The 56541-nt window shown below is 68.7% G+C and carries 49 protein-coding genes and 1 tRNA gene (1 of these 50 only partly in view); 26 read left to right on the forward strand and 24 right to left on the reverse strand.

The features are described 5' to 3' along the window. The first annotated feature begins 377 nt into the window (after positions 1-377). From rsmI to ACFQQC_RS03235, 7 genes are all read left to right on the forward strand, one after another. Positions 378-1250, forward strand: coding sequence for a 16S rRNA (cytidine(1402)-2'-O)-methyltransferase (gene rsmI / locus ACFQQC_RS03205; protein ID WP_376859619.1), 873 nt, complete (start codon positions 378-380; stop codon positions 1248-1250). A 41-nt stretch (positions 1251-1291) separates the two neighbouring features. Beyond that, positions 1292-1681, forward strand: a complete 390-nt coding sequence (locus ACFQQC_RS03210) for a YraN family protein (RefSeq protein WP_376860842.1) — start codon at positions 1292-1294, stop codon at positions 1679-1681. Continuing rightward, on the forward strand, positions 1678-2493 hold the full coding sequence (locus ACFQQC_RS03215; protein ID WP_376859621.1) for a SirB1 family protein: 816 nt from the start codon (positions 1678-1680) through the stop codon (positions 2491-2493). Before ACFQQC_RS03210 ends, ACFQQC_RS03215 begins: the two co-directional genes overlap by 4 nt. Before the next feature lie 70 nt (positions 2494-2563). Then, positions 2564-3508, forward strand: a complete 945-nt coding sequence (gshB, locus tag ACFQQC_RS03220) for a glutathione synthase (protein WP_376859623.1) — start codon at positions 2564-2566, stop codon at positions 3506-3508. Between the two features lie 62 nt (positions 3509-3570). Beyond that, on the forward strand, positions 3571-5172 hold the full coding sequence (locus ACFQQC_RS03225; RefSeq protein WP_376859625.1) for a YifB family Mg chelatase-like AAA ATPase: 1602 nt from the start codon (positions 3571-3573) through the stop codon (positions 5170-5172). A 45-nt stretch (positions 5173-5217) separates the two neighbouring features. Continuing rightward, positions 5218-6753, forward strand: coding sequence for a response regulator (locus tag ACFQQC_RS03230; RefSeq protein WP_376859627.1), 1536 nt, complete (start codon positions 5218-5220; stop codon positions 6751-6753). A gap of 47 nt (positions 6754-6800) precedes the next feature. Then, the gene (locus ACFQQC_RS03235) at positions 6801-8480 is read left to right on the forward strand and encodes an AmpG family muropeptide MFS transporter (RefSeq protein WP_376859629.1); all 1680 of its coding nucleotides are present in this window, start codon (positions 6801-6803) and stop codon (positions 8478-8480) included. 19 nt (positions 8481-8499) lie between these two features. Here ACFQQC_RS03235 and ACFQQC_RS03240 read toward each other — a convergent pair whose 3' ends face one another. After that, positions 8500-10782: an NADP-dependent malic enzyme gene (locus tag ACFQQC_RS03240; RefSeq protein WP_376859631.1), complete on the reverse strand. Its 2283-nt coding sequence runs from the start codon at positions 10780-10782 to the stop codon at positions 8500-8502. A gap of 300 nt (positions 10783-11082) precedes the next feature. On the opposite strand from ACFQQC_RS03240, the gene ACFQQC_RS03245 reads away from it, so the two are divergent. Genes ACFQQC_RS03245 through ACFQQC_RS03255 form a run of 3 tightly spaced genes read left to right on the forward strand, consistent with a single transcriptional unit; the run spans position 11083 to position 14605 of the window. Beyond that, a complete protein-coding gene (locus ACFQQC_RS03245) occupies positions 11083-13314 on the forward strand; it encodes a TonB-dependent receptor (protein WP_376859633.1) in 2232 nt (743 codons plus the stop codon). Beyond that, complete coding sequence (locus ACFQQC_RS03250; protein ID WP_376859635.1) at positions 13224-14423, forward strand: PepSY-associated TM helix domain-containing protein; 1200 nt, start codon at positions 13224-13226, stop codon at positions 14421-14423. The genes ACFQQC_RS03245 and ACFQQC_RS03250 overlap by 91 nt, the downstream gene beginning before the upstream one ends. Beyond that, positions 14420-14605 carry a hypothetical protein gene (locus ACFQQC_RS03255; protein WP_376859637.1) on the forward strand — a complete coding sequence of 62 codons (186 nt, stop codon included), beginning with the start codon at positions 14420-14422 and terminating at the stop codon, positions 14603-14605. The genes ACFQQC_RS03250 and ACFQQC_RS03255 overlap by 4 nt, the downstream gene beginning before the upstream one ends. On the opposite strand, the gene dapF is transcribed toward ACFQQC_RS03255, so the two are convergent. Next, positions 14602-15435, reverse strand: a complete 834-nt coding sequence (dapF, locus tag ACFQQC_RS03260; protein ID WP_376859639.1) for a diaminopimelate epimerase — start codon at positions 15433-15435, stop codon at positions 14602-14604. The genes ACFQQC_RS03255 and dapF overlap by 4 nt on opposite strands. Positions 15436-15495: 60 nt before the next feature. Here dapF and ACFQQC_RS03265 point away from each other — a divergent pair, with 60 nt between their 5' ends. From ACFQQC_RS03265 to ACFQQC_RS03275, 3 genes are all read left to right on the forward strand, one after another. Next, positions 15496-16359: a potassium channel family protein gene (locus ACFQQC_RS03265; RefSeq protein WP_376859641.1), complete on the forward strand. Its 864-nt coding sequence runs from the start codon at positions 15496-15498 to the stop codon at positions 16357-16359. A 101-nt stretch (positions 16360-16460) separates the two neighbouring features. Beyond that, on the forward strand, positions 16461-18635 hold the full coding sequence (locus tag ACFQQC_RS03270) for a prolyl oligopeptidase family protein (RefSeq protein ID WP_376859643.1): 2175 nt from the start codon (positions 16461-16463) through the stop codon (positions 18633-18635). A 147-nt stretch (positions 18636-18782) separates the two neighbouring features. Continuing rightward, on the forward strand, positions 18783-20963 hold the full coding sequence (locus tag ACFQQC_RS03275; protein WP_376859645.1) for a prolyl oligopeptidase family protein: 2181 nt from the start codon (positions 18783-18785) through the stop codon (positions 20961-20963). A 207-nt stretch (positions 20964-21170) separates the two neighbouring features. Here the strand turns inward: ACFQQC_RS03275 and ACFQQC_RS03280 are convergent, their stop codons facing one another. The 3 genes from ACFQQC_RS03280 to ftsY all read right to left on the reverse strand — a co-directional run bounded on the left by ACFQQC_RS03280 (position 21171) and on the right by ftsY (position 23472). Beyond that, positions 21171-21785, reverse strand: a complete 615-nt coding sequence (locus ACFQQC_RS03280; protein WP_376859647.1) for a MarR family winged helix-turn-helix transcriptional regulator — start codon at positions 21783-21785, stop codon at positions 21171-21173. Positions 21786-21862: 77 nt separating this feature from the next. Then, the gene (locus ACFQQC_RS03285; RefSeq protein WP_376859649.1) at positions 21863-22534 is read right to left on the reverse strand and encodes an inner membrane-spanning protein YciB; all 672 of its coding nucleotides are present in this window, start codon (positions 22532-22534) and stop codon (positions 21863-21865) included. Positions 22535-22536: 2 nt separating this feature from the next. Continuing rightward, positions 22537-23472, reverse strand: coding sequence for a signal recognition particle-docking protein FtsY (gene ftsY / locus ACFQQC_RS03290; RefSeq protein WP_376859651.1), 936 nt, complete (start codon positions 23470-23472; stop codon positions 22537-22539). Between the two features lie 70 nt (positions 23473-23542). Between ftsY and ACFQQC_RS03295 the strand changes: the two genes are divergently transcribed. Then, positions 23543-25636: an NAD(+) synthase gene (locus tag ACFQQC_RS03295; RefSeq protein ID WP_376859653.1), complete on the forward strand. Its 2094-nt coding sequence runs from the start codon at positions 23543-23545 to the stop codon at positions 25634-25636. An 81-nt stretch (positions 25637-25717) separates the two neighbouring features. Here the strand turns inward: ACFQQC_RS03295 and ACFQQC_RS03300 are convergent, their stop codons facing one another. After that, positions 25718-26593: an alpha/beta fold hydrolase gene (locus ACFQQC_RS03300; protein ID WP_376859655.1), complete on the reverse strand. Its 876-nt coding sequence runs from the start codon at positions 26591-26593 to the stop codon at positions 25718-25720. Positions 26594-26678: 85 nt separating this feature from the next. Further along, positions 26679-27191: a D-glycero-alpha-D-manno-heptose-1,7-bisphosphate 7-phosphatase gene (locus ACFQQC_RS03305; RefSeq protein ID WP_376859657.1), complete on the reverse strand. Its 513-nt coding sequence runs from the start codon at positions 27189-27191 to the stop codon at positions 26679-26681. Positions 27192-27353: 162 nt separating this feature from the next. On the opposite strand from ACFQQC_RS03305, the gene ACFQQC_RS03310 reads away from it, so the two are divergent. Then, entirely contained in the window at positions 27354-28523 is a 1170-nt protein-coding gene (locus tag ACFQQC_RS03310) for a DegT/DnrJ/EryC1/StrS family aminotransferase (RefSeq protein WP_376859659.1), read from the forward strand. Between the two features lie 5 nt (positions 28524-28528). Continuing rightward, on the forward strand, positions 28529-29464 hold the full coding sequence (locus tag ACFQQC_RS03315; RefSeq protein ID WP_376859661.1) for a Gfo/Idh/MocA family protein: 936 nt from the start codon (positions 28529-28531) through the stop codon (positions 29462-29464). Positions 29465-29473: 9 nt separating this feature from the next. Here ACFQQC_RS03315 and ACFQQC_RS03320 read toward each other — a convergent pair whose 3' ends face one another. From ACFQQC_RS03320 to ACFQQC_RS03330, 3 genes are read right to left on the reverse strand one after another with little or no spacing between them, the layout of a single operon-like run. Continuing rightward, the gene (locus ACFQQC_RS03320) at positions 29474-29788 is read right to left on the reverse strand and encodes a hypothetical protein (protein ID WP_376859663.1); all 315 of its coding nucleotides are present in this window, start codon (positions 29786-29788) and stop codon (positions 29474-29476) included. Beyond that, positions 29788-30243: a MaoC family dehydratase gene (locus ACFQQC_RS03325; protein ID WP_376859665.1), complete on the reverse strand. Its 456-nt coding sequence runs from the start codon at positions 30241-30243 to the stop codon at positions 29788-29790. The genes ACFQQC_RS03320 and ACFQQC_RS03325 overlap by 1 nt, the downstream gene beginning before the upstream one ends. Positions 30244-30298: 55 nt before the next feature. After that, complete coding sequence (locus tag ACFQQC_RS03330) at positions 30299-31285, reverse strand: threonine/serine dehydratase (RefSeq protein WP_376859667.1); 987 nt, start codon at positions 31283-31285, stop codon at positions 30299-30301. A gap of 46 nt (positions 31286-31331) precedes the next feature. Between ACFQQC_RS03330 and glpK the strand changes: the two genes are divergently transcribed. Next, the gene (gene glpK / locus ACFQQC_RS03335; RefSeq protein WP_376859669.1) at positions 31332-32861 is read left to right on the forward strand and encodes a glycerol kinase GlpK; all 1530 of its coding nucleotides are present in this window, start codon (positions 31332-31334) and stop codon (positions 32859-32861) included. Next, the gene (locus ACFQQC_RS03340) at positions 32858-33937 is read left to right on the forward strand and encodes a phosphotransferase family protein (RefSeq protein ID WP_376859671.1); all 1080 of its coding nucleotides are present in this window, start codon (positions 32858-32860) and stop codon (positions 33935-33937) included. Before glpK ends, ACFQQC_RS03340 begins: the two co-directional genes overlap by 4 nt. A gap of 75 nt (positions 33938-34012) precedes the next feature. Here the strand turns inward: ACFQQC_RS03340 and ACFQQC_RS03345 are convergent, their stop codons facing one another. The 7 genes from ACFQQC_RS03345 to ACFQQC_RS03375 form a co-directional block, all read right to left on the reverse strand. Next, entirely contained in the window at positions 34013-35740 is a 1728-nt protein-coding gene (locus ACFQQC_RS03345; RefSeq protein ID WP_376859673.1) for a CHAT domain-containing protein, read from the reverse strand. Continuing rightward, on the reverse strand, positions 35740-36396 hold the full coding sequence (locus ACFQQC_RS03350; protein ID WP_376859675.1) for a hypothetical protein: 657 nt from the start codon (positions 36394-36396) through the stop codon (positions 35740-35742). The genes ACFQQC_RS03345 and ACFQQC_RS03350 overlap by 1 nt, the downstream gene beginning before the upstream one ends. Before the next feature lie 128 nt (positions 36397-36524). Next, positions 36525-37274: a DUF1223 domain-containing protein gene (locus tag ACFQQC_RS03355; protein WP_376859676.1), complete on the reverse strand. Its 750-nt coding sequence runs from the start codon at positions 37272-37274 to the stop codon at positions 36525-36527. A gap of 94 nt (positions 37275-37368) precedes the next feature. Beyond that, positions 37369-37629, reverse strand: a complete 261-nt coding sequence (locus tag ACFQQC_RS03360) for a hypothetical protein (RefSeq protein ID WP_376859678.1) — start codon at positions 37627-37629, stop codon at positions 37369-37371. A gap of 79 nt (positions 37630-37708) precedes the next feature. Further along, complete coding sequence (locus ACFQQC_RS03365) at positions 37709-38275, reverse strand: DsbE family thiol:disulfide interchange protein (protein ID WP_376859680.1); 567 nt, start codon at positions 38273-38275, stop codon at positions 37709-37711. Next, positions 38272-38457: a heme exporter protein CcmD gene (ccmD, locus tag ACFQQC_RS03370; RefSeq protein WP_376859682.1), complete on the reverse strand. Its 186-nt coding sequence runs from the start codon at positions 38455-38457 to the stop codon at positions 38272-38274. The genes ACFQQC_RS03365 and ccmD overlap by 4 nt, the downstream gene beginning before the upstream one ends. Positions 38458-38459: 2 nt before the next feature. Then, positions 38460-39182: a heme ABC transporter permease gene (locus ACFQQC_RS03375; protein WP_376859684.1), complete on the reverse strand. Its 723-nt coding sequence runs from the start codon at positions 39180-39182 to the stop codon at positions 38460-38462. A 123-nt stretch (positions 39183-39305) separates the two neighbouring features. Here ACFQQC_RS03375 and ACFQQC_RS03380 point away from each other — a divergent pair, with 123 nt between their 5' ends. Further along, positions 39306-39530, forward strand: a complete 225-nt coding sequence (locus ACFQQC_RS03380) for an alkylphosphonate utilization protein (RefSeq protein WP_376859686.1) — start codon at positions 39306-39308, stop codon at positions 39528-39530. Here the strand turns inward: ACFQQC_RS03380 and ccmB are convergent. Together ccmB and ccmA are read right to left on the reverse strand one after the other, a co-directional pair. After that, entirely contained in the window at positions 39527-40192 is a 666-nt protein-coding gene (gene ccmB / locus ACFQQC_RS03385) for a heme exporter protein CcmB (RefSeq protein ID WP_376859688.1), read from the reverse strand. The two genes, ACFQQC_RS03380 and ccmB, sit on opposite strands and share 4 nt — an antisense overlap. Continuing rightward, a complete protein-coding gene (gene ccmA, locus ACFQQC_RS03390; RefSeq protein ID WP_376859690.1) occupies positions 40189-40788 on the reverse strand; it encodes a heme ABC exporter ATP-binding protein CcmA in 600 nt (199 codons plus the stop codon). The genes ccmB and ccmA overlap by 4 nt, the downstream gene beginning before the upstream one ends. Positions 40789-40989: 201 nt before the next feature. Between ccmA and acnA the strand changes: the two genes are divergently transcribed. Both acnA and ACFQQC_RS03400 read left to right on the forward strand, forming a co-directional pair. Continuing rightward, positions 40990-43716, forward strand: coding sequence for an aconitate hydratase AcnA (acnA, locus tag ACFQQC_RS03395; RefSeq protein WP_376859692.1), 2727 nt, complete (start codon positions 40990-40992; stop codon positions 43714-43716). 126 nt (positions 43717-43842) lie between these two features. Next, a complete protein-coding gene (locus ACFQQC_RS03400; protein WP_376859693.1) occupies positions 43843-45450 on the forward strand; it encodes an NAD(P)/FAD-dependent oxidoreductase in 1608 nt (535 codons plus the stop codon). A 71-nt stretch (positions 45451-45521) separates the two neighbouring features. Here ACFQQC_RS03400 and acnB read toward each other — a convergent pair whose 3' ends face one another. Together acnB and ACFQQC_RS03410 are read right to left on the reverse strand one after the other, a co-directional pair. Then, complete coding sequence (gene acnB, locus ACFQQC_RS03405; RefSeq protein WP_376859695.1) at positions 45522-48104, reverse strand: bifunctional aconitate hydratase 2/2-methylisocitrate dehydratase; 2583 nt, start codon at positions 48102-48104, stop codon at positions 45522-45524. Positions 48105-48465: 361 nt separating this feature from the next. Further along, positions 48466-49335 (reverse strand): isoaspartyl peptidase/L-asparaginase family protein, encoded by an 870-nt coding sequence (locus ACFQQC_RS03410; RefSeq protein ID WP_376859697.1) that lies wholly within the window; start codon positions 49333-49335, stop codon positions 48466-48468. Between the two features lie 105 nt (positions 49336-49440). Here ACFQQC_RS03410 and ACFQQC_RS03415 point away from each other — a divergent pair, with 105 nt between their 5' ends. After that, positions 49441-50442 (forward strand): NADPH:quinone oxidoreductase family protein, encoded by a 1002-nt coding sequence (locus ACFQQC_RS03415; RefSeq protein ID WP_376859699.1) that lies wholly within the window; start codon positions 49441-49443, stop codon positions 50440-50442. Positions 50443-50449: 7 nt separating this feature from the next. On the opposite strand, the gene ACFQQC_RS03420 is transcribed toward ACFQQC_RS03415, so the two are convergent. Beyond that, on the reverse strand, positions 50450-50866 hold the full coding sequence (locus tag ACFQQC_RS03420; RefSeq protein ID WP_376859701.1) for a YkvA family protein: 417 nt from the start codon (positions 50864-50866) through the stop codon (positions 50450-50452). A gap of 57 nt (positions 50867-50923) precedes the next feature. Between ACFQQC_RS03420 and ACFQQC_RS03425 the strand changes: the two genes are divergently transcribed. Beyond that, complete coding sequence (locus ACFQQC_RS03425; protein ID WP_376859703.1) at positions 50924-51706, forward strand: SDR family NAD(P)-dependent oxidoreductase; 783 nt, start codon at positions 50924-50926, stop codon at positions 51704-51706. Positions 51707-51848: 142 nt separating this feature from the next. Continuing rightward, a tRNA-Gly gene (locus tag ACFQQC_RS03430) sits at positions 51849-51923 on the forward strand. 54 nt (positions 51924-51977) lie between these two features. Here ACFQQC_RS03430 and ACFQQC_RS03435 read toward each other — a convergent pair. Beyond that, positions 51978-52784 carry an SDR family NAD(P)-dependent oxidoreductase gene (locus tag ACFQQC_RS03435; RefSeq protein WP_376859705.1) on the reverse strand — a complete coding sequence of 269 codons (807 nt, stop codon included), beginning with the start codon at positions 52782-52784 and terminating at the stop codon, positions 51978-51980. Between the two features lie 7 nt (positions 52785-52791). After that, positions 52792-53262, reverse strand: a complete 471-nt coding sequence (locus tag ACFQQC_RS03440) for an Rrf2 family transcriptional regulator (protein ID WP_376859707.1) — start codon at positions 53260-53262, stop codon at positions 52792-52794. A 157-nt stretch (positions 53263-53419) separates the two neighbouring features. Here ACFQQC_RS03440 and ACFQQC_RS03445 point away from each other — a divergent pair, with 157 nt between their 5' ends. After that, entirely contained in the window at positions 53420-55411 is a 1992-nt protein-coding gene (locus ACFQQC_RS03445; protein WP_376859709.1) for a potassium transporter Kup, read from the forward strand. A gap of 47 nt (positions 55412-55458) precedes the next feature. Beyond that, a protein-coding gene (locus ACFQQC_RS03450) for an RsmB/NOP family class I SAM-dependent RNA methyltransferase (protein ID WP_376859711.1) crosses the window boundary here: on the forward strand, positions 55459-56541 show its 5' portion. Its footprint extends 255 nt past the window's final position; the window shows 1083 of its 1338 coding nt (coding positions 1-1083); the start codon lies at positions 55459-55461; its stop codon lies beyond the right edge, outside the window.

Below are 56541 nucleotides of genomic sequence, written 5' to 3' on the forward strand. Positions count from 1 at the left end.
CACTCCCGACACCTTCCAACCCTGCCAATTCGCGGCGCCGGACCCTGTCTTCCCTAACCCTCTCCCAATGGGAGAGGGCTTGAGCCTCCGCGAGCGCAGCGAGTGGTCAGGCGAAAGGGTGAGGGTCGACTGTCAGCATTCGGCGATGAGCCGCGTCCCTGCTCCGGGCGGCCGGCGTGGGCCGGACTGAACCAGTCAACCCTCATCCGGCCCTTCGGGCCACCTTCTCCCATCGGGAGAAGGAAGCAGACCCCACGTCCAATTTCGACGCACCGCCCCGCTACACTGCCGCTTCAACAGAGCAGGGAGTCTCGACATGGCAGGGTTTCGGCATTTTTCCCCTGACAGGGCCAAGCCTGTCAGGCACGGTCCCGCCGATGCCTGATCCGTCCGTCTTCCCGCCGACCGCCCCGCCCGCACGCACCGTCGCGCCCGGCCTCTATCTGGTGGCGACGCCCATCGGGAACCTGCGCGACATGACCCTGCGCGCGCTCGACGTTCTGGCCGCCGCCGATCTGGTGCTGGCCGAGGACACCCGTGTCACCGCCAAGCTGCTGTCGGCCTATGGACTGAAGGCCAAGCTGGAGCGCTGCGACGACCACGCGTCCGAACGTGCCGCCGAACTGGCTCTCGAACGCCTGCGGGACGGAGCCGTCGTCGCCCTCGTTTCCGACGCGGGCACGCCGATGATCTCGGACCCCGGCTTCGTCGTCGCCCGCGCCGTTCTGGCCGAGGACCTGCCGGTGCACCCGATCCCCGGCGCCTCCAGCCTGCTGGCCGCACTGTGCATCGCCGGCCTGCCCGCCGACCGCGTCACCTTCGCCGGCTTCCTGCCGCCCAAGTCCGGCGCCCGCCGCACGGCCCTTGAGGAGCTCCGCACCGCCCGCCAGACGCTGGTCTTCTTCGAGAGCGGACCCCGTCTCGCCGACAGCCTGGCCGATATGGCCGCTGTCCTCGGCCCCCGCCCCGCCGCCGTCGCCCGTGAACTGACCAAGCTCTACGAAGAATGCGTGCGCGGTTCGCTGGCCGAACTGGCCGTCGATCCCCGCTGCCAGTCGCCCAAGGGCGAGATCGTCATCGTCGTCGGCCCCGGCGAGATCGAGGTCGCCTCCGAAGCCGATGCCGACGCCGCCCTGACCGAGGCCCTGACCCGCCTCCCGCCCGGCGAGGCGGCGGCAGAGGTGTCCAAGGCGCTGAACCTGCCCCGCAAGCCCCTCTACAAGCGGGCGCTGGAGTTACAGGGCCGGTGAGCCCGAAACGGCCCTCGGATCGCCTCAGGGCGCCGAAGGCCGTGAAGGCCCCGTCGCGCGGCTGGCGCGTCAGCCTCGGCAAGCTGGCCCACAAGGCCGGCCACCGCTCCGAATGGCTGGCCGCCGCCCTGCTGATGCTCAAGGGCTACCAGATCCTCGGCTTCCGCCTGAAGACCCGCGCCGGCGAGATCGATATCCTCGCCCGCCGCGGCCGCATCCTCGCCGTGGTCGAGGTCAAGCGCCGCGCCACGATGGAACAGGCGCTCCAGGCTCTCCGTTCAGACCAGTATGAACGGCTCCTCTCGGCCGGTCAGGCAGTGTTGCGCCAAAGACCCAGCTTGGCCGGACATCTGTTGCAAATCGATATTGTGGCGCTGGCACCCCGCCGCCTTCCGCGCCATCGTCCTGCCGTGAACCGGGGGCGGTCGTGACGCGCGACGAGGCGGAAACCTGTTTGATCAAGGCCGGGCAGGCCGACGATGACGCCTTCCCCCTGCTGGAGGCGGCGATCGCCTGCGCCATCCACGACTACCCCTTCCGCGATCCCGAGCCCGTCCGCCTGCTGGCCGACGCCGCCGCCGCCCGCCTGACCGAGCGCATGGTGGGTGAAAGCCCCGACGACGCCCTGGCCGAGACCATGGCCGGCGATCTGCGGCTGAACGGCGACCTCATCCACTTCGACCATGTCGGCAACACCGACATCATCGACGTGGCCGAGCGCCGGCGCGGCCTGTCGGCAGCGCTGGCCGTCCTCTACATCGACGCCGCCCGCCGGGCGGGCGTGAAGGCCCAGGGCGTCGACTTCCCCGGACACTTCCTGCTCCGGGTCGAGACCGCCGAAGGGCCGGTGGCGCTGGACCCGTTCAGCCAGGGGCGTCTGGTCATGCCGTCCGAACTGACCCGCCGCGCCCTGCGCGCGGGCCTGACGCCCCATGTGGCCGACCGGCTGGACGTCCTGATGGCCCCGGTCAGCGACCGTCAGGCCCTGATCCGGCTGCAGAACCTGCTCTTCATCCGCGCCATCAAGGCCCAGGACTATGAGAGCGCCGAACGCTCCGCCGTCCGCCGCGCCCTGCTGGACCCCGAGGACCACCGCCCCTGGCTCGACGTCGCCGCCGCCCGCGAGAAGCAGGGCGCGCTGGCCGGCGCCCTCGAAGCCCTCTCCCGCGCCCGCTCCCTCGACGACGGCGCCGAGGTCCACCGCCGCCTGTCGGTGGATCGCGTCCGACTGCAGCTGAACTGACGCCCCAAGGGTTGCGCCCGGCCCCTCCGGCGCCCATTAGCCAAGCTGCTCCCAACCGGAAGGACAGCCCATGCTGAAGGTCGCGATCCAGATGGACCCCATCGAAGGGGTCAATATCGAGTCCGACACCACCTGGCTGCAGGCCATGGAGGCCCAGAAGCGGGGCTATCCGATCTGGGTCTATGACTTCCGCACCCTGGCGCTGGAGGATGGCGTCCTGTTCTGCCGCGCCCGCCCGGTGACCCTTCGCCAGACCGTCGGCGACCACGTGACCTTCGGCGAGGAGGTCAAGCTGGACCTGTCAAAGGACGTCGACGTCATCCTGATGCGTCAGGACCCGCCCTTTGACATGGCCTATGTCACCGCCACCTATCTGCTGGAGACGGTCCATCCCAAGACGCTGGTGGTGAACGATCCAGCCGAGGTGCGCTCGGCGCCCGAGAAGCTGCTGGTGACGCACTTCCCCGGCCTGACCCCGCCGACCCTGATCAGTTCCGATCCGGTGGCGCTCGTCGACTTCCATCAGCGTCACGGCGACGTGGTCCTCAAGCCGCTGCACGGCGCGGCCGGTTCGGGCGTGGTCAAGCTGAAGGCGGGCGACCCCAACCTCGAAGCCCTGATCGAGATCCACGCCGTCGGCAGCCGCGACCCACTGGTCATCCAGAAATTCATTCCGGCCGTCTCGAAGGGCGACAAGCGCATCATCCTGATCGATGGCGAGCCCGTCGGCGCCATCAACCGCGTCCCGGCCAAGGATCAGGTCCGCTCCAACCTGCGCGTCGGCGGCACGGCCCAGCCGGTGGAACTGACCCCGCGCGATCTGGAAATCTGCAAGGCCATCGGCCCGACGCTGAAGGCCCGCGGCCTGATCTTCGTCGGCATCGACGTGATCGGCGACTATCTGACCGAGATCAACGTCACCTCCCCCACCGGCGCCCAGCAGCTGCTCGCCTTCACCGGAGTCAACGCCGCCGCCCTGATGTGGGACGCCATCGAGAGCAAGCGCGCCGGATAACGTCGCTCTTGCAAGAGTTGTGAGTTCGTGTTTCGTTCTTTCCCGGATAGCGGGAGGGAGCGATGCACGCCAGCGTCGTCACGGTAGCGTTCGAAGGCGTCGACGCCCGGCGGGTGGACGTCGAGGTCCAGCAGCTGTCGGCCGAGCAGCCGTCCTTCACCATCGTCGGCCTCGCCGACAAGGCGGTGGCGGAAAGCCGGGAACGGGTGCGCGGGGCCTTCGCCGGCATCGGCCTGGCCCTGCCGTCCAAGCGGATCATCGCCAATCTCGCGCCGGCGGACCTGCGCAAGGAGGGCAACCATTTCGACCTGCCGGTGGCTCTGGCCCTTCTGGCCTCGATGGGCGTCATCCCGCCCGACGCCCTCAGCGGCTGGGCCGCCATCGGGGAACTGGGGCTGGACGGCCGGATCGCCCCGGTCGGCGGGGCCCTGCCCGCCGCCGTCGCCGCCGACGCCATGGGTCTCGGCCTGATCTGCCCGGAGCCCAACGGACCTGAGGCGGCCTGGGCCGGGGACGTGGCGGTGCTGGCGCCCCGCTCCCTGATCGCCCTGGTGAACCACTTCAAGGGCACGCAGGTGCTGCGTCGACCCGAGCCGGGCGCCATGCGATCCGGCGAGCGCGTGCCCGACCTGCGGGAGGTCAAGGGGCAGGAGAGCGCCAAGCGGGCGCTGGAGATCGCCGCCGCCGGCGGCCACAACCTGCTCTTCGTCGGGCCGCCCGGCTCGGGCAAGTCGATGATGGCGGCCCGTCTGCCCGGCCTGCTGCCGCCCCTGACGCCGAAGGAGCTGCTGGAAACCTCCATGGTCTGGTCGGTGGCCGGGCTGATCGAGCGGGGCGCCCTGACCCGCGACCGGCCGTTCCGCGCCCCGCACCATTCCGCCTCCATGGCCGCCCTGACCGGTGGCGGCCTGCGCGCCAAACCGGGAGAGGCCTCGCTCGCCCACAACGGCGTCCTCTTCCTCGACGAACTGCCCGAGTACTCGGCGCAGGCGCTGGACTCGCTGCGCCAGCCGCTCGAGACCGGCGAGATCATCGTCGCCCGCGCCAACGCCCATGTCCGCTATCCGGCGCGGTTCCAGCTGGTCGCGGCGATGAATCCCTGCCGCTGCGGGTTGGGCGGAGCCGGGCGCGGGGCCTGCGGAAAGGCGCCGCGCTGCCAGCGGGACTACCGCAACCGCATCTCCGGCCCGATGTTCGACCGCATCGACCTGACGGTGGAGGCGCCGCCCGTCACCGCCGCCGACATGGCCCTGCCCCCGCCGGCCGAGGGCACCGCCGAGGCCGCCGCCCGCGTACTGCGCGCCCGCGACATGCAGGCGGACCGGCTGCGCGCCGCCGGCATCGACCCGGAAACCGCACAGGATCAGGCCATCAACGCCCGCGCCTCCGGCGAGCTTCTGGATCGCTTCGCCACCCCGGACGAACCCGGCAAGGCCCTGCTGATGAAGGCCGGGGAGGTCGGCGGCCTGACCGCGCGCGGCTGGACCCGCACCCTGCGGCTGGCTCGCACCATCGCTGATCTGGACGGCTGCGACGGCGTCCTGCGCCGCCATATCGCCGAGGCCCTGATCTATCGCCGCTCGACCGCCGACGCCCACGACGCCTTCGAGGCCCGCCGGGGCGGGTCTTCCGCCCCTCACGAGACCGTCACGCCCGCGTGGTGATCTTTTAACGTGTTGAGTCCACGGTGTGTTCGAGGAGACCTCCACATGCCCCGGCGACGGACCGCACAGCCAGCCACACTGACGGCCCCGAGCGGGTCGGCCGAGCAGCAGTTCCTTCGCCTGATGAGCCATGAGATGCGAACGCCCCTGAACGGGGTGATCGGCATGCTGGGCCTCCTGCAACGGACCAAGCTGGACGGCGCCCAGCGGGCCTATCTGGAGAACGCCCGGGGATCGGCCGAACACCTGCTGGGTCTGGTCAATGATCTGCTGGACTATGCCAGGCTGGAGGCCGGCAAGCTGGAGTTCGACACCGCGCCGGTGAACCTGGAGGCGCTGGTGCGCGGGGTCGCCGAACTGGCCAGCCCCCGCGCCCACGAGCGCGATCTGGAGATCGCCTGGTCGGTCGCGGCCGACGCGCCCGACGTCCTGGCCGACGAGGGCCGCCTGCGTCAGGTGCTGTTCAACCTGACGGGCAATGCGGTGAAGTTCACCGCGACCGGCGGCGTCCGTATCGCTGTCGAGCGCGTGGGCGGGACCGAGGCCAGGCCCCGTCTGGCCTTCGTCATCGACGACACCGGCCCGGGCGTGCCGCCGGAAGCGCGGGAGCGCATCTTCGAGGAATTCGGCCACGTCGACGCCTCGGACGCCAGCCGCTTCGGCGGCGCCGGTCTCGGCCTGGCCGTGGTCCGCAAGCTGGCCCTGGCCATGAACGGGACGGTCAGCGTCACCGATCGCCCCGGCGGTCCCGGCGCCCGGTTCCGCTTCGAGGCGTTGTTCGACGCCGCGCCCGACGCCGCGCGCAGCCGGCCTCTCACCGGTCAGGCCATCGCCGTCCTCAGCCCCGATCCCTTCGTCCGGCAGGCCGCCGAGACCCAGATCGCCGCGTCCGGCGGGACCGTCGCGGCCAACGCCTCTGTGGTGCTGGTCGATCACGCGGGCCGGGAGAGCGCCCACGGCCTCGCCGCCCGCCCTGCCGAAAGCCGCGCCATCGTCCTGCTGAAACCGTCCGAGCGCGATCTGATCGCCCGCTACCGGTCCGCCGGCTTCAACGGCTATCTGATCAAGCCCCTGCGCCGGGCCTCTCTCTCGGAGCGGGTGCTGGCCGCCGTCGGCAGCCAGACCGCCGCCCAGCGGCCCGGTCCGCCGCCCGCCCCGCCGGTGGACGACGACCGCGTCCTGCCCGGCCGCTTCTCCGGCACCCGCGTCCTGCTGGTCGAGGACAATCCGGTCGGCGCCCTGCTGGCTTCGACCCTTCTGCGCCGCGAAGGCTGCGCGGTCGAAACCGCCGCCAGCGGCGATGAAGCGCTCGCCGCCATGAAGCGCGCCCGCTACGACCTGGTCTTCATGGACATGCGGATGCCGGGCATGGACGGCCCGACCGCCGCGCGCGAACTGCGCGCCCGCGGCGACCGCACCCCCATCGTCGCACTGACCGCCAACGCCTTCGCCGAGGACCGCAAGACCTGCCTCGAGGCCGGCATGAATGACCATCTGGTCAAGCCGCTGGAGCTGGAGTCCCTGCGAACCGCCCTGTCCCGCTGGACGAACCGCGAAGTCCGCGCCAAGGTCGCCGTCTGAATCGACGCCAGGGTTCGCAAGACCACGGGGGGCGTCCGGAGACGCCTATGACCGACAGCCAGACGCCCGCCAGCGAGGTCGCCGCCCTGCAGCCCGCTCCAAAGGGCATGGGCGTTCTGAAGGCCGCCTTCCGCGAGCGCCGGACCCTGGCCATGCTGCTGCTGGGCTTCTCGGCCGGCCTGCCCTTCGCCATGCTGATCGGCACCCTGAACGCCTGGCTGACCGAGGTGGATGTCCCGGTCGCCACGATCGGCATCCTGAGTTGGATCGGCCTGTTCGGCGCCTTCCGCTTCCTGTGGTCGCCGGTCGTCAGCTGGACGCCGCCCATCATCGGCAAGAAGCTCGGTCGCCGGCGCAGCTGGCTGATCGTCCTGCAGCTTGTCATCGCCGTCTCGCTGGGACTGGTCTCCCTGTCGCACCCGGACACGGGCGTGCTGGGGCCTCTGGCCATGGGCGCGGCGCTGGGCGCCTTCGCCTTCGCCACCCAGGACATCGTCATCGACGCCTGGCGGATCGAGGTCGCCGACGAGAAAACCCCGATCGATCTGCTGTCGACCATCTACCAGCTGGGCTATCGGACCGCCGCCCTGACCGGGGGGGCGGGCGCCCTGCTTCTGGCGACCATCCTCGGCTGGCCCGGCGTCTTCATCGTCGCGGCCCTGCTGATGAGCGTCGGGCTGATCGGCACCCTGATCGCGCCGGAGCCTCAACCGTCCTCGCAGGCCGCGGTCGCGCGCGAACGGCGGGGATCGCCGCGCCTGCGCCTGATCGTACTGATCGCCACCCTCGCCGCCTGGGCCTGGGCCGCCTTCATGCTGGTCCGCTTCATGGTTGTCGCCCTGACCACCAGCCCGGCGCCGAGCGCGGGAACCTTCACCGCCGCCTGGGGGCCGTGGATCGTCGGCGCGACCGTGATCCTGCCCGCCGTGCTGGCGGGCCTGATCGTCTGGAAGGGAAGCGCGCCCGACAGCGCCGCGACGCCCGCCCGCGCCAGTTTCGCCGACACCCTCTATGACGCCATTCTCGCCCCTCTCGTCGAACTGATGGGGCGGCTGGGCTGGGGCGCGGTGATCGTGCTGGGCCTGATCCTGACCTACCGCATCACCGACGGCGTCTGGGGCCCGTTCGCCTTCCCCTTCTACATGGGCGACACCGGCGGAGCCCTCGGTCACACGAGCGCCGAGGTCGCACTGGCGTCCAAGACCTTCGGCGTGTTCATGACCATCGCCGGGATCGCGCTGGGCGGCTGGGCGCTGCTGGTCATCGGCCGGATGTGGAGCCTGCTGATCGGCGCTGTCCTGTCGGCCGCGACCAACCTGCTGATGATGGATCTGGCCCTGGGCGCGCCGGTCATCGGCGGCTTCATGCAGGCCACGCGCCTCTATGACCTGTTCGGCGTGTTCCACATCGGAGAGCCCCTTGCGCGCCTGATGCTGGCCATCGCGGGCGAGAACATCGCCGGCGGCTTCGCGGGCGCGGCCTTCGTGGCCTATCTGTCCGCCCTGTCGAACAAGACCTTCGGCGCGGTTCAGTTCGCCGTCTTCATCTCGCTCGCGCTGCTGATCGGCACCCTTGGCAGAGGCGCGCTCGGCGAGCTGGTCGACGCACAGGGCTATGCGCCGATGTTCGCCATCGCCGCCTGGCTGGGCCTGCTGGCCGTGGTGTTCTGCATCATCGAATGGGTGCGCGACGCCGCAGAGCGCCGCAAGGCCGCCGCCCGGGCCTGACCCGGGCGGCTTTCAGCCCCTATTCCTCGCCTTCGGCGCCGTCCTCATAGGCGGCGAAGGTGGCGGCGGTGATGATCTCGCTGACCGAGGCGCCCAGCGAGACGATCTGCACCGACTTCTCCAGACCGACCAGCAGCGGACCGATCACGGTCGCGCCGCCCAGCGACTGGACCAGACGGGTCGAGATGGCGGCTGAATGAATGGCCGGCATGACCAGCACATTGGCGTGGCCGGTCAGGCGCATGAACGGATAGCTGCCGCGCAGGTCCGGATCGAGCGCCAGTTCCGGCGGCATCTCGCCCTCGTACTCGAAGTCCACGCCCTTGGCGTCGAGGATGCGGATGGCCTCGCGCACCTTCTCGCCGCGCTCGCCCGGCGGGTTGCCGAAGGTCGAATAGGACAGGAAGGCCACGCGCGGGGTCTTGCCCAGCTTGCGCACGGTCGCCGCCGCCTGGATGGCGATCTCGGCCAGCTCCTCGGCGTCCGGCAGTTCGTGGATGGAGGTGTCGGCGACGAACAGGGTGCGGCCCTTGGCCAGCAACACCGACAGGCCGATCATCCGCTCCTTGACGTCCAGGACGCGGCGGACCTCCTTCAGCACCATGTTGAAGTTGCGGGTCGCACCGGTGACCATGGCGTCCGCCTGACCACGGGCGATCATGGTGGCGCCGAAATAGTTGCGGTCCTGGTTGATCATCCGCTGCACGTCGCGGCGCAGATAACCCCGGCGCTGCAGCTTGGCGTAGAGCCAGTCGGTGTACTCGGCGTTCCGCTCGCTGATGCGGGCGTTGATGATCTCGATGCCCATCTCGTCGAAGTTCAGACCGGCTTCGGCGGCGTTCTTGCGGATCAGCTCCTCGCGGCCCAGCAGGATGGGCGTGCCCAGTTCCGCCTGCTTGAAGCCCCAGGCGGCGCGGATCACCGAGGTTTCCTCGCCCTCGGCGAAGACGATGCGCTTGTTCGGGGCGGCGCGGACGGCGCCCGAGATGTTCTGCATCAGGGCCGCCGACGGATCGAGGCGCTGGCGCAGGGAGGCGCGATATTCGTCCATGTCGGCGATCGGCTGGCGGGCCACGCCCGTGTCCATCGCGGCCTGGGCCACGAACGGCGGGATGAACCAGATCAGGCGCGGGTCGAACGGAGTCGGGATGATGTAGTCCCGGCCGAACTTCAGCTTGCGGCCACGATAGGCGGCGGCGACCTCGTCGGGCACGTCCTCGCGGGCGAGGGCGGCCAGGGCCTGGGCGCAGGCGACCTTCATCTCGTGGTTCACGCGGCGGGCGCGCACGTCCAGAGCGCCACGGAACAGATAGGGGAAGGCCAGCACATTGTTGACCTGGTTGGCGTAGTCCGACCGACCCGTGGCGATGATGGCGTCGGTGCGGACCGACAGCACGTCCTCCGGCAGGATTTCCGGATCCGGGTTGGCCATGGCGAAGATGATCGGATTGGGCGCCATGGTGGCGACCATCTCCTTGGTGATCGCGCCCTTGGCAGACAGGCCGATGACGACATCGGCGCCGACCATGGCTTCGGACAGGGTGCGGTGCGGCGTGTCGGTCGCGTGGGCGGCCTTCCACTGGTCCATGCCGTGTTCACGGCCCTTGAAGACCACGCCGTCACGGTCGACGATCACGGTGTTCTCGGCCTTGACGCCCGCCGCCTTCATCAGGGCGATCGACGACAGGCCGGCGGCGCCGGCGCCCGACAGAACCACTTTCACATCTTCCAGACGCTTGCCCGCCACGTGGCAGGCGTTGATCAGGCCGGCGGTCGAGATGATGGCGGTGCCGTGCTGGTCATCGTGGAAGACCGGGATATCAAGCAGATCCTGCAGCTCGCTCTCGATCACGAAGCATTCCGGGGATTTGATGTCCTCCAGATTGATGCCGCCCCAGGTGTCGCCGATGTTCTTGACGACGGTGACGAACTCCTCCGGATCGGTCGTCTTCACCTCGACGTCGAAGCTGTCGACATCGGCGAAGCGTTTGAACAGGACGGACTTGCCCTCCATCACCGGCTTGGACGCCATGTGACCGAGGTTGCCGAGGCCCAGGATGGCCGTGCCGTTCGAGATGACGGCGACCATATTGCCCTTCGACGTGTAGTCGTAGGCCTTGTCCGCGTCCTCGGCGATCGCAAGCACCGGAATGGCCACGCCCGGCGAATAGGCCAGCGACAGGTCGCGCTGGGTCGCCATCGGCTTGATCGGCGCCATCGAGATCTTGCCCGGGGCGGGAAGGCGGTGGAAGTCCAGCGCATCCTCGTCGGAGAAGGTCTGTTTGTCTGTCAGGTCGGGCATGGCTTTCGGCGTTTCCGGTCGCGGCTTCGCAAGTCTTCAATGGCCCCGTTCCTAGTGCGCGGGGCGAGGCGGGACAACCGCTGACGTCGGGGAAAGCTGAAACCCGTCCCTGCGGGCTTTCCGCCGGTGACGGCGCGCCGGGTGTCCGGAAAATGTGACAGCACACGACGGATTTGCGCGCTTTCCCGCCCACGGCCGCCCGCAAGCGCGCCAAACCCTCACGGCCAAGGTTGTAAGGGCCGGACCACACTGATAGTGCGACCCGTTCTCAATCCAGCCCTCCCCCCAAGGCGACCCCCCGTGAAGCTCCGCTCCCTTCTCCTGCTGTCCACCGCCGCCGGCATGGCCTTCGCCGCCGCCCCCGCCCTCGCGCAGGACGCCCAGCCGACCGAACTCGGCGAAGTCGTCGTCACCGGATCGCAAGTCCGCCAGGCGCCCCCCTATGCCGGCGGTCAGGTCGCCACCGGCGGCCGCGTCGGCCTGTTCGGCTCGATGGACGTGATGGACACCCCATTCTCCAGCACCGCCTACACGGAAGCGCTCGTCCGCAACCAGCAGGCCGTCAGCATCGGCGATGTGCTCCAGAACGACCCGACCGTCCGCGTCTCCAAGGGCTTCGGCAACTTCCAGGAGCTGTACGTCATCCGGGGCTTCCCCGTGTACTCGGACGACATGACCTGGAACGGCCTGTACGGCGTCCTGCCCCGTCAGTTCGTGGCGGCCGAACTGGTCGAGCGCGTTGAAGTGTTCCGCGGCGCCTCCGCCTTCCTGAACGGCGCGGCGCCCGGCGGAACCGGCGTCGGCGGCGCCTTCAACCTGACGCCGAAGCGCGCCGGGGACACGCCTCTGAACCGCGTCACCCTCGGCTGGGACGGCGGCGACGCCCTCTACGCCGCCGGCGATTTCTCGCGCCGGTTCGGCCAGAACAACGAATGGGGCGGGCGGCTGAACGTCGCCGCCCGTGACGGCGAAGGCTCCATCGACCGCCAGAACGCCGAACTGCAGGTCATCGGCCTGGGCCTCGATCACCGTGGCGACCGCGCCCGCTTCTCCGCGGACTTCGGCTGGCAGAACCACCGCATCGAGGCGCCGCGCCCGACCGTGACCCCGGGGACCGCCATCCCTGACGCCCCCTCGGCCGACAGCAATTTCGGCCAGCCGTGGACCTACACGGACGAAGAGCAGCTGTTCGGCGCCGTCCGTGGCGAGTTCGACCTGACCGACAGCATCACGGCCTGGGCGGCCTTCGGCGGCCGTAGCGGCAAGGAAGAGAACGTCCTGGCCAACCCGAACGCGTCCGCGACCGGCGCCCTGACCGCCAACCGGTTCGACAACGTCCGTGAAGACACCGTCTGGTCCGGCGACGTCGGCGTGCGCATGGACCTGACCACTGGTCCGGTCGATCACCGTCTGGTCGCGTCGGCCTCCCACGTCCAGCTCAAGTCCCGCAACGCCTGGGCCGGCAATTTCGGCGGCTTCGCCATCGGCACCCTGACCGATCCGGTCGTCATCGCCCCGCCGGTGAATGTCAGCACCTCGGGCGACTTCAATGATCCGGAAGTCACCGAGCGGTCGCGCACCTCCAGCATCGCGCTGGCGGATATGATGTCCCTCCTCGACGACCGTCTGCTGGTCACGATCGGCGCGCGCTATCAGGAGATCAAGACGGGCTCCTACAGCTACGTCGACGGCGCCTTCGGCTCGGGCTATTCCAGCGACGCGGTCACCCCGGTGTTCGCCGTGGTCTACAAGCCCAGCGAACAGATCTCGCTTTACGCCAACTATGCCGAAGCCCTCGTGCCCGGCACGACCGCGCCCGCCCAGGCCAACTCGCTTGTCCCCGGCTGGGGCGACGCTGCTGTCCCCGTGGTGGTCACCAACGGGGGTGAAGTGCTGGAGCCGTTCCGCGCCGAACAGGCCGAGCTTGGGGTCAAGTACGACGCCGGTTCGTTCGGCGGCACGCTCAGCGTTTTCCAGACGACCCTGCCCAGCGCCTTCCTCTCGCTGACCTCGAACGGAACTCCGGGGTCGGCGACGGACCTGCCCACCGGCGTCTATACGGACGGCGGCGAGCAGGAGAACCGCGGCGTCGAACTGACCGTCTATGGCGAGCCGGTCGAGGGCCTGCGCCTGATCGGCGGCGCGACCTGGCTGGACACCGAGATCAAGAGCGCCCTGAACCCGGCGCTGGAAGGCAAGTCCGCCATCGGCGTGCCGGAATTCCAGATCAACGCCAACGTCGAATGGGACGTCCCGACCGTCACCGGCCTGACGCTGGAAGGCCGCGCGGTCCACACCGGATCGCAGGCGGCCAGCGGCGACAATACCCTCGAGCTGGGCAGCTGGACCCGCTTCGACGCCGGCGTGCGCTACGACTTCGAGGCGGGCGACCGTCCGCTGACGGTCCGTGCGCGGGTCGAGAACATCGCCGATGAAGACCAGTGGGTCGCCGTCGGCGGCTATCCGGGTTCGAACTATCTGACGCTGGGCGCCCCGCGCACCTTCCGCGTCTCGATCTCGACGGACTTCTGAACCGGATGAAGCCGGGCACGATCCGGGCCTGGAGCTGGGTGCATAAATGGTCGAGCCTGGTCTCGACCATTTTCCTGCTGATGCTCTGCATCACGGGGCTTCCGCTCGTCTTCACCCATGAGCTGGACCATGTCCTGCTCGGCCATGAGGAGGCCGCGCCCGTCGCCGCGGGCGCGCAGAAGCTGAACCTCGACCAGATCCTGGACGTCGCCCTCGCCCGCAAGCCGGGCGAGGTTCCGGCCTTCATGAGTTTCGACATCGAACGGCCGGTGGTGAATGTCACCAGCATCGATCCGAACGGCCCGGCCGACAAATACAGCTTCCAGCCGATCGACCAGTACACCGGCGAGGCCGCGCCGCTGGTCGCCGGTCACCCGGTCATCGAGTTCATTCTCCAGCTGCACACCGACATGTTCCTCGGGCTGGCGGGGATGCTGTTCCTCGGCGCCATGGGCCTGCTGCTGGTGGCGCCGCTGGTGTCGGGCGTCGTGCTCTACGCGCCCTTCATGCGCCGCCTGCCCTTTGGCACGGTGCGGGCGGGCAAGGCGGCGCGGACGCGCTGGCTCGACTATCACAACCTGCTGGGGGTGGTGACGGCGGCCTGGGTGCTGGTCGTCGGCGTGACCGGGGTGGTCAACACCCTGGCCGTGCCGATCATCGCCTACTGGAAGGACGATGCCCTCAAGGAGCTGACCGCCGCCTATGACGCCCCGGTCAGCCTGACCGAGCGCAGCTCCCTCAATGCCGCCGTTGAGCGGGCGAAACAGGCCCTGCCCGGTATGACCCTGCAGTTCGTCGCCTTCCCCGGATCGACCTATTCGACCGACAACCACTATGCGGTCTTCTTCCACGGCGACACGCCGCTGACCGAGCATCTGACCACGCCCGCCCTGATCGACGCCCGCACCGGCGAGTTGGCGGCGGTGGCCCCCGCGCCCTGGTATGTGAAGACCCTGTCCCTGTCGCAGCCGCTGCATTTCGGCGACTACGGCGGCCTGCCGCTCAAGATCCTCTGGGCCCTGCTGGATCTGGCGACGATCATCATTCTGGGCAGCGGGCTTTACCTGTGGTGGGTCAAGCATCGGTCGGCGAAGCGGGGCGCGAAATGAAGACCGGCCCCTTCAGCCTGACGGCCATCTTCGCCATCCCGCTGGTGGTCGGAATTCTGTCCCTGATCGGTCTGGTCGGCGCCCTGCTGGGCGACGGCGTCTGGGACTGGATCGGCTGGCTGGGGCTGGGCGCCTGCGTCGCGGTAACGATCTGGGCCCTGGTCGCCCGGCGACATCGCTAGACGGACAGCACGCCGGTCCGCTCGACCTCAACCGGCCCGGTCATCAGGACGTGGTCGCTCGCCTCGTCCCAGTCGATCAGCAGCCGACCGCCATCGACCTCCACCGTCGCGTGGCGCCCGGTCACCCCGCGCCGGGCCGAGGCCACCAGCGCCGCGCAGGCGCCGGTGCCGCAGGCCTTGGTCAGGCCCGCGCCGCGCTCCCACACCCGCAGGCGGATATGATCCGGCGACAGGGCGTGGACGAAGCCGACATTGACCCCCTCGGGGAACAGCGGGTGGTGTTCAACCAGTGAGCCCGAACCGCGCACGAAGCCGTCGTCCGGCGTCTCGCCGACAAAGAAGACCACATGCGGATTGCCCATCGAGACGGCGCCGGGCGTATGCAGCAGCGGCGCGTCAATCGGGCCGACCTGCAGCTCGATCCCGCGCGTGTCCATCGCCTCGGCCAGCGGCACCTGCTCCCAGTCCAGCCGCGGCGCGCCCATATCGACCGTCACTTGGCCGCCCGCCGCGCGGGTCGCCACCGTTGGACCGCCGGCGGTGTCGATCACCACCCGCTCCTTGCCGGTCGATTCCATCAGCAGCCAGCCGACGCAGCGCAGGGCGTTCCCGCAGTTCTCGACCATGGTCCCGTCGTTGTTCCACACGCGCATGAAGGCGTCGGCGCTCTCGCTCGGCTCGATGGCGATCAGCTGGTCGCAGCCCTCGCCCGTCTCGCGATCGGCGATAGCGCGCACCTGTTCGACCGTCGGCGAGAACGGGGTGTCGAGCGCATTGACGACGACGAAATCGTTGCCGGCGCCGTTCATCTTGAGGAAGGGACGGGTCATTACAGTTCGCATATAGGGCCAAACTGGACCCGAGACGAGAGAACCGCGTTAAGCTGGGCCATGACCACCGCCGCACCCGCCCGGAAGACCGTCGGAAAAGCCGCCCGCAAGGGCGACAAGGCCCCGCAATTCCCGGAGCCGCCCGCGAGAGGCGAAGGTCTGAGACTTCGGGCACGGCTGCGTTATCTCTATCACGGCACGTCCCCGCTGGCGGTGAAGTTCCGGCTGGCGGTCATCGTCATCGACTTCGCCATCATCGCCTTCTTCCTGGCCGCGCCGATCCTGCATGAGGCGGGGTTGGTCTTCTATGTGGTCGATTACATCATCGCCCTGATCCTGATCGCCGACCTGACCGGACGGGCGCTGGCGCATACGGACATCAAGGACTGGCTCAAGAAGCCGGCGACATGGGTCGACCTGTTCGTGCTGGCGACCCTGCTGTTCCCCTACTGGCTGTTCAACCTCGGCTTCCTGCGGCTGTTGCGACTGTGGACCCTGCTGCATTCGGAGTTCTTCTGGCGCACCATCGGCCAGAAGTACGACGACACCCGGGTGGAGGAAGTGACCAAGGCCCTGGCCTCGCTGGTCACCTTCATCTTCGTGGTGACCGGCTTCGTCTATGCGGCGTTCCGCGGCACGCACCCGGGCCTGAGCGGCTACATCGACGCCCTGTATTTCACCATCGCAACCCTGACCACGACCGGCTTCGGCGACATCACCCTGCCCGGCCCGTGGGGGCGAGTGCTGTCGATCTTCGTCATGCTGACCGGCATCACCCTGTTCCTGCGACTGGCGCAGACGGTCTTCCGACCCCACAAGGTCAGCCACGACTGCCCGACCTGCGGGCTGATGAAACACGATCCGGACGCGGTCCACTGCAAGGCCTGCGGCGAGATCCTGTGCATCCCCGACGAAGGCGCGTGACACCGCGCCGCATGACAATCCTGTAAGGTTTGTCCCGCATCCCTTGCCGCCCCCCGAGCCACGGATAAGGTGCCGCCGACTTTTTCCGGGGGAGTACCCACATGTTCCGTTCCGCCGCGCTCGCCGCGCTTCTCGCCACCACCGCCCTATCGAGCGCCGCCATGGCCCAAACCGCCCCCGCTTCCGCCCACGCCCCCGCTGCCGGCGGCTTCGCCACCTCGGACGCCACCGATCCCTATCTGTGGCTGGAAGAGGTTGAGGGCGAGCGGGCGATGGAATGGGTCCGCGCCCACAACGAACATTCGCTCGGCGTCCTGCAGGGCGACCCCCGCTACGCCCAACTGCACGCCCAGGCGCTGGAGATCGTCCAGTCGCGTGACCGCATCCCGGGCGTCGGCTTCAACCACGACGGCACGCTGGACAATTTCTGGCAGGACGCCAGCCATGTGCGCGGCATCTGGCGCACCACCACCCTGGACAGCTACCGCACGGCCGAGCCGGTGTGGGAGACCATTCTCGACATCGACGCCCTGTCGACCGCCGAGGGCAAGAACTGGGTCTACAAGGGCGTGACCTGCCTGCCGCCGGAACAGACCCGCTGCCTGGTCAGCCTGTCGGACGGCGGCAAGGACGCCGTCACCATCCGCGAGTTCGACCGCGCCACCCGCACCTTCGTCGCCGACGGCTTCAACCTGCCGGAGTCCAAGGGCGGCGCGTCGTGGATAGATGAGAACACCCTGCTGATCTCGCGCGACTTCGGCGAAGGCAGCCTGACGGACTCGGGCTATCCGCGCACCGTGCGCCTGCTGCGTCGTGGCCAGTCGCTGGATCAGGCCCCGGTCATCTTCGAAGGCCAGCAGACCGACGTCTCGGTCAGCGGCTATGTGCTGCGTGACGCTGATGGGGCCGCGAAGGCGACCCTGATCAACCGCGGGATCAATTTCTACGAGGGCGAGACCTGGCGTCTGAACGCCGACGGCACGACGACCCAGCTGCAGCTGCCGGCCAAGTCGAACATCAACGCCCTGGTTCAGGGTCAACTGGTGGTCACCACCGATCAGGACTGGACCGCGCCCTCGGGCCAGGAGTTCAAGACCGGCGACGTCATCGCCTGGAACCTCGATCAATGGCTGGCCAACCCGGCGACGCCCGCCCAGCTGGTCATCCGCCCCACCGAGCGCGAGGCCATCGAGGGCATCACCAACACCCGCAACAAGCTCGTGGTCGCCCTGTACGAAAACGTGCGCGGCTCGGTCTATGTCTATGAGCCCAACCCGTCCGGCGAATGGGCCCGCACCCGTCTGGACCTGCCGCAGAACGTCACCGTCGGCGTCGGCTCGGCCTCGGACCGCGACGATAAGGTCTTCGTCAGCGTCGCCGGCTATCTGAACCCGTCCAGCCTCTATCTGGCCGACGCTTCGACGACCCAGGCCGAGGTGGTGAAGTCCCTGCCCGCCAAGTTCGACGCCACCGGCATGGTGGTCGAGCAGTTCGAGGCCCGCAGCGCCGACGGGACCATGATCCCCTACTTCGTCGTCCATAAGGGCGACATGCCGATGGACGGCTCGAACGCCACCCTGCTGTACGGCTACGGCGGTTTCCAGAGCTCCCTGCTGCCCGGCTATTCGGCCACCGTCGGCAAGCTGTGGCTGGAGCGCGGCGGCGTCTATGTCATCGCCAACACCCGTGGCGGCGGCGAGTTCGGTCCGCGCTGGCACCAGGCGGCGCTGCAGCAGAACCGCCAGCGCGCGCACGAGGACTTCCAGGCCGTGGCCCTGGACCTGACCGCCCGCAACATCACCAGCCAGCCGCATCTGGGCATCATGGGCGGCTCGCAGGGCGGCCTGTTCATGGGCGCCATGCTGACCCAGCGTCCGGACCTGATCAACGGCGCGGTCATCCAGGTGCCCCTGTTCGACATGCTGCGCTTCCACAAGCTGCTCGCGGGCGCCTCGTGGATCGCCGAATACGGCAACCCGGACGTTCCGGAACAGCGCGCCTGGATCGAGCAGTATTCGCCCTACCAGCGCCTCGCCGCCGGCCAGCCCTATCCGGAGGTCTTCATCCACACCTCGACCAAGGATGACCGCGTCCACCCGGGCCACGCCCGCAAGGCGGCGGCGCGTCTGGAGGAGCTGGGCTACCCGGTCCTGTTTTATGAAAACACCGACGGCGGCCACGCGGCCGGCGCCAACCTGCAGGAAACCGCCCGCCGTCTGGCGCTGGAGTACACCTATCTGACCCGCCGCCTGATGGACACGCCGGCGGAGGAGTAGGCAGACTGAAGTCCCTCCCCCTCGGGGGAGGGGAACCGCGAAGCGGTGGAGGGGCGCCTCCACCGCGCACGGTCCAATACCCCTCCACCATCCTTCGGATGGTCCCCCTCCCCTGAAGGGGAGGAATTGATGCGCGGAGTTTCGTTGATGATGAAGTCCCTGATGATGGGTGTGGCCGTGGTGGCCATCGCCGCCCCCGCCTTTGCGCAGCAAACCCCGCCCCACTTCCCCGCCGACCTGACGCCTGCCGGCGTGCGCGCGGCGGACGATCATCTGGCGCTGGAGGAGGTCAACGGGACCGAGGCCATGGCCTTCGTCGCGGCGTCCAACGAGCGGGCGCTGGCCAGCCTGACCAACGACCCGCGCTACGAGACCTTCCGTCAGGAGGCCGAGGCCATCCTGACCGCCACCGACCGGATTCCGGCGCCCAGCTTCCTCGGCGACGGCATCGGAAACTTCTGGCAGGACGCGGCCAATCCCAAGGGCGTCTGGCGCCGCACCACGCTGGACAGCTATCGCTCGGCCGATACCCAATGGGAGACCCTGCTCGACATCGACGCCCTGTCCCGCGTCGAGGGCAGGGACTGGGTGTTCAAGGGCGCCAGCTGCCTGGCCCCGGATGAGACCCGCTGCCTGATCAACCTGTCGGACGGCGGCAAGGACGCCGTGGTCGTGCGCGAGTTCGACACCACGACCAGGGCCTTCGTGGACCGCGGTTTCATCGTGCCGGAAGGCAAGCACCGCATCAGCTGGCTGGACCGCGACACGCTTCTGGTCGCCACCGACTTCGGCGCGGGCACCCTGACCGAGAGCGGTTACCCCTTCATCGTCAAATCCCTGAAACGCGGCCAGACGCTGGCGCAGGCGACCGAGGTTTATCGCGGCGACGCCGCTGACGGCGGTTATGGCGTCAGCCCCTCGGTCTTCCGCGACGGCGCGGGCACGATCCAGGCGGTCCTGATCAACCGCCCGCTCGACACCTTCCGCTCCGAGATCTGGCGTCTGGTCGATGGCACGGCGACCAAGCTGGAGCTGCCCGAACGCGTTTCGACGCATGGGATCATGACGGGCTCTCTGCGTGAAAACCAGCTGATCTTCACGATCGAGCAGGCTTGGTCTCCCAACCGCGGGCGCGAGTATCCCGCCGGCACGGTGCTGGCGATGCCGCTCCGCGTTCTCGGCGCGCCGGGAATGGGTCCGCCGCCGTTGCATGGCGATCCGCAGACGGTTTTCCAACCGAACCCGCGCCAATCGGTCCAGGACGTCGCCATCTTCGACAATGATCTTGTGATCGCCATCTCGGACAATGTCGTCGGCACGCTGCGTCGGTTCGCCTTCGAGCGCGACGGCCGGCCTGTATGGACCTCGACACCGGTCGCGGCGCCTGAGAACAGCGCGGTCGGCATCGGTGACGTCTCGCGCGGGTCGGGGCAGATGTTCGTCTCGACCCAAGGCTTCTTGACGCCGCCGACCCTCAACCTTCTGGACGCCGGAGCCGATGAGCTGACGGCCCTGAAGACCGCCCCGGCCAAGTTCGACGCCTCGACCCACGTCACCGAACAGTTCGAAGCGGTGTCGTCCGATGGCGTCCGCATCCCCTATTTCGTCACCCGCCCGCGCGACCAGAGCGGCCCCGCGCCGACCATCCTGTTCGGCTACGGCGGTTTCCAGGCCTCCTTCCCGCCCGCCTACAAGCCGGAGATGGGCAAGCTGTGGCTCGAGAACGGCGGCGTCTTTGTCCAGGCCAATATCCGGGGCGGCGGCGAGTTCGGCCCGCAGTGGCACCAGGCGGCGCTGAACGAAAACCGCCAGCGGGCCTTCGACGACTTCGCCGCGGTCGCCCGGGATCTGGAGCAGCGGGGCATCACCTCGCCGCGCCGTCTGGGCATCTATGGCCGGTCGAACGGCGGGGTGCTGACCTCGGTGTCGATCACCCAGCATCCGGATCTGTTCAATGCGGCGGTCATCGAGAGCCCGCTGATCGACATGCTGCGCTATCACGAGCTGCCCGCCGGGGCCTCGTGGATCGGCGAGTACGGCGACCCGCGCATCCCCGAGGAAGCCGCCTGGATCGCCCGCTATTCGGCCTATCAGCAGCTTCGTCCGGGCGCGAACTATCCGCGCGTCTACATCACCACCAACACCCGCGACGACCGCGTCCACCCGGGCCACGCCCGCAAATTCGCGGCCCGTCTGGGCGATATGGGCTACGACCACCTCTATTATGAGGACACCGCCGGCGGTCACTCGAACGACGCCGATCCGGTCGCCAACGCCCGCCGCTGGGCGCGCCACTACGTCTATCTGGCGCAGCAGTTGATGGACTGAGGTGTGCGGCCGCTCCGTCGACAGGAGCGACTATCCGGCCCTGACGGCGGCAGGGAAGTGATTAGTGGTTAGTGATTAGTGGGTGGCGGTTTCAGCGTCGGTGCCCACAATCCACGCGCCGACGCGCGCGGCATCGAACCACTAATCACTAACCACTAATCACTGGCTGGGCTCACCGCCCACCGCCCCAAGCTCACCCAGAGCGGCTCAAGCCGGCTCCGCCACCTTGTCCTTCTTCACCTTGGCGGGCTTTTCAGCCTTCGGCGCCTTGGCGGGTTTCTCAGCCTTCTTCGCGGCCTTTTCAGCCTTCTTCAGATCGCGGGCGGCCTTCTTGGCGGCCTTGGCTTCGGCCTTGGCCTTGACCGGAGCGGCGTCGGCTTCGCCGGCCAGTTCGCCCAGCAGATCCAGGAAGACGTCGCGCTTGCCCTTGGGCAGCAGACCCATGATCCGCTTGTCGGCGGCCTCGACGCGCGGGCGGGCGGCCTCCAGAGCGGCCTCGCCGGCCGGTGACAGGCGCACCGCCTTGGCGCGGGCGTCCAGCGTCGACTTCTCGCGGTCCAGCAGACCCTTGGTGGTCATGCGGGCGACCAGATCCGCCAGGGTCGAGCGGTCGATGCCGGTGGCGCGCACCAGATCGGTCTGGGTCAGGCCCGCCTTGTGGCTGACCGCCTCCAGCACAGCGAACTGACGCTGGGTCAGACCGTCCGGCCCCATCTCTTCGGAATAGACATCCAGCGCCAGCTGCAGGGCGCGGTGGATCAGGTGACTGGGCGATCCCGCAAGGGCGCCGCCACGCTTGGGCTTGTTTCCGGACTTGACCATCGAACCGTATCCCCTCGGCTATGCGGTACAGCTATCAGCCGCATTTTACGGTTTGACGACGGACAATCCTTTAACCGTCAGAGTCCCGTGTCCGGAGAAACCGGCTCGGCGGGCTCATCATCCCTGATCATGTGCTTCATGATGAAGAAGACCTGCCAGATGCCGAAGGCGGCCGACGCCATCCACAGTCCGCCCCGGAAGGCCATCCAGACGTCATAGGGATCCGCCGGCGGGCGGTTCAGGGCCTGCAGCGTCGCCTCGACCACCGCCGGATTGCGCACCAGTTCGTTCACCACCGCCACGACGGCGAAATACAGACCATAGCGCAGGGTCAGGCCGCGCCAGCCGGCGTCCGTGATCTTCAGCGCCTCGCCCAGCAGATATTTGAACGGGTATTTGCGCAGCGGCAGCGACCCCAGCAGCACCGCCGCCAGAAGGGCGTTCTGCACCGTGATTTTGATCTGCAGCAGCTTGGGATCGTGGAACACCAGCGTCAGCACGCCGAACAGCAGGGCGAAGCCGCCGGTCAGCAGCGGCAGGGGCGCCAGTCTTCGTTCGACGATCCAGCCGACCGCCAGGGCGATGGCCGAGGCCCCGACCAGCACCCAGGTCGAATGCAGCATGGCCTCGGTGCTGTCCTGCTTCAGCACGAACCGCATGAAGGCGTAGGCGGCCAGGAAGGCGACGAGCGCGCCGAAATCGACAGCCTGACGGATGCTGGAACCGCGACGTTCAGTGGCTTCGGTCATCTTCAGTTCTCCAGTCCGACCAGCGAGCGGGAAAACGCGCGGGCGTCGAAGGGTTGCAGGTCGTCAACGCCCTCGCCCACGCCGATCAGCTTGATCGGGGCGTCCGAAGCCTGGGCGACGGGGACCAGCACCCCGCCGCGCGCCGTGCCGTCCAGCTTGGTCATCACCACGCCGGACACATAGGCCGTCCGGCCGAAGATCTTTTCCTGCTCCAGCGCATTGCGGCCGACGGTGGCGTCCAGCACCAGCAGGGTCTCATGCGGGGCCGACGGATCGACCTTCTTCAGCACCCGAACGATCTTCAGCAGCTCGTCCATCAGCTGGGTCTTGTTCTGCAACCGCCCGGCGGTGTCGATCAGGACCACGTCAAAGCCCTCGGCCTTGGCGCGGGTATAGGCGTCAAAGGCCAGACCGGCGGCGTCGGCGCCGTCGCGGCGGCTCTCGAACGTCGCCCCGGCCCGTTCGGCCCAGACCTTCAGCTGCTCGCGAGCGGCGGCGCGGAAGGTGTCGCAGGCCACGATCATCACCTTGGCGCCCTGCGCCGTCAGGTCCGAGGCGATCTTGCCCAGGGTCGTCGTCTTGCCCGAGCCATTGACGCCGACGAACAGGGTCACGAACGGCTTGTCGCCGCCCAGCGGCTCATAGCGGGCCTCGTGGTTGATCAGTTCGGCGGCCACGGCCTCGGCCAGAGCCTCCTTGACCTCAACCTCATTGGCGCCCGCGGAGAAGCGCAGCTCGCGGAAGCGTTCGACGATCCGGTCGGTCGCCGCCGGCCCCAGATCGCTTTCCAGCAGATGCTCTTCCAGCTGCTCCAGCGCCTTGTCGCTGAGCGGCTCCTTCACGAAGGTGGCGACGACCTGTTCGGTCATCTGCTTGGACGAGCGGCTCAGGCCTTCGGTCAGGCGGGAGAACCAGCCTTTTTTCGGCGTATCGGTCATGATCCCCGTTTAGCGGTCGGCGTTCGTCAGGTCACGGGCTAACGTAGCCGCAACCTCCCTTTGGCTCTATATGAGCAAAAGACCCCTGAAGGATCGCGCCTTGCCTCGGACCGAACCGTTCCACGCCCCCCGCAACCAGGGCTTCGTGCGCGTCGCCGCCGCGACCCCCGTCGTGCACACCGCCGACCCGGCCGCCAACCTGCTGGAGCACGTCGCCCTGATCGAGCAGGCCGGCGCCCAGGGCGTGGACCTGATTGTTTTTCCCGAGCTCAGCCTGACCGGCTACGCCATCGACGACCTGCTGATGCAGGACGCGCTGCTGGCCCAGGTCGAAACCTGCATCAAGCCGCTGGCCGCCGCGGCGCAGATGGCCGGAGTGATCGCCGTCGTCGGCGCCCCGGTTCGCAATGGCGACGCCCTGTACAACTGCGCCCTCGTGCTGGCGGGCGAGCAGGTCCAGGGCGTCGTGCCCAAGACCTTCCTGCCCAACTACAGGGAATACTATGAGAAGCGCTGGTTCGCCTCCGGCGCGGACACCTACGAACACTTCCAACTCGCCGGCGACTGGACAGCGCTGACAAGTCGGCGGATTTTCGAGGTTGAGGGTCGCCCCGGCTTCACCTTCGCCGTCGAGATCTGCGAGGACTACTGGGCGCCCCTGCCGCCCTCGACGCGCGCGGCCTTGGCCGGCGCCCGCATCCTGCTGAACCTGTCGGCCTCCAACATCGTCATCGGCAAGGCGGACGAGCGCGATCTGCTGTCGGCCAGCCATTCGGCCCGCACGGCCTCCGCCTATGTGTTCACCGCCTCGGGCTGGGGCGAGTCGACCACCGATCTGGCCTGGGACGGACAGGCCACCATCCACGAACTGGGCGCCCGCCTAGCGCAGGGCCCGCGCTTCTCGACCGAGGCCCATCTGACCGTCGCCGACATCGATGTGGAGCGGATCGGGCTGGAGCGACTGCGCACCGGCACCTTCGCCGACTGCGCCCGTCTGGAGCGCGATCGCACACCGGAAGACGACCGGTTCTATCGCATTCAGATCGAGAGCGATGACGCGCCGAAAGGACCGCAAACCGGTCCCCTCCTGCGCCCCCTCGACCGCTTCCCCTTCGTGCCCGACGATCCCGCCCGGCTGGACCAGGACTGCTACGAGGCCTTCAACATCCAGGTGCAGGGCCTGATGCGGCGGCTGAAGGCGACGGGGTCGAAGACGCTGATCATTGGCGTGTCGGGCGGACTGGATTCGACGCAGGCCCTGCTGGTCGCCTGCCGCGCGTTCGACCGGCTAGGTCTGCCGCGCACCGGCATCCTCGCCTTCACCATGCCCGGCTTCGCCACCTCGGACGGCACGAAGTCCAACGCATGGGCCCTGATGAAGGCGCTGGGCGTGACCGGCGACGAGATCGACATCCGCCCCGCCGCCGAGCGGATGCTGACCGACATCGGTCATCCGTTCGCGAAGGGCGAGCCGGTCCACGACATCACCTTCGAGAATGTGCAGGCGGGGCTGCGGACCGACTATCTGTTCCGGCTGGCCAACCACCACGGCGGCATCGTTCTGGGCACCGGCGACCTGTCGGAACTGGCGCTGGGCTGGGCCACCTACGGCGTCGGCGACCACATGAGCCACTACAACGTCAACGGCGGCGTGGCGAAGACCCTGATCCGGCACCTGATCCGCTGGGTGGCGGCCAAGGAACACGGCGGCGACACCGCCCGCATCCTGCACGCCATTCTGGACACCGAGATTTCGCCCGAACTGGTGCCCGCCAAGGACGGCCAGATCCAGTCGACCGAGGCCACCGTCGGCCCCTATGCCCTGAACGACTTCTTCCTGTTCTACATCACCCGCTTCGGCCTGAGCCCGTCCAAGGTGGCCTATCTGGCGCATCAGGCCTGGAAAGACGCCTCAACCGGCCACTGGCCCGAGGGCACGCCGGAGGACGAAAAGGTCGAATACGACCTGCCGACCATCAAGGGATGGCTGCGGAAATTCCTCTACCGCTTCTTCCAGACCAGCCAGTTCAAGCGCTCCGCCGTGCCGAACGGGCCCAAGGTCGTCACCGGCGGTTCGCTCAGCCCCCGCGGCGACTGGCGCGCACCGTCCGATGCGACGGCGAAGGTCTGGATCGACGAGTTGGAAACGAACGTTCCCGGCTGAGCCAGTAGGCAGTAGGCAGTAGGATCGCAGACGGGCGGTGGAGGGAACAAACCCTGCTATTGCCTACTGCCTACTGCCTCGTCACGGCAGTTCATTCAGGAACGGGAAGATCGCCGCCCGCGCCGCCTGTTCGTCCAGCATCGGGGCGTGGCCGACGCCGGGCACCTCGACGAAATCCATCTTGGGCGCGCGCTTGCGCATCTTGTTGGCGATCGCCTCGCTGAGCAGGTCCGAGGTCTCGCCCCGCACCAGCAGCACTGGTCGGCCGCGTGTCAGACGCCCGAACATCGGCCACAGGTTCGGAACCAGCGCCTTGGCGCCCGCCGCCTTGATCGGCACGGCGATGTCCGGATCGTAGTTCAGCACCGGCGCGCCCTCGGTCCCTTCGCGGAAGATGCGGGCGGCGAAGGCGTCCCAGTCGGCGTCGGTATAGTGCGGGAAGGCGACGGCGTTGATTTTCTTCGCATAGGCGGCCGCCTCGGCCCAGGTCGGGGTGTCCACCGGCTGGCCGGAGTAGGCGGCGATCCGGGCCAAGCCTTCCTTGGCCACCTCGGGGCCGACGTCGTTGATGATGGCCGCGGCGATCACCTTCGAGCGGATCGCGGCCAGCGCCATGGTGATCAGCCCGCCCATCGAGGTGCCGACGAAGATCGCCCGCTCGATCCCCGTCTGCGCCAGCAGGGCCAGCGCATCCTGGGCATAGGTGGCGGGTTGGTAGGTCATCGGATCCTGCGCCACGTCCGACAGCCCCCGCCCGCGCACGTCGATGGCCAGCACCCGACGCCCGCTCTGCGCGATCAGGGGGGCGATGACCTCGAAATCCTTCGAGTTGCGGGTCAGCCCGTGGATGCAGATGACCGGCAGCTTGGCCGGACCGCCCGCGGGCGCATAGTCCCGCGCATACAGGCTCAGGCCGTCCGCGGTGGTCCAACGGCGATCCACGAAGGGCTGGGTCATGCGGTCTCCGGTCATGGAAGGAAGGGTATTTCATCCGGACGGGAAATCCCACCGGACGAAGCCTGACGATCAATTCAGAAGCGTCTCAGTGGCCGAGAAGTTCGCGAACGAAGTCGTCCAGATTTCCGCCCTCGAAGCGGAAGCCGGGAAGGCCCGCGCGTTTCGCGGCCTCCATGTCGCTCGGCTGGTCGCCGATCATGAAGCTCCTCGCCGGATCGATATCGTGATCGGCGATGGCCCGCAGGATCATGCCCGGATTGGGCTTCCGGTCCGGATGGTCCGGATGGATATAGGCCTCGACCCGGCCCTCGGAGTGATAGGGACAGGCATAGACCGCCCCGATCCGTCCGCCGCCGACCGCCAGCCGACGCACGATCACGTCATTGAAGGCGTGCATCTGGTCTTCGGTGAACAGACCCCGCGCGACCCCGGACTGGTTGGTCACGATCACGCACAGATAGCCGAGCCGGTTCAGACGCCGCACGGCCTCGGCGGCGCCGGGCATCATGCGCAGCTCGGATTCCAGATGCGGATAGCCGGTGTCCTCGATCAGAACGCCGTCACGATCGAGGAACACAGCGGGATGGCTGATCGACATGGGCCTTGGGATAGGCGCCCGAACCGTTCGTTGCAATCCCTCACCCGAAGTGACCCCGGGCGATTTGGCGCGACCGCCCGGGATTTGTTAGGGAGCGGCCAACCTCACCGGCGCGTTCGTTTCGCGTCGCCCCGCCCGCGCGACCGCGACCGGAGATCAAGCATGAGCATTCCCTTCATCGACCTTCAGGCCCAGCGCCTGCGTCTGGCCGGCAAGATCGAGGCCGCCGTTCAGGAGGCCGTCGTCGGCGGCGCCTGGGTCATGGGCCCGCAGGTTCGCCAGTTCGAGGCCGATCTGGCCGCCTTTGGTCAGGCGAAGCATGCCCTTGGCTGCGCCAACGGCACCGACGCCCTCGTCCTGCCGCTGATGGCCTGGGGCGTCGGCGCCGGAGACGCGGTCTTCGTGCCCAGCTTCACCTTCACCGCGACCGCCGAGATCGTGCCCTGGACCAATGCCGAGCCGGTCTTCGTCGACGTCGATCCGGTCACCTACAACATGGACCCGGCCGCGCTGGAGCGCGCCATCGCGGGGATCAAGGCCGAGGGCCGCCTGACCCCGCGCGTGGTCATCGCCGTCGACCTGTTCGGCCAACCCGCCGACTATCCGGCCATCAAGGCCATCTGCGACAGGCACGGCCTGAAGCTGATCTCGGATTCGGCCCAGGGCTTCGGCTGCACCATCAACGGCGAGCACCCGCTGAAGTGGGCCGACGTCACCACCACCAGCTTCTTCCCGGCCAAGCCGCTGGGTTGCTACGGCGACGGCGGCGCGATCCTGACCAATGACGACGATCTGGCGCAGGAGATCGATTCCTACCGCGTCCACGGCAAGGTCGTGGCCAAGGATCTTGAGTCCGGCGCGGCCGCCGCCTTCGACCACGACCCCAAATACCTCGCCATGCGCATCGGCATGAACAGCCGTCTGGACACCATCCAGGCCGCCGTCCTGATCGAGAAGCTGAAGGTCTTCGGCGAGGAGATCGAATGGCGCAACCGCATCGCCGCCCGCTACAACGAGGGTCTGCGCCCCCACGTCGCCGCCGTGCCGGACGTGCCCGCCGGGAACATCTCCAACTGGGCCCAGTACACCGTCGAGCATGACAACCGCGACGGCCTGATCGCCCACCTGAAGGAACAGGGCGTGCCGACCGCCGTCTACTATCCGGTGCCCCTGCACATGCAGCCGGCCTACAGCCACTTCCCGCGCGGCGAGGGCGGCCTGCCGGTCACCGAGCGACTCAAGGACCGGGTGTTCAGCCTGCCGATGCACGCGGATCTGGACGAAGCCACCCAGGACCGCATCATCGCCGCCGTCGCTTCGTTCAAGGGTTGATCCGCATGACCGTCCAGACCACCCCGCTCAAGGTCGGCGTCGCCGGCGTCGGCGTCATGGGCCGCAACCATGCCCGCGTCCTGTCTGACATCCGTGACGTCAACCTGACCGCCGTCTTCGATCCCGACGCCGCCACCGCCGAGGGTGTGGCCGGCCTGTATGAGGCCGCCGCCTTCACCACCGCCGGGGACTTCGTCGCCGCCGGCCTCGACGCCGCCGTTGTGGCCACGCCGAACCGCTTCCACGCCGACCTGTCGGTGGCCCTGCTCGAAAAGGGCGTCCACGTCCTGGTCGAGAAGCCCATCGCCGCCACCGTCGCCGACGCCCAGCGGATGATCGACGCAGCCAAGGCCAACAACCGCGTCCTGATGGTCGGCCAGGTCGAGCGCTTCAACCCGGCGGTGGATGCGGTGAAACGCGCCATCCAGGGCGAGGAGGTCATCTCCATCCAGATCACCCGCGTCGGCCCCTTCCCGCCTCGCATGGGCGAGGTGGGCGTGGTCATCGATCTGGCGGTGCATGACATCGACATCATCCGCCACCTGACCGACAGCGAGATCGTCGAGGTCCAGCCGCAGCTGGCCCGCACCAAGGCCGAACGCGAGGACACGGCCCTGCTCCAGTTCCGGCTGGAGAACGGGGTGATCGCCCACATCACCACCAACTGGGTCACGCCCTACAAGACCCGCACTCTGCAGGTCGCCACCAAGGGCAAGTTCGTGGTCGCCGACCTGATGACCCGCCAGGTCACCGAGTATTTCGGTCAGCAGCCCGACGGCAGCTATTCGACCCGCGGCGTGATGAGCTGGCCGAACGAGCCGCTCAAGAAGGAGCTGGAAGCCTTCGCCCACGCCATCCGCACCGGCGAGACCCCCGCGGTCACCGGCGAGGACGGCCTGCGCAATCTGGAAGTGGCCCTGCGCTGTCTCGGCGAGGGCTGATCCCTCGCCTCAGACCGCCTCGACGGACAGACCGTTGAGGCGGCGCAGTTCGCGGTCGTCGGGATAGTCCTTCAGCTGCTGCGCCAGCTGGTCGTCGGTATAGGGCGAGTCCCCTGCGCCGGTCAGGGGCCAGTAGGGGCCCCAGCCCTGCCGGTCATAGTGGCTCTGCATCGCGGCCTCCTGCGAGCTGGCGTAGACCACGTACAGAATCTCGCAGGGGCCCTCGATCTCCTCCAGCCGGGCGGCGGTGTCGGGGATGCAGCGGCCGAAATGCAGGCCGCCGCCCCGGTCATACCGCCTCGCCTCGTGCCGGAGCAGCGGCATCAGCCGCCGACCATCTGCATGCCCAGCCATTCCGCGATCAGGGCCGGCTTCTCGCCGCCCTCGATCTCGACGGTCAGCTCGTGCTTGATCAACCAGCGACCACCGCCCTTGTCCTCGGCCGACAGCAGCTTGAACCGGCCCCGGATCTTCGAGCCGGCGGGCACGGGCGCCAGGAAGCGCAGCTTGTCGAAGCCGTAGTTGACGCCCATCACCACCCCGTCCAGCGGCTGCACGCAGTCATAGGACATGGCCGAGGCCAGGCTGAGGGTCAGGAACCCATGCGCAATGGTCCCGCCGAAGGGCGTCTGTTTCGCCAGTTCCGGGTTCACATGGATGAACTGCCAGTCCTCGGTCGTGTCGGCGAAGGCGTCGATCTTGGCCTGATCTACGAGGAACCAGCGGGAGACCCCGATCTCGGTCCCGATGAGCGACTGCAGGTCTGACGGCTTCGGCATGGTTTCCTCCGGTTTTGAGGCCACGCTATCGGGGTCAGTCCGCTATCGAAACCCCTTATTTGCCCTCGAACCGGCCCTCGATGATCTCGCTGAACAGGCCCGGATCGACATTGCCGCCCGACAGGACCACCGCCGTCGTCCGGTCCTTCGCCTCGACCTTTCCGGCCAGCAGGGCCGCCAGAGAGACCGCGCCACCCGGCTCGACCACCAGCTTCAGTACGCGGAAAGCATAGCGGACGGCCTCGGCCACCTCGGCGTCGGACACGGTCTCGACGCGCGACAGACGGCGGTTGATCGGGAAGGTCAGCTCGCCCGGACGGTCGGTCATCAGGGCGTCGCAGATGGTGCCGTGGGCCGGGGCGTGGGTCAGGCGCTCGCCCGCCGCCATGGACAGCTGGGTGTCGTTGTAGTCGCGAGGCTCGATGCCGATGACCGGGACGTCCGGCAGAAGCGCGCCCATGGACAGGTTGATCCCGGCGATCAGCCCCCCGCCCGAGGCGCCACACAGCAGCTGGTCAATCTTCGCCCCCACCGCTTCGGCCTGTTCGACGATCTCCAGCCCGGTCGTACCCTGGCCCTCGATGACGAAGGGATCGTCGAACGGACGGACCAGAACGCTGCCACGCGTGCGGGCGATCTCCTCGCCGATGTCCTCACGGCTTTCGGTGTAGCGGTCGTACAGACGCACCTCGCCGCCGAAGCCGATGACACCCTCGACCTTCACCTTCGGACTGTCGGCGGGCATGACGATGATGGCCGAGGTCCCCATCATCTTCGCCGCGCAGGCCACCGCCTGGGCATGGTTGCCGGACGAATAGGCGACGACGCCACGCTTCAGCTCGTCCGGGGTCAGGCGGCTGATCCGGTTGTAGGCCCCGCGGAATTTGAAGGCCCCGGCCTGTTGCAGGTTTTCAGCCTTCAACAGCACCCGACCGCCCAGATGCGCGTTCAGCGCCGGGCTCTCGATCAGGGGCGTGCGAACGGCGTGACCGAGAAGCTGGCGGGCGGCGTCGCGGACGCCTTCGAAGGAGGCTGTGTGCATGCCTCCTCCCTTACATTCCCGCCCGACCCCGGTCTAACCTCCCCCCATGAAAAGCCTCATCCTCGCCATCGACCAGGGCACCACCTCGACGCGGGCGATCGCGTTTGGACTGACCTCGCCTCAAGCAGCGCAAGGCGCGATAGGCGACGAGAATGTGGGCGGGCTGCGGCCCGTGGCGGTCAGCCAGATCGAGCTGGAGCAGCATTTCCCGCATCCCGGTTGGGTCGAGCATGACGCGGCCGAAATCTGGGCGGCCACCCTGCAGACCTGCCGCGAGGTGGTGCGCAAGGCGGGCGGGATCGGGCGTTTCGCCGCCATCGGCATCACCAACCAGCGCGAGACCTCGGTGATCTGGGACGTCGCCACCGGCGAGCCCCTGCACCGCGCCATTGTCTGGCAGGACCGACGCACCGCCGAGGCCACGGCGAAACTGGCCGCCGCCGGGCATGAGCCCGAGGTGCAGGCGGCGACCGGCCTGATCCTCGACCCCTATTTCTCGGCCTCCAAATTCGCCTGGCTGCTGGACGCGGTTCCGGGCTCGCGCGAGCGGGCGGAGCGGGGCGAGGTCAAGCTGGGCACCATCGAGAGCTGGCTGATCTGGAAGCTCACCGGCGGGACGAGCCACGTCACCGACGCGACCAACGCCAGCCGCACATCGCTGATGGACTTGGGCACGCGACAATGGCGGCCCGATCTGGCGGCGCTGTTTAATGTCCCGATGGAGGGACTACCCGAAATCCGGGGCTGCGCTGATCTGTTGGGCGAAAGCGAGCCGTCGCTGTTCGGCGCCGCCCTGCCGATCCATGGCGCGGCGGGCGACCAACAGGCCGCGCTTGTGGGACATGGCGCGCTGAAGGCCGGGGACGCCAAGATCACCTACGGCACCGGTGCCTTTCTGGTCGCCAATGTCGGGGCCGAGCCGGTGCCTTCCTCCACCCGCCTGCTCGGAACACTGGGCTATGAGGCGCAGGGGACGGCGGCCTATGCGCTGGAGGGCTCCATCTTCTCGGCCGGATCGGCGATCCAGTGGCTGCGCGACGGGCTGAAGGTGATTTCCGAGTCCCGTCAGTCCGAGGCGATGGCGCAAGGACTGAAGGACAATGGCGGGGTCTATCTGGTCCCCGGCTTCACCGGTCTGGGCGCACCCTGGTGGGAGCCGGAGGCGCGCGGGACCATTGTCGGCCTGACCCGCGACAGCGGGCCAGCGCACATGGTGCGGGCGGCGCTGGAGTCGCTGGCCTATCAGACGCACGACCTTCTGGACGCGCTCAGGAAGGACGGGGCCCCCACCCTGTCGGTGCTCAAGGTCGACGGCGGCGTCACGGCCAACGCCTTCGCCATGCAGTTCGTCGCCGACATCTGCGATGTCACGGTAGAGAGACCGGCGTTTCAGGAGATGACGGCGCTCGGCGCGGCCAAGCTGGCGGCCCTGGGGTGCGGCCTGATCGACACGCTTGACGCAGCGTCCGCCGAGGCTCCGGCCGTCTGGTGCCCGCGCATGGCCGCTGAAGAGCGTGAGCGGCTGCTGAAAGGCTGGCGCGGGGCGGTGAAGGCCGCCATCATCGCCGCGCAATGACCCAGAACCCTGCCGACGACCCGCAGTCCACCTTCTCCGGCACCCGCGAGGTCGATCCCCGCTACGCCCTTGATGAGGTGGCGCTGGGCCGATGGCTTGAGGCGAATGTCGAGGGCTACGCCGGGCCGCTGACGGTACGCCAGTTCAACGGCGGCCAGTCCAATCCGACCTATGAGCTGTCCACGCCGGGCCGGACCTATGTGCTGCGCCGCAAGCCGCCCGGGACCCTGCTGCCCAGCGCCCATGCGGTGGATCGCGAGTTCACCGTCATCTCGGCGCTGCACCGACAGGGCTATCCGGTGGCGCGGCCGTACGCCCTGTGCACCGACGAGGCCGTCATCGGCTCGATGTTCTACGTCATGGACAAGGTCGAGGGCCGGGTCCTGTGGGATCTGAAGCTGCCGGGGCTGGAGCCCGCCGAGCGCCGCGCCGTCTATGACGCCCAGGTCGATACGCTGGCCGCCCTGCACCGCTTCGAGCCCGCCGCCATCGGCCTGGGCGATTACGGCAAGCCGGGCAACTATTTCGAGCGTCAGGTCGGGCGCTGGACCAAACAGTATCGGGCCTCGGAGATCGACCCGGTCCCGGCGATGGACCGGCTGATCGACTTCCTGCCCGCCACCCTGCCGCCCGAGGGGCCGACCCGGATCGTCCACGGCGACTTCCGGCTGGACAACATGATCCTGGCTCCGGATCAGGCGCAGGTCCGCGCCGTGCTGGACTGGGAGCTGTCGACACTCGGCGATCCGATGGCCGACTTCTCCTATCTGCTGATCGCCTGGGCCATTCCCGCGACGATGCGGAACGGTCTGGCCGGAGCCGATCTCAAGGCGCTGGGCATCCCGTCGGTGGAAGAGGTCGTCGCCCGCTACTCGGAGAAGACCGGCGCACCGCCGCCGTCGAACCTCGACTGGCTGTTCGCCTACAACCTGTTCCGGTTGGCGGCCATCTGTCAGGGCATCGCCGGCCGCGTCCGTGATGGCACGGCGGCGTCTCCGCAGGCGAAGAGCATGGCCGCGCAGGTGCCGGCGCTGGCGGAAGGCGCGTGGAGCTTCGCAAGGAAGGCGGGAGCTTAGGAGGTTCTAGGCTCCAGGGATTAGGTTTCAGGGCGGACGCCGCCCTCCCCAGAACCTTGAACCTGAACCCAGAACCTAGCCGGGCTCTCCCACGAGCGTGAACGCCGCCCAGTAGGCCGGATGAGCCCAGCGGCGTTCGGCGCGGACGGCGCGCTGGCCCGCCTGAAGGGCCCTCGCGCGGACGCCGGGATCGCTCACCGCATGGCCGTCCAGATCGGCGAAGGCGGCGGTGATCAGGGTCGTCGTCGCGGCGTCCGACACCTCCCAGTGCGACACCAGCACCGACCGCGCCCCCGCATAGAAGAAGGCGCGGGCCAGTCCCGACAGCCCCTCCCCGCCCGGCCGCCCGTCCGAGGCGGCGGTGTTGCAGGCGGACAGGACCACAAACTCGGCGCTCAGCTTCAGCTGGGCGGCCTCGGACGCACTCAGATAGCCGTCATCGGCCTCGGTCGCCTGATCCGGCGGGGTCATGACCAGCCCCGGTTCCGCCGCCGCCGACCCGGCCATCAGACCGTGGGTCGAGAAGACCACGAACCGCGCCCGCGACAGGGCCTCGGCGTCCGCCCGGCGCACCGCCCGCTCCGTGGCCTCGGCCCCGATGCGGACCACCGAGTCCGGATACCGGGCCTTCAGTGTCTCCAGCTCCAGCCGTGAACCGCGCAGATACGGCAGGGCCTTCAGCCGGCTGACGTCGGCCAGCTGGCCGTTCATGACCGTGTCCGCCGCCGCCGCGCCGCGCGTGGGATCCGCCGGCGCCCCCGCCAGCAGCGGCGCGCCGAACGCCGCCAGCCGCAGCGGCTCGACCCTCGGCTCATTGCGGGACGCGGGAGCGAGGCCGGACGGACAGCCCGCGCTGCGCTGAGCCGGGTCGCTGACCAGATAGCAACGCAGCGACCGCAGGCTGGACACCGCCGGCAGGGCCGCCATCGCATAGCGGTCGGCCAGCCAGGGCGTCGCGGCCAGGGCGTCCGGGTCCCTGTCCTGCCCCTGCGGCGGCGCCGTCACCAGCACCGACAGCGGCAGGGTCGACAGAGCCCCGGTGGTCACGGTGATCAGGGTCCGCTTGTCCTTGAACGTCTCTTCCACCGGCAGGACCAGTTCGGAATACAGCCGCCAGCTCTCGGCGCGGTCGAAGGGAATCGGCTGACGCCCCGCGAACAGGGTCGGGTCGATGTCGTCGCCGCGCGGCGCGGCCGTGGCGCTCAGCGACAGCCGCAACTTGTCGACCGTGACCTTCAGCCGGGCCTCGTCCATCGCCTCGGACCGGGTCCAGGCCGCCTTCTCGCGCGTGATCGCCCAGACATAGGTCGCCTCGGGATTGACCAGCACGAGCAGCAGCCCCTCGTCCGGCCGCAACAGTTGCTGGGTCTCGGCGATCGACAGGGCGCGCGGGCTGGTCAGTTCGGAATAGGCGGGGAAGCGGGCCTCGATGTCGGCGTCCAGCGTGGCCAGCCGACCGGTCGCCGCCTCCCACTCGCCCTGCGCCCGGGTGCGGGCCGCCAGATCGGCCGGATCGGTCGAGGCGTAGTGCCGCTCCAGCTCCCGCTCCAGCCGGTCGCGGCGCACGATCAGCGCCTCGCGCTCCTCGGCCAGGCGACCGAGGTCATCGTCGCCCTGGGCGAAGCGCGCGGACACCCGCGCCAAAGCGTCGGCGGCGTCCGAGGCGATGGCCCATTGCGCCGCCTCGAAGGCTTCGGCGCGCAGGGTCTCGGGCGTATCGGCGGCGGGCGGGGCCTGACGCGCGCCCAGCAGGAGGCCGGCGACGGCCAGCATCCCCAGCCAGAAGCGCCCCCCGCCTCGCATCAGTTGCTGAGCACCTGGATGCTGGTTCGCACGTCGCCGCGGTTGGTCAGCGCCACCCGCATCTTGCCGCCCGCCCGCGAGGAGACGGTGCAGACCGGATAGTGGTCGCCGAAGCCGTCGCGGCACAGCGCCGCTCCGCTCTGGTTATGGATAGTCAGGTCGATGTCCGTGTCACCGTCGCCGATGGCCGCCACGCGCAGCACCTCGCCGGCGCGCGCGTCGACGTCGAAGGTCCAGCTCTCGCGGGCCCTCAGTTGCTTGACGGTGAACACCGGCCCGGCGCCGAAGGGCGAGGAGCGGACGCCGCGCGTCATCGGCTCGCGCAGCCGGTCGATGGCGTCGATGATCGGCTGGTTGCCCGCCGACAGGGCCGCGGCCTCGTCCAGCAGACGGGCGGGGGTCAGGAAGGGTTCCGGCCCTTCGCCCTGCCGCACCGGCACTTCGGACAGCAGGCGGGCGGCCATGATCAGGGCGCCGGCGTCCCCCCGCTCGCGGCCCCAGGCGGCCAGTTCGGCGGCGGTCACGGCCTGGGCCACCCCGCGCGCCTCGGGCGTGATAGCGGCCTCGGGATCAGGGGTGAAGGCCGCGACGGCGCCGGCCACGGCCAGCACGGCGGCGACCGACATTCCCTTCAGCACAGGCTTCAGACCGATCATGCGCATATCCCCGGGCGACGACGCCCCGACGTCTCGGGGCCGATCATGCACTGTGCGGGGGCGGGAGAGAACAGGGATACTGACCGAAGCTGACAGGCGCCGGAAACAGACGCCGAAGCCGGGCGCGATCAGCGCGCGTCCAGCACCGCGGCGGTCAGGATGCGGCGGTCATCCCGCGCCTGGACCAGCACGGCCACGGCCTGGTCCGACCCGGCCTGTTCGGGCAGGGCATACAGCACCGGACGACCCGTCCACGGCCCCAGCACGCGGACCGAGCGCACCACATTCACGTGTCGGACCTTCTGTCCGCGATTGTCGCCGCCGCTGATCTCCACGGTCTGCGGGCCCGGCGTATAGACCACCGCCACCACCTCGGCGCCGCCCACGGGCGCGCGGCCGGAGCCGACGCCGACGCGGTCGCCGGTCTCGCGGAATTCGACCTCGGGCGGGAAGACGCGGCGGGCGGCCTCCTCGTCAATGGCGACCTGGATGGCCTCGATGCTGGCCGGCGCCTGCCGGCGGCCGTCGATGACCACCTGCGGCGTCGAGACGTTGCGGATCTGCAGGGCCCGGCGATAGTCGCGCTGGCGCTGGGCGAACTCCGGCCGGGCGAAGGTGTCGGCCCAGCCCAGATAGTCCCAGTAATCAACGGCATAGGTCAGGGCGATGACCCCCGGCTCGGCCGCGACGGTCTCGATCCGGGCGTTGGCCTCCGGACAGCCGGAACAGCCCTGGGCGGTGAACAGCTCCACCACCACAGGCTCGGCGGGCACGGCGCGATGGCGCACGCGCGTCGCCGACGGCTGGGCCGATGAGGCCGCCGTGAGCAACGCGGTCAGGCCGACCGCGATCGAGAATGTCCACCCCCAGGTGCGCATGCGGATATCTTAATCACGCCGTCCGCACACGCGCCGGTCATTTTCGCGTGAGGCCCGCGTCAGATGCGCACCCCGCTCAGGCGGAGGGGCGGGGTCAGACCCGGATGTCGAGCAGGCTGCCCGGGCGGCTGAAGCGCTCGCCCGCCTCGGGTTCGGCGGCCCTCGGGGCGACGGAGCGAACGGGCGTGTCACGCTGGACGGTCGGCGCGATCACAGCGGGCGCCGCGGCGGCGATCGACGGCGAGGCCGCCGCCAGCGCCGCCTGGAAGAAGGCCGAACGCGATCCCGACGCCGGAGACGGTGGCGTCTGCGACGGGAACAGCGGCGACGGAACGGGCGGGCGAATCGCGCTCATTCCAACAGGGTTAATGAAAACACGCGAAAAAGGGTTAACGCCCTGCCCGCAAGGGTTTCAGCGCAGCCTCAGAGAGGGTTCAGCGGCTGGTGGCGGTCGGCAGCGGTCGCGCCGGGGCCTGCATCGCGGCCACCAGACGCTCGATCTCGGCATCTTCCAGCAATGGCCCGGCGAACTTCGCGACCACACGGCCCTGGGCGTCCACGGCAAAGGTCTCCGGCGCGCCGGTGATGCCCAGATCCAGTCCGGCCCGGCCCTCGCGGTCAACCAGTACCATCGAGAACGGATTGCCCAGCTCGTCCAGGAAGGCGCGAGTGGCGGCGGGATCATCCTTGTAGGCGACCCCGACCACGGCGATCCCGCGCGCCTTCAGCTCCAGCAGTTTCGGATGCTCGACCTTGCACGGCGGGCACCAGCTGGCGAAGACATTGACCAGCATCGGCCGCCCGACGCCCGCGGTCTTCAGATCGACATGACCCGGACCGGCTTCCGCGCCGTTCAACATCGGAAGCACGGTTTCCGGCACAGCCTGGCCGACCATGGCGTCCGGCTTCACCGCCGGGTCGCGTTGCAGCGACCAGCCAATGAACAGGACGAACAGCGCCCCGATAACGACCAGCGGGATGACAGCGAACCACCGGCTCATTCTTTTTGCCCTATCGCGCTTTGCGCTGCTTGAGGGCGGCCTTCTTCCAGTCGCTTCAGCTCTGCCTTCCAGCGCCGGGCCGAGACGACGGCGCGCGCCGCCAGCGCCGCCAGCACCACGGCGCTGATCCCCCAGGCGGGCCAGACGTAGGCGGCGTATTTTCCCATATCGAGGTCGAGCATGATCAGGCCTCCAGAGCCCGGCGGGCGCGGATCGCCACCACCCGGCGACGGACGATTTCGGTGCGGATGGCGGTCAGCCAGACGGCGAGGAAGAAGACCAGATAACCCGCCATCATCATCAGAAGAGGGGCCAGCATGCTGCCGGCGATGGACGGTCCCTCGGCCCGGATCAGCGATGCCGGCTGATGCAGGGTGTTCCACCAGTCGACCGAGAACCTGACGATCGGCAGGTTGATCAGCCCGACCAGACCCAGGACGGCGGCCGCGCGGGCGGCCTTCTGCTCGTCATCGATCGAGGCGCGCAGGACCATATAGCCGAGGTAGAACAGGAACAGGACCAGCACCGACACCAGGCGGGCATCGCCCCATTCCCACCAGGTGCCCCACATCGGCTTGCCCCAGATGCTGCCGGTCACCAGCGCCAGAAGCGTGTAGGCCGCTCCCGGCAGGGCCGCGGCGCGGGCGGCGGCGTCGGCCAGCGGATGGCGGAAGATCAGGGCGAAGAAGCTGGAGACGCCCAGCGCCCCATAGATCATCAACCCGACCGAGGCGGCCGGAACGTGGACGAACATGATCCGCACCGTATCGCCCTGCTGGTAATCCTCGGGCGCGGCGAAACTGAACCAGATCCCGGCCAGCAGCAGCACGGCGGCCGCGACCCACAGCACCGGCACGAGCGGGCGGGTGAAGCGGGCGAAGCGGTCTGGATTGGCGAGGCCGAACATAACCGCGTCTTTAATCAGCTATCCGGCGTTACGCTACTTGGGGTTTTCGCCGGACCGGCGGCGCAGGACTTGAAGCTTGGCCGTTCGACGTGCCAGAGCATCCCCACAGACTGAGGACCGACCATGACCGACGACGTGACCAAGGACAGCAACGGCAACATCCTGTCGGATGGCGACAGCGTGACCCTGATCAAGGACCTGAAGGTCAAGGGCTCGGGCGGGGTGACGCTGAAGCGCGGAACGATGGTCAGGAACATCCGCCTGACCGGCGACCCCGACGAGATCGAGGCCAATGTCGAGAAGGTCCGCGGCCTCGTCCTGCGCACCGAGTTCGTCAAGAAGGCCTAACCCTGGGCGTTGCGGATCGCTGCGGCGCCCGCGAAGGGAGTGATCACCCCGGCGAACAGGACGTAGGCGCACAGGAAGGCCAGGGCCGGGCCCGGAGACTGGCCGTTCGCCGCCCGCTCCAGCGCGCCCGCGCCGAAGATCACCGGCGGGATGAACAGCGGCAGGACGACCACCGCGATCAGCATTCCGCCACGCTTCGACCCCAGCGCCAGGGCGGCGCCCAGCGCCCCGGTCAGGGCGAAGCCGAGGCCACCGATCAGGGCCGTGAGCGCGGCCAGCGGCGCAAGGGACACCGGGAGACCAAGGGTGATCGCCGCCACCGGGGCGGTCAGGGCCAGCGGCCATCCGACCGCCAGCCACTGGGCCTTGGCCTTGGCGATCACGGTCAGTTCCAGCGGCGCCGGTCCGAGCGTCAGAAGATCCAGCGTCCCGTCCTCGAAATCGCGCTCAAACAGCCGCTCCAGCGACAGGATCGAGGATACCGCCAGCGCCACCCAGGCGACGCCCCCCGCGATCGGTTTCAGCGCCGTCGGATCACTGCCGGACGCCAGAGGCACGAGCACGGTCAGGCACAGGAAGAACCCGCAGGCCAGCAGCGGCCCGCCCCCGCCCGCCCAGGCCAGCGCCAGCTCACGCCGCCAGAGGATCATCAGCGCCTTCATGCGACGCCTCCGATATCGAGCGTCCGCGCCGGAATCGGCAGGGGGTCATGGACGGCGGCGAGGATGCAGCCGCCCCGGTCCAGATGGGCCTGCATCAGCACGCCCATGGCCGCGCGCCAGCGGGCGTCCAGCGGGCTGAGCGGTTCGTCCAACAGCCAGATCGGGCGTTGCACGGCGATCAGCCGGGCGAAGGCCAGCCGCCGTTTCTGCCCCGCCGACAGCTTGCGCACCTCGAGGTCCAGCAGGGGCTCCAGAGCCAGCACATCCACGGCCGCCGCGATCCCGTCGGCGGTCGCGCCGAGCCACTGGGCCTGAAACGCCAGTTCGTCCCGCGCCCGCCGCGCGCCCTTCAGCCCGTCCAGATGACCCAGCCAGTGCAGGTGTTTCGCCCGCGCCTCGTCGGCCTCGACATCGGCGAAGGCGACGGTTCCCGCGTCCGGACGCAGGAAGCCGGCGAGGGTCCGCAGCAGGCTGGTCTTGCCCGCGCCATTGGCTCCGGTCAGCGCGACAGCTTCACCGGAAGCCACTGAAAACGAAAGATTCCGGAACAGAACCCGCTCGCCGCGCGACACGGTCAGACCTTCGACGGCGATCATCCGCCACGCCCCCAGTTGCGAACGTCTATCAATACCCCTTCTCGCGTCATGGATTCATGGACGGACAAGGGAACCATCGCTATATCCCCGAACGCCGCAGCAGGCGTCCGCCGCGCGCGTCGGGACCCTGTGAGTCCCGCCGTCGATCGCGCGAACGTGCAACCGGATTGTCGGGCGGCGTTGACCAGAGGAAAACTCTCCATGCCGTCGATTGACAGCCTCAAGACCCGCCAGGACCTCTCCGTCGGGCGCAAGAAATACGCCTATTACAGCCTTCCCGCCGCCGAGGAAGCCGGTCTGACCGGGATTTCCCGCCTGCCGCGCTCGATGAAGGTGCTGCTGGAGAACCTGCTGCGCAACGAGGACGGCGTCTCGGTGACCGAGGCCGACCTCAAGGCCGTCGCCGCCTGGATCGAGAACAAGGGCTCGGTCGAGCACGAGATCGCCTTCCGCCCGGCCCGCGTGCTGATGCAGGACTTCACCGGCGTTCCGGCCGTCGTCGACCTGGCCGCCATGCGCGACGCGATGGCCAAGCTCGGCGCCGACGCCTCCAAGATCAACCCGCTGGTTCCCGTCGACCTGGTCATCGACCACTCGGTCATGGTCGACCACTTCGGCACCGCCAAGTCGTTCACCCAGAACGTCGAGCGCGAGTACGAGCGCAACATCGAGCGCTACAACTTCCTGCGCTGGGGTTCGTCGGCCTTCAACAATTTCCGCGTCGTGCCCCCCGGCACCGGCATCTGCCACCAGGTGAACCTGGAGAACCTAGCCCAGACCGTCTGGACGCTGGAAGAAGGCAAGAAGACCGTCGCCTACCCCGACACCGTCGTCGGCACCGACAGCCACACCACCATGATCAACGGCCTGGCCGTTCTGGGCTGGGGCGTCGGCGGCATCGAGGCGGAAGCCGCCATGCTGGGCCAGCCGATCCCGATGCTGATCCCGGAAGTCATCGGCTTCAAGCTGACCGGCAAGCTGCCGGAAGGCGCCACCGCCACCGATCTGGTGCTGACCGTCACCCAGATGCTGCGCAAGAAGGGCGTGGTCGGCAAGTTCGTCGAGTTCTTCGGCGACGCCCTGACCGGCCTGACGCTGGAAGACCAGGCGACCATCGCCAACATGGCCCCGGAATACGGCGCCACCTGCGGCTTCTTCCCCGTTAGCCAAGCCACCATCGACTTCCTGGCCGCCACCGGTCGTGACAAGGCCCGCGTTGCGCTGGTCGAGGCCTACGCCAAGGCGCAGGGCCTGTGGATCGACGAAACCTCGGAAGAGCCGGTCTTCACCGACACGCTCGAACTGGACCTCGCCTCGGTCGTGCCGTCGCTGGCCGGTCCGAAGCGTCCGCAGGACCGCGTCGAACTGACCACCGCCGCCCCCGAGTTCGAAGGCCACCTGACCGGCACCTTCGCCCGTGCCTCGGACGCCCCGCGCGCCGCTGTCGAGGGTGAGAAGTTCACGGTCGGCGACGGCGACGTCGTGATCGCGGCCATCACCTCCTGCACCAACACCTCCAACCCGTCGGTCCTGATCGCCGCCGGTCTGGTGGCGCGCAAGGCGCTGGCGCTGGGCCTTAAGCCCAAGCCCTGGGTCAAGACCTCGCTGGCTCCGGGCTCGCAGGTGGTCACCGACTACCTGACCGACGCCGGCCTGCAGAAGGATCTGGACGCCATCGGCTTCAATCTGGTCGGCTACGGCTGCACCACCTGCATCGGCAACTCGGGTCCGCTGGATCCGGCGATCTCGAAGGCCATCAACGACAACGGCATCGTCGCCACCTCGGTCCTGTCGGGCAACCGCAACTTCGAAGGTCGCGTGAACCCGGACGTCCAGGCCAACTATCTGGCCTCGCCGCCGCTGGTCGTGGCCTACGCCCTGGCCGGTTCGATGCGCATCGACATCACCAAGGACCCGATCGGTCAGGACAAGAAGGGCAAGGACGTCTTTCTGGCCGACATCTGGCCGACCACGCAGGAAGTCGCCGACATCCAGCGCAAGTCGGTCACCCCGGCCATGTTCGCCAAGCGCTACAAGGACGTCTTCAAGGGCGACAAGCACTGGCAGGCGATCAAGGTCTCGGGCGGCCAGACCTATGAGTGGGACGACAGCTCCACCTACGTCGCCAACCCGCCCTACTTCGAGGGCCTGTCCATGGAGCCCAAACCGGTTCAGGACATCGTCGAAGGCCGCGTGCTGGCCATCTTCGGCGACTCGATCACCACCGACCACATCTCGCCGGCCGGTTCGATCAAGAAGACCTCACCCGCCGGTGTCTGGCTGACCAACCACGGCGTCGACGCCCTGGACTTCAACAGCTACGGCGCCCGCCGCGGCCACCACGAAGTCATGATGCGCGGCACCTTCGCCAACATCCGCATCCGCAACAAGATCACCCCGGAGATCGAGGGCGGCGTCACCAAGCACTTCCCGTCGGGCGACGTCATGTCGATCTACGACGCGGCCATGCGCTACCAGTCGGAAGGCCGTCCGCTGGTCGTCTTCGCCGGCAAGGAATACGGCACCGGCTCGTCGCGTGACTGGGCCGCCAAGGGCACCAATCTGCTGGGCGTCCGCGCCGTCATCGCCGAGAGCTTCGAGCGCATCCACCGCTCGAACCTGGTCGGCATGGGCGTCGTGCCGCTGCAGTTCAAGCAGGACGGCTGGCACAAGCTGGGCCTGACCGGCGAGGAAATCGTCACCATCCGCGGCCTGACCGACGCCAACATCGGCAAGCTGAAGCCGCGTCAGGATCTGTGGGTCGAGATGTTCCGCCCGTCGGACGGCAAGATGGCCCGCTTCCCGGTCCGCTGCCGCATCGACAACCAGACCGAGCTGGAATACCTGCGCGCCGGCGGCGTCATGCCCTACGTCCTGCGCAACCTGGCCGGCGGCGAAACCACCGAGGCTCCGGCCGCCGCCGAGTAAGCCAACCCGCCCTCAAGCAGCGAGCGACCGCGTCGCGAGCGTTAGGGCAAAAGAGAAACAGGGCCGGTGGAGCGATCCGCCGGCCTTTTTCATGCGTTCCGCGCGGCGACCGGCTACAAGGCGCCGATGTTGCGCCTTTCCGAAATCAAGCTGCCCCTCAACCATGAGCCCGAGGCCCTGCCCGCCGCCATCGCCGTGCGTCTGGGCGTGCCGCCGCAGGACCTGCTCCGCTGGTCGGTGTGGAAGCGGGCGCATGATGCGCGCAGGAAGTCGGCGATCCTGAAGGTCTACATCCTCGACGTCGAGGTTCGCGACGAGGCGACGGTGCTGGCCCGGTTCAGGGATGACCCGCATGTCCGGCCCTCGCCGGACGTGACCTATCGCCCGGTCGCCGTCGCGCCCAAGGATCTGAAACTGAGGCCCGTGGTCATCGGAGCCGGTCCGTGCGGCCTGTTCGCCGGGCTGATCCTGGCTGAAATGGGCTTCCGGCCGATCATCCTCGACCGCGGCAAGGTCGTGCGCCAGCGCACCAAGGACACCTGGGAGCTGTGGCGCAAGAGCAAGCTGCACCCTGAATCCAACGTCCAGTTCGGCGAAGGCGGCGCGGGCACCTTCTCGGACGGCAAGCTGTACAGCCAGATCAAGGATCCGCGCTTCCTGGCCCGCAAGGTGCTGAACGAGTTCGTCGCCGCCGGCGCGCCCGAGGAAATCCTGACCGAGGCCCATCCGCACATCGGCACCTTCCGGCTGGTGACCATGGTCGAGGCCATGCGCGAGAAGATCGAGGCCCTGGGCGGCGAGTACCGCTTCGAGCATCGGGTCGTCGACATCGAGATGCGGGACGGCGCCCTGAAGGGGCTGCATCTGCACACCGGCGAGGTGCTGGAGGCCGACCATGTGGTTTTCGCCATCGGCCATTCGTCGCGCGACACCTTCCAGACCCTGTACGACCGGGGCGTCCATATCGAGGCCAAGCCCTTCTCCATCGGCTTCCGCATCGAGCATCCGCAGTCGTGGATCGACCGGGCCCTGTTCGGCCCCTGCGCAGGGCACCCCGATCTGGGGGCGGCGGCCTATTCCCTGTCGCACCACTGTTCGAACGGGCGGACGGTCTACAGCTTCTGCATGTGCCCTGGCGGCACGGTGGTGGCGGCGACCAGCGAACCGGGCCGCGTCGTGACCAACGGCATGAGCCAGTATTCGCGCAACGAGCGGAACGCCAACTCCGGCTTCGTGGTCGGCATCTCGCCCGAGGACTATCCCAGCGACCACCCGCTGGCGGGGATCGAACTGCAGCGCGACCTGGAGACCCGCGCCTATCAGGCCGGGGGCGGAGACTATTTCGCCCCGGGCCAGCTGGTCGGCGACTTCCTGGCGGGACGGCCATCGACGGCGCTGGGCGAGGTGGTTCCGAGCTACCGCCCCGGCGTGACCCCGACCGATCTGGCGCCCCTGATGCCGGACTATGTGATCGCCGCCATGCGCGAGGCCCTGCCCGTCTTCGGCCGCAAGATCCCCCGCTATGACGACGCCCAGGCGGTGCTGACCGGTGTCGAGACCCGCACCTCCTCGCCGATCCGCATGACCCGCGGCGCCGACTTCCAGAGCCTGACCGTGCGCGGCCTCTTCCCCGCCGGCGAAGGCGCCGGCTATGCGGGCGGGATCCTCTCGGCCGCCGTCGACGGCATCAAGGTCGCCGAGGCCGTGGCCCGCTCACTGACCGGCCAGCCCTGACCCTTGTCGACGTGAAAAGGGCCGGTGGATCGCTCCACCGGCCCTTCGCCTTTTCCGACTGACGCTCGCCCTTACTCGGCGGCGACGCGATCCGCGTATTCCGGGATCTGGTCGAAGTTCATGTAGCGGTAGACCTCGGCCCGGTCGGCGTCGATGACGCCCATCTCGGCCATGTACTCGGCCACGGTCGGGATGCGGCCCAGCTTGGAGGCCACCGCCGCCAGTTCGGCCGAGGCCAGATAGACGTTCGAGCCCTTGCCCAGACGGTTGGGGAAGTTGCGGGTCGAGGTGGAGACCACGGTCGCGCCTTCCTTCACCTGCGCCTGGTTGCCCATGCACAGCGAGCAGCCCGGCATTTCCATGCGGGCGCCGGCGCCGCCGAGGGTCGAGTAGTGGCCCTCCTTGGTCAACTCAGAGGCGTCCATCTTGGTCGGCGGGGCGACCCACAGACGGGTCGGGATGTCCTTCTTGCCCTTCAGCAGCAGCGAGGCGGCGCGGAAGTGGCCGATGTTGGTCATGCACGAGCCGATGAAGACCTCGTCGATCGGGGTCTCCTGGACGTCCGACAGCAGGCGCGCGTCGTCGGGGTCGTTCGGGGCGCACAGGACCGGCTCGGTCACATCGGCCAGATCGATCTCGATGACGTGGGCGTATTCGGCGTCGGCGTCGGCCTCGAGCAGGTTCGGGGCGGCCAGCCAGGCTTCCATGGCGTCGATCCGGCGCTGCAGGGTGCGGGCATCGGCGTAACCGTCGGCGATCATGTTCTTCATGAGCACGATGTTCGAGGTCATGTATTCGACGATCGGCTCCTTGTTCAGCTTGACGGTGCAACCCGCCGCCGAACGCTCGGCCGAGGCGTCGGTCAGTTCGAACGCCTGTTCCACCTTCAGGTCCGGCAGGCCCTCGATCTCGAGGATGCGGCCCGAGAAGGCGTTGATCTTGCCGGCCTTGGCGACGGTCAGCAGCCCGGCCTTGATGGCGTAGTAAGGGATGGCGTGAACCAGATCGCGCAGGGTGATGCCCGGCTGCAGCTCACCCTTGAAGCGGACCAGGATCGATTCCGGCATATCCAGCGGCATGACGCCGGTGGCGGCGCCGAAGGCCACCAGGCCCGAACCGGCCGGGAAAGAGATGCCGATGGGGAAGCGGGTGTGGCTGTCACCGCCGGTGCCGACAGTGTCGGGCAGCAGCAGGCGGTTCAGCCAGGAGTGGATCACGCCGTCGCCCGGACGCAGGGCCACGCCGCCGCGGTTCGAGATGAACTGCGGCAGTTCGCGGTGCGTCTTGACGTCCACCGGCTTGGGATAGGCAGCGGTGTGGCAGAAGGACTGCATCACCATGTCGGCCGAGAAGCCGAGGCAGGCCAGATCCTTCAGCTCGTCGCGGGTCATCGGACCGGTGGTGTCCTGCGAACCGACCGTGGTCATCTTGGGCTCGCAATAGGTGCCCGGACGGATGCCCTGGCCTTCCGGCAGGCCGCAGGCGCGACCGACCATCTTCTGGGCCAGGGTGAAGCCCTTGCCGCTGTCTTCCGGCGTGACCGGCAGGCGGAACTCGGTGGACGGCGCCAGACCCAGGGCCTCACGGGCGCGGGCGGTCAGCGAACGGCCGATGATCAGGTTGATCCGGCCGCCGGCCTGCACCTCATCCAGCAGCACCTGCGACTTCAGCTCGAAGTCGGCGACCTTGGCTCCGTCTCGCTCGATCTTGCCCGCATAGGGATAGATGTCGATGACATCGCCCATGTTCAGGCCGGTCACATCGACCTCGATCGGCAGGGCGCCGGAGTCTTCCTGGGTGTTGAAGAAGATCGGGGCGATCTTGCCGCCCAGGGTCACGCCGCCGAAGCGCTTGTTCGGCACGAACGGAATGTCCTCGCCGGTGGCCCAGATCACGCTGTTGGTCGCCGACTTGCGCGACGAACCGGTGCCGACCACGTCGCCGACATAGGCGACCAGATGGCCCTTGGCCTTCAGGTCCTCGATGAACTGCATCGGACCGCGCACGCCGTCCTGCTCCGGGGTGATGCCCGGGCGCGCGTTCTTCAGCATGGCCAGATAGTGCAGCGGGATGTCCGGACGCGACCAGGCGTCGGGCGCCGGCGACAGGTCATCGGTGTTGGTCTCGCCGGTCACCTTGAAGACGGTCACGGTGATCTTCTCGGCGACCTTGTCGCGCGAGGTGAACCATTCGGCGTCGGCCCAGGACTGGATCACGGCCTTGGCGTTGGCGTTGCCGCCCTTGGCCTGTTCGGCGACGTCGTGGAAGAAGTCGAACATCAGCAGGGTCTTCTTCAGGCCCTCGGCGGCGACCGCGCCGACCACGGCGTCGGTCAGCAGGTCGATCAGCGGCTTGACGTTATAGCCGCCGACCATGGTGCTCAGCAGTTCGGTGGCGCGCTCCCGCGACAGGGCCGGGACTTCGAAGTCGCCGTGGGCCACGGCCGACAGGAAGGAGGCCTTCACCTTGGCGGCATCGTCCACGCCGGGCGGCACCCGGTAGGTCAGCAGGTCCAGCAGCTCCTGTTCGGACTCACCGGCCGGCGGAGCCTTGATCAGTTCGATCAGGTCCGCGGTCTGTTCCGCCGACAGCGGAAGGGGCGGGATGCCGAGCGCCGCGCGTTCGGCGACGTGGGAGCGATAGGCTTCAAGCATGGGGAGGGCTTCCTTGATCCGGTCGCGATCAGATGGCCCGTCGGCCCGTCAAAACCGCGCGGGGCCTTTCCCACATAAGGCCCGACGCCGCAACCAACGGGGGGCGTTCCGCCCGGCCGATGTGTCGTATGCGGAACAGGTCCCCTGACGTCACCGATGGCCATACGACCAAAATTGACGCAGGCGCGTGCCAGACTTCTGTGCGGCGGTCTCCGCCTTGGGGTCTTTGACAATCAGGGAACCCGCCCGACGGTCAGCCGGGCGGGCTCAACCGATCGCGCGACCGCGCCGTTCGGCCTGCCCGTCGAAAGTGGTCAAACTGGTCAATCTGGTCGATCTGGACTGCGTTTTTCCGGCCGCATCAGCGACCGAAAACCTCGACGCCGATCTCGCCCGACGGCGTCAGCCAGGCGCGCTTCATGCCCTGGCTGTTGAACGGGGCGGTGATGTTGCCCTCGCGGTCCAGCGCGATCAGGCCGCCGTCGCCGCCCATGGCGCCGATCTCGTCGATCACCGCCTGTGCGGCCACGCTCAACGATTGACCCGCCGCCACCCGCCAGGCCGTCTGGGCCGTGGCGGCGACGCGGATGAAATACTCGCCCTGACCGGTGCCGGAGGCGGCGACATTGCCGTCGGCCCAGGTCCCGGCGGCGGGGATGGGGGTGTCGCCGACACGGCCCGGCATCTTGCCGAACACCCCGGCGGTCGAAGTCGCGGCCGCCAGACGGCCCTCGCTGTCCAGCACGCAGCAGCCGACGGTGCCGTGGCTCAGCGTGCCCGGCGGATGGTTGTCCTCGCCCTTGCCCGCGCGGGTGAACCACGCCTCTTCATCGGCGATGGGCTCCAAGCCCTGATCCAGGGCGAACAGGGCCGCGCCCTCGCCCGCCAGCATGACGTGCGGCGTCTTGTCCATGACGGCGCGCGCGGCCACGACCGGGTTGCGGAAGCCCTGCAGGGCCGCCACAGCGCCCGCCCGCTTCGTCGCCCCATCCATGATGCTGGCGTCCAGCTCATAGGCCCCGGCCAGATTGGGCGAGGCCCCGCGTCCGGCGACATACAGGCCCGAGTCCTCCAGCATCACCACCGCGGCCACGGCGACGTCCAGCGCGCTTTCGCCCGCGTCCAGCCGCGCCTTCATGGCCTCGACCACCTCGCGCATGTGCACGACCTCGGCGTCATAGTTGCGCTCGCGCCGGGCGCCCGCGCCTCCGTGCAGGATGAGGGCCGTCATGGGGTGTCTCCTGATCGCCTCTTTTCAACGGGCGTGCCGGTCCTTAGCGTCCGAAGCAGGCGAGCGCCACGGGGGCGAACGCATCTCTCGTTCAAAGGACTCCCCATGCGCGCTGTTCTCTCGAAAGCCCCCGGCGGCCCCGAAACCCTCGTCGTCGAGGAGGTTCTGGACCCCCGCCCGCAGAAGGGCGAGGTGGTGATCGAGGTGAAGGCCATCGGGGTCAACTTCCCCGACACCCTGATCATCGAGGACAAATACCAGTTCAAGCCGCAGCGGCCCTTCTCGCCGGGCGGCGAGGTGGCCGGGGTCATCGAGGCCGTCGGCGAGGGCGTGAAGGGCATCTTCAAGGGCGACCGCGTCATCGCCGTGCCCGGCTGGGGCGGCATGGTCGAGCGTCTGGCCGTGCCCGCGACTTCGGTGATCAAGATTCCCGACGGCATGGATTTCCAGACGGCCGCCTCGCTGGTGATGACCTACGGCACCTCCTACTACGCCCTGAAGGACCGGGCGCAGCTGAAGGCCGGTGAAAGCCTGCTGGTGCTGGGCGCCGCCGGGGGCGTCGGCGTCGCCGCCGTCGAACTGGGCAAGGCCATGGGCGCCCATGTCATCGCCGCCGCCTCGACCAACGACAAGGTGCAGTTCGCGCTTGAGGCCGGGGCCGACAACGGCCTGATCTATCCCTCGGGCAAGATGGACAAGGCGGCCCAGAAGGAGCTGTCGGGCGAGCTGAAGCTGGCCTCGGGCCGCGACGGCCCGGACGTGGTCTATGACGGCGTCGGCGGCGACTATTGCGAGCCGGCCCTGCGCGCCATGGACTGGAACGGCCGCTATCTGGTGGTCGGCTTCCCGGCGGGCATCCCGTCCCTGCCGCTGAACCTGACCCTGCTCAAGTCGGTGTCGGTGATCGGGGTGTTCTGGGGCGCCGCCGTGGCCCGCGACCCGGCCCTGCACGTCGCCAACATGGGCGACCTGTTCAAATTCTGGAGCGAGGGCAAGATCAAACCCCGCATCAGCCGCACCTTCCCTCTGGAACGCGCCCACGAGGCCATTCAGGCGCTCGGCGACCGCTCGGTCATGGGCAAGGTGGTGGTGACCATCGAGGACTGAGCCCCGCTCAGTCCTGATCGCTCTTCAGATGGTCCAGCATCGTCCGGGCCAGCTCCCGGTGCCGCGCCTTGATGTTGGCCCCCATCGTGGCCAGCAGGGCCGCGAACACCGCCGCGTCGTCGGTGAAGCCGATCACGGCGAACAGATCCGGAATGGCGTCTGTCGGCAGGACGAAATAGGCCAGCGCCCCCAGCATGATCCCCTTGGCCGCGGCCGGGGTCTCCGGGTCACGCGCGGCGTACCAGACCGACAGCACCTGATCAGCGAAGGGAATGCGGGCCGCGGTGCGCCTGATCTTGGGCCAGAAGCCGCGCCGCACCCGCGCCTCGTTCACCTGCTGGACGGCGGGCACGAGGGCGTAGGCGGGATCCAGCGCATTTTCGGGGTTGGCTGCCCCGGCGGCAGGTTTGGCATTGATGGTCATGGCGGCTAAATCCCCCGCGACATACTCGGTTCACAACAACAGATAGGGGCTCAGGACATGAAACTCGACAGCAGCATCGCCGCGGTGGTCACCGGCGGCGCCTCGGGCCTCGGCGAAGGCACGGCCCGCGCCATCGCCGCCACCGGCGCCAGGGTCGCCCTGTTCGACATGAACGAGGAAAAAGGCGAGGCCGTCGCCAAGGAGATCGGCGGGATCTTCTGCAAGGTCGACGTCACCAGTGATGAAGAGGTCGCCGCCGCCTTCGCCAAGGCCCGCGCCGCCCACGGTCAGGAACGCCTGACCGTCAACTGCGCCGGCATCGCCACCGGCCAGAAGACCGTCAGCCGCAAGCGCGACACCGGCGAGATCCGCGCCCACGACATGGCCTCGTTCGAGCGCACCGTCCGCATCAACCTGTTCGGCACCTTCCGCGTCCTGTCGCAGTCGGCGGCGGGCATGGTGACGCTGGAGCCGCTGGCCGACGGCGAGCGCGGTCTGATCGTCAACACCGCCTCGGTGGCGGCGCAGGACGGCCAGATCGGTCAGGCGGCCTATTCGGCATCCAAGGGGGGCGTCTATGCCATGACCCTGCCGATCGCCCGCGACCTCGCCCAGGAAGGCGTCCGCTGCAACACCATCCTGCCCGGCATCATGTGGACCCCGATGATGGCCGGCATGGACCAGAAGGTTCAAGACAGCCTCGCCGCCGCCATCCCCTTCCCCAGCCGCCTCGGCACCCCCGCCGACTACGCCTCGCTGGTCCTGGAGCTGGCCCGCAACGTCTACATCAATGGCGAATGCATCCGCCTGGATGGCGCCATCAGGCTGGCGCCGCGCTGACGCGCGGCCCTTGGGCGCTATCGCTCATGACGCGGTCATGAGCTGCTTGAGCGCTTTTTTTTCAAGGGGGCTTGCACGGGTCCGGAAGGGTCCGCTATACGCCCCCTCCTCGACACGGAACGGCCTCGCCGTTTCACGGAGTGCGGGCGTAGCTCAGGGGTAGAGCATCACCTTGCCAAGGTGAGGGTCGGGCGTTCGAATCGCCTCGCCCGCTCCAGTCGAAATGCAAAAGGCTCGGTCTTCGGACCGGGCCTTTTTGCTTTTCCGGTTCCTAGATCCGCTTCAGCCGTTTCGCGTGGCCGCCGACCATGTTCAGGGCGACGCGGTCAGGCAGGTGCTTGGCCAGACCGGCCAGCACATTGTTCATGAAGCCGGGCGTCACCTGCGGACGATTGGCCTCGACGGCCTCATAGCCGACCCGGGCCACATGCTCGGCCGTCTGCCACATCCAGGCCGGATAGGCCGAGGAGACCTCCTCCCGCGTTCCGTTGACGTCGTGGAACTCGGTCAGGGTGTAGCCGGGGCACAAGGCGGTGACGTGGACCCCCGTATCCTTCAGCTCCAGGAACAGGCCCTGCGAGGCCTTGATCAGGAAACTCTTGATCGGGCCGTACAGGGTGTCGCCGCCGGTCGCCGGCATCCGCCCGGCCAGAGAGGCGACATTGATGATCCGGCCATAGCTGCGGGCGACCATGTCCGGCGCAAACAGTCGGGCCAGTTCGACCGGGGCCGTCAGCATGACCCGGATCATGGCGGCGTGGTCGGCCGGATCGGTCTGCAGGAAGCCGGCGGTCCGGCTGAAGCCCGCGTTGTTGACCAGGGCGTCAACCATCAGCCCACGCTCAAGGATGGCGTCATACAGGGCGCGCGGCGCGGCGGGGTCAGCCAGATCGGCCGTCAGGACCGTGACGGCGCAACCCGTGCGTCGCAGGTCCTCGGCCAGCGCCTCCAGCGGGCCCGCGCGACGAGCGGTCAGGATCAGGTCCCAGCCTTCGCTCGCATAGACGCGCGCCAGGGCGGCGCCGATGCCCGCCGACGCGCCGGTGATCAGGGCTGTGCGGCGGTTTCCCGGGTTCACGCGCGGATCAGGCCGCGACGGGGCAGGACTTGTGGAGCGCAAAGCCCGCCAGCGAGGCCGGGTTCTCGGCCAGCAGGTCGGCGATGGTGATCTTCGACAGGGCGACGGTCGCCGCCTCGTCCGCCGCCGTCAGGGCCTTGGCCACCTGACGCGGAATGTGCTCGCTGACCGGGCAACCGCGCGCGCCGGCGGGCGTCGAGCCGATGTGGGCGCAGCCGTTCACGGCCTTCAGCACCTCGTCCAGCCGGATGTCCTCGGGCCGGCGCAGCAGCCAGGCCCCGCCGGACGCGCCGGGGCGGGTGGCGATCAGTCCCGCCTTGGCCAGCAGGGCGGTGACGCGGCGAACCACGACGGGGTTGGTCGGCACCGAGGCGGCCAGAACCGCGCTCGGCGCGGCCTCTGCCGGCGAGTAGGCGCCCTTGTGGGCCAGATAGGCCAGCGAGTGGGCGGCGACGGGGAAGCGTTGACTGTCTGACATGTGCGCTCTCTTCAACCCCAAGATAGGCGTTCCGGGTGCGTTTCACAAACAGACGCAACCTTCGCACCTGCAGCACGATTGAAACACCTGCTGAAAGAGCCTAAAGGCTCGCCGCTCTTTGATGGGGCCGCGCCGAGCGGAGCCCCGGAGGAACTTCATGGCCGGGGCCTCTCCCCAAGGTGAAGACGGCGCGAACGGCGCCGGCGACCTGTCCCCCTCTTCCCAGACCGCCAACCCTGCTCCCGCCGCCCCCGGCGCGGAAGGGCATGGCCATGGCCATGCGGTCGGCAAGGCGGGCAAGGCCGGCCTGATCCTCGGCGCCATCGGCGTCGTCTTCGGCGACATCGGCACCAGCCCGCTCTACGCCCTGCGTGAAGCCATCGACCACGCCCGCGGCGGCGTCGGCGGCGATCTGGCCGTGGTCGGCGTGGTCTCGCTGGCCTTCTGGGCGCTGATGGTGGTGGTGACGTTCAAATACGTCTTCTTCCTCATGCGCGCGGACAACAAGGGCGAAGGGGGCACCCTGGCCCTGATGGCCCTGGCCCAGAACGCCATCGGCCGCCGCTCGGCCTTGATCTTCATCCTCGGCGTCTGCGGCGCCGCCCTGTTCTACGGCGACGGCATCATCACGCCCGCCATCTCGGTCCTGTCGGCCATCGAGGGCGTCAAGGAAGCGCCGGGGGTCGGCGGAAGCCTCGATCCCTTCATCGTCCCCGTCTCGGCGGGCATCCTGATCGCCCTGTTCATGGTGCAGGCGCGCGGCACGGCGGGTCTGGCCAAATGGTTCGGCCCGATCACCGCCGTCTGGTTCCTGTGCCTGGGCGTGCTGGGCCTGATCCACATCTTCGACGACATCTCGATCCTGCGCGCCCTGTCGCCCCACTACGGCGTGGAACTGCTGATCAAGGACGGCTTCCTGGGCTTCATCATTCTGGGCAGCGTCTTCCTGGCCGTGACCGGGGCCGAGGCCCTGTATGCGGACATGGGCCATTTCGGGAAATCGCCGATCCGCGCGGGCTGGATGTTCTTCGTCCTGCCCTGCCTGACCCTGAACTATCTCGGTCAGGGCGCCCTGATCCTCGACAACCCCGCCGCCTCCGAGAACCCGTTCTGGAGCATGGTGCCGCAGGCCATCTACTGGCCGATGCTGGCGCTGGCGACCGCCGCCACCGTCATCGCCTCGCAGGCCGTCATCACCGGCGCCTTCTCGGTGACCCAGCAGGCGGTCCAACTGGGCCTGCTGCCGCGCATCCAGATTCTCAACACCTCCGAGAGCCAGGCCGGCCAGATCTATGTCCCGGCGGTCAACAGCCTGCTGATGATCGGCGTGCTGGTGCTGCTGGTCGTCTTCCAGAGCTCGCATAACCTGACCGCCGCCTATGGCGTGGCCGTCACCGGCACCATGCTGGTCAACACCCTGATGGCCTATTCGGTCATCACCAAGAAGTGGAAATGGCCGATGTGGGCGGTGCTCGCCACCCTCATCCCGTTCGGCTTCATCGACACCGTCTTCCTGACCTCCAACCTGCTGAAGATCCCGGACGGCGCCTGGATGCCGCTGGTGCTGGGCGCGGCCCTGGTGCTGCTGATGTGGACCTGGGTGCGCGGCACCCAGATCCTGACCGCCAAGACCCGCAAGGACAGCCTGCCGCTGATCGACCTGATCGAGATGCTGCGCGCCCGCCCGCCGCACCGCGCCCCGGGCACGGCCATCTTCCTGACCAGCGACCCGGACATCGCGCCCGTCGCCCTGATGCACAATCTCAAGCACAACAAGGTGCTGCACGAGAAGAACGTCATCCTGACCGTCCGCACCACCGACCGGCCGCGGGTCAACCCGGCCGACCGAGTGTCGATCGAGCCGATCTCGGACGACTTCAAGAAGCTGGTCATCTCCTACGGCTTCATGGAACAGCCCAATGTGCCCAAGGCGCTGGGCGTGTGCCGCAAGCAGGGGCTGAAGTTCGATATCATGTCGACCAGCTTCTTCCTGGGTCGCCGCTCGGTCATCGCCTCCTCCACCGAAGGCATGCCCCTGTGGCAGGATCGGCTGTTCATCTTCCTGATGCGCAACGCCGCCAACCCGACCGACTTCTTCCACATTCCTCCCGGCCGCGTGGTCGAACTGGGCACGCAGGTTTCCGTATGACCGATCGCAACGGCGCAGGCCGCAACTCCGCAGCCCGGGGTCGCCGGATGGCCGATAAGGCCCGCGGTCCGCGTCCCCCGCGCGTCGAGGCTCCGCGCGACGAAGCCGCCGACATCGGCATCGAGGCCCGCATCGCCGCCGGCATCTTGCTGAACGCCGCGCTGGAGGGCCGGGGCGGTCTGGATTCCGCCCTCACCTTCCGCGAGGTCGCCTCTCTGGAAGGGCCGGACCGGGCCTTCGCCCGCGCCGTGGCCATGGCCGCCCTGCGCCGTCTGGGCGAGATCGACCAGATCCTCGACCGCCGCCTGAACAAGGCCCCGCCGCTGGCCGTCCGCACCATCCTGCGCATCGCCCTGGCCCAGACCCTGGTGCTGGAGACGCCCGCCTTCGCCGCCGTCTCGACCGCCGTGAAACTGGCCGAGCGCGACCCCAAGACCCGGCCCTACAAGAATCTGGTCAACGCCGTGCTGCGCGGAGTCGGCCGTGACGGCCCCGGCCTGACCACCGCCGAGAGCAACCTGCCCGACTGGCTGGCCGCCCGCTGGAAGGCGACCTGGGGCGAGCAGGGCCTGATCGCCCTGGCCCTCGCCGCCCGCGAGGAGCCGCCGACCGATCTCAGCCTCAAGCCCGGCACAGACGCCGCCGCCCTGGTCGCCGAACTCGACGGCGAGGTCCTGCCCGGCGGAACGGTGCGTACCGGTCGCCGCGGCGACGTGGCCGGCTGGCCCGGCTTCGAGGAGGGCGGCTGGTGGGTCCAGGACGCCGCCGCCGCCGTCCCCGCCCGCCTGCTGGCCCCCAAGGCCGGAGAGTCGGTCATCGACCTGTGCGCCGCGCCCGGCGGCAAGACGCTGCAGCTGGCCGCTTCGGGCGCGACGGTGGTGGCGCTGGACCGGTCCGAAAACCGCCTGAAGCGCCTGCACGCCAATCTGGAGCGCACCGGCCTGTCCGCCGAGGTCGTCGCCCTGCCTGCCGAGGACTGGGAGGACGACCGCACCTTCGACGCCGTCCTGCTGGACGCCCCCTGCACCGCCACCGGCACCTTCCGCCGCAATCCGGAAGTCCTGCGCGCCACCAAGCCCGCCGACGTCGCCAAGCTGGCCGACGTTCAGCACCGCCTGCTCGACGTCGCC

Source organism: Brevundimonas sp. GCM10030266 (assembly GCF_042666595.1).
Taxonomy (GTDB): domain Bacteria; phylum Pseudomonadota; class Alphaproteobacteria; order Caulobacterales; family Caulobacteraceae; genus Brevundimonas.

Bases quoted from the DNA above. Each gene is read 5' to 3' on its own strand.
- rsmI (WP_376859619.1), top strand. From the start codon at position 378: ATGCCTGATCCGTCCGTCTTCCCGCCGACCGCCCCGCCCGCACGCACC.
- gshB (WP_376859623.1), top strand. From the start codon at position 2,564: ATGCTGAAGGTCGCGATCCAGATGGACCCCATCGAAGGGGTCAATATC.
- ACFQQC_RS03225 (WP_376859625.1), top strand. From the start codon at position 3,571: ATGCACGCCAGCGTCGTCACGGTAGCGTTCGAAGGCGTCGACGCCCGG.
- ACFQQC_RS03230 (WP_376859627.1), top strand. From the start codon at position 5,218: ATGCCCCGGCGACGGACCGCACAGCCAGCCACACTGACGGCCCCGAGC.
- ACFQQC_RS03235 (WP_376859629.1), top strand. From the start codon at position 6,801: ATGACCGACAGCCAGACGCCCGCCAGCGAGGTCGCCGCCCTGCAGCCC.
- ACFQQC_RS03240 (WP_376859631.1), bottom strand. From the start codon at position 10,782: ATGCCCGACCTGACAGACAAACAGACCTTCTCCGACGAGGATGCGCTG.
- ACFQQC_RS03255 (WP_376859637.1), top strand. From the start codon at position 14,420: ATGAAGACCGGCCCCTTCAGCCTGACGGCCATCTTCGCCATCCCGCTG.
- dapF (WP_376859639.1), bottom strand. From the start codon at position 15,435: ATGACCCGTCCCTTCCTCAAGATGAACGGCGCCGGCAACGATTTCGTC.
- ACFQQC_RS03265 (WP_376859641.1), top strand. From the start codon at position 15,496: ATGACCACCGCCGCACCCGCCCGGAAGACCGTCGGAAAAGCCGCCCGC.
- ACFQQC_RS03270 (WP_376859643.1), top strand. From the start codon at position 16,461: ATGTTCCGTTCCGCCGCGCTCGCCGCGCTTCTCGCCACCACCGCCCTA.
- ACFQQC_RS03275 (WP_376859645.1), top strand. From the start codon at position 18,783: ATGATGAAGTCCCTGATGATGGGTGTGGCCGTGGTGGCCATCGCCGCC.
- ACFQQC_RS03280 (WP_376859647.1), bottom strand. From the start codon at position 21,785: ATGGTCAAGTCCGGAAACAAGCCCAAGCGTGGCGGCGCCCTTGCGGGA.
- ACFQQC_RS03285 (WP_376859649.1), bottom strand. From the start codon at position 22,534: ATGACCGAAGCCACTGAACGTCGCGGTTCCAGCATCCGTCAGGCTGTC.
- ftsY (WP_376859651.1), bottom strand. From the start codon at position 23,472: ATGACCGATACGCCGAAAAAAGGCTGGTTCTCCCGCCTGACCGAAGGC.
- ACFQQC_RS03295 (WP_376859653.1), top strand. From the start codon at position 23,543: ATGAGCAAAAGACCCCTGAAGGATCGCGCCTTGCCTCGGACCGAACCG.
- ACFQQC_RS03300 (WP_376859655.1), bottom strand. From the start codon at position 26,593: ATGACCCAGCCCTTCGTGGATCGCCGTTGGACCACCGCGGACGGCCTG.
- ACFQQC_RS03305 (WP_376859657.1), bottom strand. From the start codon at position 27,191: ATGTCGATCAGCCATCCCGCTGTGTTCCTCGATCGTGACGGCGTTCTG.
- ACFQQC_RS03310 (WP_376859659.1), top strand. From the start codon at position 27,354: ATGAGCATTCCCTTCATCGACCTTCAGGCCCAGCGCCTGCGTCTGGCC.
- ACFQQC_RS03315 (WP_376859661.1), top strand. From the start codon at position 28,529: ATGACCGTCCAGACCACCCCGCTCAAGGTCGGCGTCGCCGGCGTCGGC.
- ACFQQC_RS03320 (WP_376859663.1), bottom strand. From the start codon at position 29,788: ATGCCGCTGCTCCGGCACGAGGCGAGGCGGTATGACCGGGGCGGCGGC.
- ACFQQC_RS03325 (WP_376859665.1), bottom strand. From the start codon at position 30,243: ATGCCGAAGCCGTCAGACCTGCAGTCGCTCATCGGGACCGAGATCGGG.
- ACFQQC_RS03330 (WP_376859667.1), bottom strand. From the start codon at position 31,285: ATGCACACAGCCTCCTTCGAAGGCGTCCGCGACGCCGCCCGCCAGCTT.
- glpK (WP_376859669.1), top strand. From the start codon at position 31,332: ATGAAAAGCCTCATCCTCGCCATCGACCAGGGCACCACCTCGACGCGG.
- ACFQQC_RS03340 (WP_376859671.1), top strand. From the start codon at position 32,858: ATGACCCAGAACCCTGCCGACGACCCGCAGTCCACCTTCTCCGGCACC.
- ACFQQC_RS03345 (WP_376859673.1), bottom strand. From the start codon at position 35,740: ATGCGAGGCGGGGGGCGCTTCTGGCTGGGGATGCTGGCCGTCGCCGGC.
- ACFQQC_RS03350 (WP_376859675.1), bottom strand. From the start codon at position 36,396: ATGATCGGTCTGAAGCCTGTGCTGAAGGGAATGTCGGTCGCCGCCGTG.
- ACFQQC_RS03355 (WP_376859676.1), bottom strand. From the start codon at position 37,274: ATGCGCACCTGGGGGTGGACATTCTCGATCGCGGTCGGCCTGACCGCG.
- ACFQQC_RS03360 (WP_376859678.1), bottom strand. From the start codon at position 37,629: ATGAGCGCGATTCGCCCGCCCGTTCCGTCGCCGCTGTTCCCGTCGCAG.
- ACFQQC_RS03365 (WP_376859680.1), bottom strand. From the start codon at position 38,275: ATGAGCCGGTGGTTCGCTGTCATCCCGCTGGTCGTTATCGGGGCGCTG.
- ccmD (WP_376859682.1), bottom strand. From the start codon at position 38,457: ATGCTCGACCTCGATATGGGAAAATACGCCGCCTACGTCTGGCCCGCC.
- ACFQQC_RS03375 (WP_376859684.1), bottom strand. From the start codon at position 39,182: ATGTTCGGCCTCGCCAATCCAGACCGCTTCGCCCGCTTCACCCGCCCG.
- ACFQQC_RS03380 (WP_376859686.1), top strand. From the start codon at position 39,306: ATGACCGACGACGTGACCAAGGACAGCAACGGCAACATCCTGTCGGAT.
- ccmB (WP_376859688.1), bottom strand. From the start codon at position 40,192: ATGAAGGCGCTGATGATCCTCTGGCGGCGTGAGCTGGCGCTGGCCTGG.
- ccmA (WP_376859690.1), bottom strand. From the start codon at position 40,788: ATGATCGCCGTCGAAGGTCTGACCGTGTCGCGCGGCGAGCGGGTTCTG.
- acnA (WP_376859692.1), top strand. From the start codon at position 40,990: ATGCCGTCGATTGACAGCCTCAAGACCCGCCAGGACCTCTCCGTCGGG.
- ACFQQC_RS03400 (WP_376859693.1), top strand. From the start codon at position 43,843: ATGTTGCGCCTTTCCGAAATCAAGCTGCCCCTCAACCATGAGCCCGAG.
- acnB (WP_376859695.1), bottom strand. From the start codon at position 48,104: ATGCTTGAAGCCTATCGCTCCCACGTCGCCGAACGCGCGGCGCTCGGC.
- ACFQQC_RS03410 (WP_376859697.1), bottom strand. From the start codon at position 49,335: ATGACGGCCCTCATCCTGCACGGAGGCGCGGGCGCCCGGCGCGAGCGC.
- ACFQQC_RS03415 (WP_376859699.1), top strand. From the start codon at position 49,441: ATGCGCGCTGTTCTCTCGAAAGCCCCCGGCGGCCCCGAAACCCTCGTC.
- ACFQQC_RS03420 (WP_376859701.1), bottom strand. From the start codon at position 50,866: ATGACCATCAATGCCAAACCTGCCGCCGGGGCAGCCAACCCCGAAAAT.
- ACFQQC_RS03425 (WP_376859703.1), top strand. From the start codon at position 50,924: ATGAAACTCGACAGCAGCATCGCCGCGGTGGTCACCGGCGGCGCCTCG.
- ACFQQC_RS03440 (WP_376859707.1), bottom strand. From the start codon at position 53,262: ATGTCAGACAGTCAACGCTTCCCCGTCGCCGCCCACTCGCTGGCCTAT.
- ACFQQC_RS03445 (WP_376859709.1), top strand. From the start codon at position 53,420: ATGGCCGGGGCCTCTCCCCAAGGTGAAGACGGCGCGAACGGCGCCGGC.